This window comes from Kitasatospora sp. NPDC004669, from assembly GCF_040609455.1.
GTDB lineage: Bacteria > Actinomycetota > Actinomycetes > Streptomycetales > Streptomycetaceae > Kitasatospora.
The window spans coordinates 1-56,385 of record NZ_JBEXKB010000017.1 but is presented as its reverse complement, the minus strand read 5'-3'; the positions used below and the strand labels follow the sequence as shown (position 1 = coordinate 56,385).

The 56,385-nt window shown below is 73.3% G+C and carries 46 protein-coding genes, 1 tRNA gene, 1 other RNA gene, 2 pseudogenes and 1 riboswitch (1 of these 51 only partly in view); of the genes and pseudogenes, 10 read left to right on the top strand and 40 right to left on the bottom strand.

Annotated features, from left to right (window positions below):
- The 4 genes from mycP to ABZW30_RS16845 form a co-directional block, all read right to left on the bottom strand.
- Positions 1-1,231 carry the 5' portion of a type VII secretion-associated serine protease mycosin gene (gene mycP, locus ABZW30_RS16860; RefSeq protein ID WP_355671855.1) on the bottom strand. Its footprint begins 71 nt before the window's first position, so the window shows 1,231 of its 1,302 coding nt (coding positions 1-1,231); it begins with the start codon at positions 1,229-1,231; its stop codon lies beyond the left edge, outside the window.
- An 86-nt stretch (positions 1,232-1,317) separates the two neighbouring features.
- Positions 1,318-2,754 carry a hypothetical protein gene (locus ABZW30_RS16855; RefSeq protein WP_355671854.1) on the bottom strand — a complete coding sequence of 479 codons (1,437 nt, stop codon included), beginning with the start codon at positions 2,752-2,754 and terminating at the stop codon, positions 1,318-1,320.
- A 32-nt stretch (positions 2,755-2,786) separates the two neighbouring features.
- Positions 2,787-3,233 carry a hypothetical protein gene (locus tag ABZW30_RS16850; protein WP_355671853.1) on the bottom strand — a complete coding sequence of 149 codons (447 nt, stop codon included), beginning with the start codon at positions 3,231-3,233 and terminating at the stop codon, positions 2,787-2,789.
- Positions 3,234-3,330: 97 nt separating this feature from the next.
- Positions 3,331-4,032 (bottom strand): endonuclease V, encoded by a 702-nt coding sequence (locus ABZW30_RS16845; protein WP_355671852.1) that lies wholly within the window; start codon positions 4,030-4,032, stop codon positions 3,331-3,333.
- A 200-nt stretch (positions 4,033-4,232) separates the two neighbouring features.
- On the opposite strand from ABZW30_RS16845, the gene ABZW30_RS16840 reads away from it, so the two are divergent.
- Positions 4,233-4,478 carry a hypothetical protein gene (locus ABZW30_RS16840; protein ID WP_355671851.1) on the top strand — a complete coding sequence of 82 codons (246 nt, stop codon included), beginning with the start codon at positions 4,233-4,235 and terminating at the stop codon, positions 4,476-4,478.
- A 31-nt stretch (positions 4,479-4,509) separates the two neighbouring features.
- Here ABZW30_RS16840 and ABZW30_RS16835 read toward each other — a convergent pair whose 3' ends face one another.
- Together ABZW30_RS16835 and ABZW30_RS16830 are read right to left on the bottom strand one after the other, a co-directional pair.
- Positions 4,510-5,208, bottom strand: a complete 699-nt coding sequence (locus tag ABZW30_RS16835; protein WP_355671850.1) for an RDD family protein — start codon at positions 5,206-5,208, stop codon at positions 4,510-4,512.
- A gap of 112 nt (positions 5,209-5,320) precedes the next feature.
- Positions 5,321-6,667 carry an RDD family protein gene (locus ABZW30_RS16830; RefSeq protein ID WP_355671849.1) on the bottom strand — a complete coding sequence of 449 codons (1,347 nt, stop codon included), beginning with the start codon at positions 6,665-6,667 and terminating at the stop codon, positions 5,321-5,323.
- Between the two features lie 420 nt (positions 6,668-7,087).
- On the opposite strand from ABZW30_RS16830, the gene ABZW30_RS16825 reads away from it, so the two are divergent.
- Positions 7,088-7,504 carry an SsgA family sporulation/cell division regulator gene (locus ABZW30_RS16825; RefSeq protein WP_355671848.1) on the top strand — a complete coding sequence of 139 codons (417 nt, stop codon included), beginning with the start codon at positions 7,088-7,090 and terminating at the stop codon, positions 7,502-7,504.
- Positions 7,505-7,656: 152 nt separating this feature from the next.
- Here the strand turns inward: ABZW30_RS16825 and ABZW30_RS16820 are convergent, their stop codons facing one another.
- The 4 genes from ABZW30_RS16820 to ABZW30_RS16805 form a co-directional block, all read right to left on the bottom strand.
- Complete coding sequence (locus ABZW30_RS16820; RefSeq protein WP_355671847.1) at positions 7,657-9,060, bottom strand: glycosyltransferase 87 family protein; 1,404 nt, start codon at positions 9,058-9,060, stop codon at positions 7,657-7,659.
- A gap of 215 nt (positions 9,061-9,275) precedes the next feature.
- Positions 9,276-10,883 carry a cellulose binding domain-containing protein gene (locus ABZW30_RS16815; RefSeq protein WP_355671846.1) on the bottom strand — a complete coding sequence of 536 codons (1,608 nt, stop codon included), beginning with the start codon at positions 10,881-10,883 and terminating at the stop codon, positions 9,276-9,278.
- Positions 10,884-11,113: 230 nt separating this feature from the next.
- On the bottom strand, positions 11,114-12,523 hold the full coding sequence (locus ABZW30_RS16810) for a HAMP domain-containing sensor histidine kinase (protein ID WP_355671947.1): 1,410 nt from the start codon (positions 12,521-12,523) through the stop codon (positions 11,114-11,116).
- Between the two features lie 17 nt (positions 12,524-12,540).
- Positions 12,541-13,245, bottom strand: coding sequence for a response regulator transcription factor (locus ABZW30_RS16805; protein ID WP_355671845.1), 705 nt, complete (start codon positions 13,243-13,245; stop codon positions 12,541-12,543).
- A 145-nt stretch (positions 13,246-13,390) separates the two neighbouring features.
- Between ABZW30_RS16805 and ABZW30_RS16800 the strand changes: the two genes are divergently transcribed.
- The gene (locus tag ABZW30_RS16800; protein WP_355671844.1) at positions 13,391-13,924 is read left to right on the top strand and encodes a hypothetical protein; all 534 of its coding nucleotides are present in this window, start codon (positions 13,391-13,393) and stop codon (positions 13,922-13,924) included.
- A gap of 27 nt (positions 13,925-13,951) precedes the next feature.
- Here the strand turns inward: ABZW30_RS16800 and ABZW30_RS16795 are convergent, their stop codons facing one another.
- On the bottom strand, positions 13,952-14,494 hold the full coding sequence (locus ABZW30_RS16795) for a VOC family protein (protein ID WP_355671843.1): 543 nt from the start codon (positions 14,492-14,494) through the stop codon (positions 13,952-13,954).
- A 191-nt stretch (positions 14,495-14,685) separates the two neighbouring features.
- Here ABZW30_RS16795 and ABZW30_RS16790 point away from each other — a divergent pair, with 191 nt between their 5' ends.
- Positions 14,686-15,243 (top strand): Lrp/AsnC family transcriptional regulator, encoded by a 558-nt coding sequence (locus tag ABZW30_RS16790; RefSeq protein WP_355671842.1) that lies wholly within the window; start codon positions 14,686-14,688, stop codon positions 15,241-15,243.
- A 37-nt stretch (positions 15,244-15,280) separates the two neighbouring features.
- Here ABZW30_RS16790 and ABZW30_RS16785 read toward each other — a convergent pair whose 3' ends face one another.
- The 5 genes from ABZW30_RS16785 to ABZW30_RS16765 all read right to left on the bottom strand — a co-directional run bounded on the left by ABZW30_RS16785 (position 15,281) and on the right by ABZW30_RS16765 (position 19,986).
- Positions 15,281-16,087 carry a S16 family serine protease gene (locus tag ABZW30_RS16785; protein WP_355671841.1) on the bottom strand — a complete coding sequence of 269 codons (807 nt, stop codon included), beginning with the start codon at positions 16,085-16,087 and terminating at the stop codon, positions 15,281-15,283.
- 155 nt (positions 16,088-16,242) lie between these two features.
- The gene (locus ABZW30_RS16780; RefSeq protein ID WP_355671840.1) at positions 16,243-16,893 is read right to left on the bottom strand and encodes a helix-turn-helix domain-containing protein; all 651 of its coding nucleotides are present in this window, start codon (positions 16,891-16,893) and stop codon (positions 16,243-16,245) included.
- Positions 16,894-17,236: 343 nt separating this feature from the next.
- Positions 17,237-17,680, bottom strand: a complete 444-nt coding sequence (locus ABZW30_RS16775; RefSeq protein WP_355671839.1) for a DUF2752 domain-containing protein — start codon at positions 17,678-17,680, stop codon at positions 17,237-17,239.
- Between the two features lie 13 nt (positions 17,681-17,693).
- Positions 17,694-17,960 (bottom strand): TM2 domain-containing protein, encoded by a 267-nt coding sequence (locus ABZW30_RS16770; RefSeq protein ID WP_355671838.1) that lies wholly within the window; start codon positions 17,958-17,960, stop codon positions 17,694-17,696.
- Positions 17,961-18,153: 193 nt separating this feature from the next.
- The gene (locus ABZW30_RS16765) at positions 18,154-19,986 is read right to left on the bottom strand and encodes a DEAD/DEAH box helicase (protein WP_355671946.1); all 1,833 of its coding nucleotides are present in this window, start codon (positions 19,984-19,986) and stop codon (positions 18,154-18,156) included.
- Between the two features lie 289 nt (positions 19,987-20,275).
- Between ABZW30_RS16765 and ABZW30_RS16760 the strand changes: the two genes are divergently transcribed.
- Entirely contained in the window at positions 20,276-20,707 is a 432-nt protein-coding gene (locus ABZW30_RS16760) for an SsgA family sporulation/cell division regulator (RefSeq protein WP_355671837.1), read from the top strand.
- A gap of 144 nt (positions 20,708-20,851) precedes the next feature.
- On the opposite strand, the gene ABZW30_RS16755 is transcribed toward ABZW30_RS16760, so the two are convergent.
- The 3 genes from ABZW30_RS16755 to ABZW30_RS16745 all read right to left on the bottom strand — a co-directional run bounded on the left by ABZW30_RS16755 (position 20,852) and on the right by ABZW30_RS16745 (position 25,583).
- Positions 20,852-23,314, bottom strand: coding sequence for a rhomboid family intramembrane serine protease (locus ABZW30_RS16755; protein ID WP_355671836.1), 2,463 nt, complete (start codon positions 23,312-23,314; stop codon positions 20,852-20,854).
- A gap of 314 nt (positions 23,315-23,628) precedes the next feature.
- Positions 23,629-24,945: an alpha/beta hydrolase-fold protein gene (locus ABZW30_RS16750; RefSeq protein ID WP_355671835.1), complete on the bottom strand. Its 1,317-nt coding sequence runs from the start codon at positions 24,943-24,945 to the stop codon at positions 23,629-23,631.
- Positions 24,942-25,583 carry a class F sortase gene (locus ABZW30_RS16745; RefSeq protein WP_355671834.1) on the bottom strand — a complete coding sequence of 214 codons (642 nt, stop codon included), beginning with the start codon at positions 25,581-25,583 and terminating at the stop codon, positions 24,942-24,944. Before ABZW30_RS16745 ends, ABZW30_RS16750 begins: the two co-directional genes overlap by 4 nt.
- Before the next feature lie 405 nt (positions 25,584-25,988).
- Between ABZW30_RS16745 and ABZW30_RS16740 the strand changes: the two genes are divergently transcribed.
- Complete coding sequence (locus ABZW30_RS16740; RefSeq protein WP_355671833.1) at positions 25,989-27,278, top strand: hypothetical protein; 1,290 nt, start codon at positions 25,989-25,991, stop codon at positions 27,276-27,278.
- A 3-nt stretch (positions 27,279-27,281) separates the two neighbouring features.
- Here ABZW30_RS16740 and ABZW30_RS16735 read toward each other — a convergent pair whose 3' ends face one another.
- Positions 27,282-28,721, bottom strand: coding sequence for an MFS transporter (locus ABZW30_RS16735; RefSeq protein ID WP_355671832.1), 1,440 nt, complete (start codon positions 28,719-28,721; stop codon positions 27,282-27,284).
- 84 nt (positions 28,722-28,805) lie between these two features.
- On the bottom strand, positions 28,806-29,120 hold the full coding sequence (locus ABZW30_RS16730; RefSeq protein ID WP_355671831.1) for an SMR family transporter: 315 nt from the start codon (positions 29,118-29,120) through the stop codon (positions 28,806-28,808).
- Between the two features lie 44 nt (positions 29,121-29,164).
- Positions 29,165-29,231: riboswitch (guanidine-III (ykkC-III) riboswitch) on the bottom strand.
- Positions 29,232-29,313: 82 nt separating this feature from the next.
- Between ABZW30_RS16730 and ABZW30_RS16725 the strand changes: the two genes are divergently transcribed.
- A tRNA-Cys gene (locus ABZW30_RS16725) sits at positions 29,314-29,385 on the top strand.
- 94 nt (positions 29,386-29,479) lie between these two features.
- Here the strand turns inward: ABZW30_RS16725 and ABZW30_RS16720 are convergent.
- From ABZW30_RS16720 to ABZW30_RS16695, 6 genes and pseudogenes are all read right to left on the bottom strand, one after another.
- Positions 29,480-31,807: a xanthine dehydrogenase family protein molybdopterin-binding subunit gene (locus ABZW30_RS16720; RefSeq protein ID WP_355671830.1), complete on the bottom strand. Its 2,328-nt coding sequence runs from the start codon at positions 31,805-31,807 to the stop codon at positions 29,480-29,482.
- Positions 31,808-32,490: 683 nt separating this feature from the next.
- A pseudogene (locus ABZW30_RS16715) lies at positions 32,491-32,937 on the bottom strand ((2Fe-2S)-binding protein); the annotation flags it as partial.
- Positions 32,938-33,014: 77 nt separating this feature from the next.
- The gene (locus tag ABZW30_RS16710; RefSeq protein WP_355671945.1) at positions 33,015-33,881 is read right to left on the bottom strand and encodes an FAD binding domain-containing protein; all 867 of its coding nucleotides are present in this window, start codon (positions 33,879-33,881) and stop codon (positions 33,015-33,017) included.
- A 317-nt stretch (positions 33,882-34,198) separates the two neighbouring features.
- A pseudogene (locus ABZW30_RS16705) lies at positions 34,199-34,504 on the bottom strand (family 20 glycosylhydrolase); the annotation flags it as partial.
- Between the two features lie 354 nt (positions 34,505-34,858).
- Complete coding sequence (locus ABZW30_RS16700) at positions 34,859-35,134, bottom strand: DUF3039 domain-containing protein (RefSeq protein ID WP_153460824.1); 276 nt, start codon at positions 35,132-35,134, stop codon at positions 34,859-34,861.
- Positions 35,135-35,208: 74 nt separating this feature from the next.
- A complete protein-coding gene (locus tag ABZW30_RS16695) occupies positions 35,209-35,793 on the bottom strand; it encodes a YqgE/AlgH family protein (RefSeq protein WP_355671829.1) in 585 nt (194 codons plus the stop codon).
- A gap of 308 nt (positions 35,794-36,101) precedes the next feature.
- Here ABZW30_RS16695 and murA point away from each other — a divergent pair, with 308 nt between their 5' ends.
- On the top strand, positions 36,102-37,442 hold the full coding sequence (gene murA, locus ABZW30_RS16690) for a UDP-N-acetylglucosamine 1-carboxyvinyltransferase (protein ID WP_355671828.1): 1,341 nt from the start codon (positions 36,102-36,104) through the stop codon (positions 37,440-37,442).
- 72 nt (positions 37,443-37,514) lie between these two features.
- On the opposite strand, the gene ABZW30_RS16685 is transcribed toward murA, so the two are convergent.
- The 8 genes from ABZW30_RS16685 to ftsE all read right to left on the bottom strand — a co-directional run bounded on the left by ABZW30_RS16685 (position 37,515) and on the right by ftsE (position 46,562).
- Positions 37,515-37,796: an HU family DNA-binding protein gene (locus ABZW30_RS16685; protein WP_030059737.1), complete on the bottom strand. Its 282-nt coding sequence runs from the start codon at positions 37,794-37,796 to the stop codon at positions 37,515-37,517.
- Between the two features lie 509 nt (positions 37,797-38,305).
- The gene (locus tag ABZW30_RS16680; protein ID WP_355671827.1) at positions 38,306-39,778 is read right to left on the bottom strand and encodes an NAD-dependent malic enzyme; all 1,473 of its coding nucleotides are present in this window, start codon (positions 39,776-39,778) and stop codon (positions 38,306-38,308) included.
- 349 nt (positions 39,779-40,127) lie between these two features.
- The gene (locus ABZW30_RS16675) at positions 40,128-42,431 is read right to left on the bottom strand and encodes a UvrD-helicase domain-containing protein (RefSeq protein ID WP_355671826.1); all 2,304 of its coding nucleotides are present in this window, start codon (positions 42,429-42,431) and stop codon (positions 40,128-40,130) included.
- A 154-nt stretch (positions 42,432-42,585) separates the two neighbouring features.
- Positions 42,586-42,967: a transfer-messenger RNA gene (gene ssrA / locus ABZW30_RS16670) on the bottom strand.
- An 86-nt stretch (positions 42,968-43,053) separates the two neighbouring features.
- Positions 43,054-43,530 (bottom strand): SsrA-binding protein SmpB, encoded by a 477-nt coding sequence (gene smpB / locus ABZW30_RS16665; protein ID WP_355671825.1) that lies wholly within the window; start codon positions 43,528-43,530, stop codon positions 43,054-43,056.
- 89 nt (positions 43,531-43,619) lie between these two features.
- Entirely contained in the window at positions 43,620-44,774 is a 1,155-nt protein-coding gene (locus tag ABZW30_RS16660; protein WP_355671824.1) for a S41 family peptidase, read from the bottom strand.
- 112 nt (positions 44,775-44,886) lie between these two features.
- Complete coding sequence (ftsX, locus tag ABZW30_RS16655; RefSeq protein WP_355671823.1) at positions 44,887-45,798, bottom strand: permease-like cell division protein FtsX; 912 nt, start codon at positions 45,796-45,798, stop codon at positions 44,887-44,889.
- Between the two features lie 74 nt (positions 45,799-45,872).
- Positions 45,873-46,562, bottom strand: a complete 690-nt coding sequence (gene ftsE, locus ABZW30_RS16650) for a cell division ATP-binding protein FtsE (protein WP_030059730.1) — start codon at positions 46,560-46,562, stop codon at positions 45,873-45,875.
- A gap of 349 nt (positions 46,563-46,911) precedes the next feature.
- On the opposite strand from ftsE, the gene ABZW30_RS16645 reads away from it, so the two are divergent.
- Positions 46,912-47,106, top strand: coding sequence for a hypothetical protein (locus ABZW30_RS16645; protein WP_355671822.1), 195 nt, complete (start codon positions 46,912-46,914; stop codon positions 47,104-47,106).
- A gap of 67 nt (positions 47,107-47,173) precedes the next feature.
- Here the strand turns inward: ABZW30_RS16645 and prfB are convergent, their stop codons facing one another.
- The 3 genes from prfB to ABZW30_RS16630 form a co-directional block, all read right to left on the bottom strand.
- Positions 47,174-48,286 carry a peptide chain release factor 2 gene (gene prfB, locus ABZW30_RS16640; protein WP_355671821.1) on the bottom strand — a complete coding sequence of 371 codons (1,113 nt, stop codon included), beginning with the start codon at positions 48,284-48,286 and terminating at the stop codon, positions 47,174-47,176.
- A 114-nt stretch (positions 48,287-48,400) separates the two neighbouring features.
- Positions 48,401-49,654 carry a serine/threonine-protein kinase gene (locus ABZW30_RS16635; RefSeq protein WP_355671820.1) on the bottom strand — a complete coding sequence of 418 codons (1,254 nt, stop codon included), beginning with the start codon at positions 49,652-49,654 and terminating at the stop codon, positions 48,401-48,403.
- Positions 49,655-49,848: 194 nt separating this feature from the next.
- Positions 49,849-51,684, bottom strand: a complete 1,836-nt coding sequence (locus ABZW30_RS16630; protein WP_355671819.1) for a protein kinase — start codon at positions 51,682-51,684, stop codon at positions 49,849-49,851.
- 428 nt (positions 51,685-52,112) lie between these two features.
- On the opposite strand from ABZW30_RS16630, the gene ABZW30_RS16625 reads away from it, so the two are divergent.
- On the top strand, positions 52,113-54,953 hold the full coding sequence (locus tag ABZW30_RS16625) for an FtsK/SpoIIIE domain-containing protein (protein ID WP_355671944.1): 2,841 nt from the start codon (positions 52,113-52,115) through the stop codon (positions 54,951-54,953).
- A gap of 117 nt (positions 54,954-55,070) precedes the next feature.
- Here the strand turns inward: ABZW30_RS16625 and ABZW30_RS16620 are convergent, their stop codons facing one another.
- Both ABZW30_RS16620 and ABZW30_RS16615 read right to left on the bottom strand, forming a co-directional pair.
- A complete protein-coding gene (locus ABZW30_RS16620; protein WP_355671818.1) occupies positions 55,071-55,892 on the bottom strand; it encodes a hypothetical protein in 822 nt (273 codons plus the stop codon).
- Between the two features lie 27 nt (positions 55,893-55,919).
- A complete protein-coding gene (locus ABZW30_RS16615; RefSeq protein ID WP_355671817.1) occupies positions 55,920-56,051 on the bottom strand; it encodes a hypothetical protein in 132 nt (43 codons plus the stop codon).
- Positions 56,052-56,385 lie beyond the last annotated feature (334 nt).

Here is a 56,385-nt window from a genome sequence, read left to right as displayed (position 1 = left end):
CCCTGGCAGCGGCCGCAGCCGCCGCCCGCTTCCGTCGCCGGGCCATCAGCACGGCGGCCACCGACGCGACCAGCACCACGGCACCGGCGGCGGCTGCTGCGATCACCAGGCCGGTGCTGTCGCTGCTCCCGCTGCCGGCATCCCCTTCGGGGACCATGGGCTCCACGGAGGGCTGGTCCGTCGCGTCGCTGTCGTCGTCGGTCGGCGGGGTGCCCTTCGACTCGGGCCGCTTAACCAACGGGTTCTCCTTCGGCCCGTTGTCCACTGCGGGATTCGGCTCCAGTGCCTTCGCGGGCGAGACGGTTCCGTAGCCGTAGTGATTGTTGGGCACCACCGTCCCGTTGGCGGGAGGGGTGGCCGTCTTGATCATCCGGTTGATCACCTGCCCGGCGGACAGGTTGGGGTACTTGGAGCGAATGAGCGCGGCGGTGGCCGAGACGTACGCGGTGGCATCCGAGGTACCGCTCCCAGACCCATAGCCCGTCGGAGACTTAGCCGCAGCGTGGTAGATCCCCACGCCGGGCGCGACAAGCGTGGCCTCAGGGCCGGATGTGGACTTATCCCAGACGACCCCATTGGAGTCCACTGCCCCTACAGCCACCACGCCTGGGAAGGCGGCCGGATATTCCACATCCTTCTCTGCCCCGGTGTTGCCCGTAGCGGCGATCAGCACAACGTCCTTCGAGACGGCGTAGTTGACAGCCTTGCGCAACCTTGAGTCGAACCGAAAGCCGCTCCCACCGAGGGAGATATTGACGACCTTCGCACCGTGGTCCACCGCAAAGCGGATCGCGTCCGCGAACGCGGTCGGCTGAGGAGCGGAATCATCGCCTTTCGTCCCCACCCTCACCGGCAGGATCTTCGCCTTCGGGGCCAGGCCCGCCACCCCTGCCTGGACCCCATGCCCGTGCCCAGCGATCAGGCTCGCCATAGCGGTGCCATGACCGTCACCGTCCACACGACCGTCCGTGTTGCCACCTGAGAAGTCGGCCCCGGGAAGCACCTGCCCAGCCAGATCTTGGTGATCTTGGTTCACCCCAGTGTCGATCACGCCGACGACCACCCTGTCGCCCTGGCTGACCGGCCAAACCTTGGCCTCGGCCTCGAAGGTCTTCAGAGCCCACTGCTGGTCCCTGATCTGATCGGCCGATGCCGCCGGTGCGGCGACGGCCCAGACCAGTGCCCCAGCGGCAAGGGCCGCCGTACCACGCGCCAACAGGCGGCTCGTCAAACCCGGTCACCCCACTCAACGAGGCATCCCGCAGATCACCGACCTGCGGGACGCGATCAGATCACCCGTCCGTCTACGGACCGGCCTCATTCCACCACGTTCGGGTTGGCCGGCTTGTCCGACGCCCAGGTCTCCTCGCCCTCGACGAGGTAGTCGGGCCGCTTGCCGTCCTTCCCCCGGCCCTTCTTGCGACTCTGTGCCTCGCTCATCGGCATGCCGGGCGCCATGGCGCCCGTGCCGCGCGCCTCGGGTTCGACACCCATCCGACTCCGGGTACCCAGCCCGGATCCGCCTTCCGTGAAAGCCTGTTTGCCGCGTGCTCCGACGCCGGGCGGCGTTGTCTCGCGGACAGCGCCACCGGGCCGGGCCACGGAGCCGCCCACCTGCTTGGCACCAGGCACCGGACAGCCCCCAGATCCGATACCCGAATTGACCCCGCCACCACCGGCGCTGACGGCCCGGCCCCCACGCGGTCCCGAACCCTCCACCGGCACCACGCCGTCGCGAGGGAACTCCTTGCCACCGAATCCGGACTTGCCCTGCCCGAAACTGGGCGCGACCGGGGTGCTCTGCATGGTCGGTCCCGAAGGACTGACAGTTGTCTGCCCACCGCCGCCGGCAATCGGCCCACTCGTGGGGACCGTGGACGGCACCTCGCTCACGCCAGACGTTTGGGTCCCGGAGGTCACGGGGCTCGGCACGCTTCCGCTCGGGCGGGACACCGGAGTGCCCGAGATACCCGCATCCGGACGACGGCTCGCCGTACTCGACGGCTTCGGCGAGTCCTGCGCCGTGCCCCCCTTGATCCCGGAATCTGTCGGGGTGGCCGCGTTCTTGGACGTAGAACTTGCCGTCATCGGCGGCTGGGAGGCCTTGGTCCGCTGCGGCGCGGTGACAGCCGCCGACCGTGCCTGCGTTCCCCCGGCTCCGAATGAGGTTCCCGAGAACACTGCGGCCGTCACGGCCGCCGCCGCGTTGCTCGGGTCATTCTGCGACCCGTTGTCAGGGTCCGACCGCTTTGACGCCTTGAGGTCCAGCGGCGGAGCCTTCAGCGCCGGCGTCGCGATGCGGTAGTGCATCGCGAGGGTCTGCATGACCGTCGCGGCTTCCGCCTTCTTGCGGTCGGCGATCTGGACGTGCTCGTCGTCGGTGCTGAGGAAGTCGCCGACGGTGTCCTTGAGTTTGTCCCAGTTGCCGGGCTCCTCGGGCATGTCGCGCTTGGCCTTGGCCATGGCCTCGGACATGTTGTGGAGGGTGTTGGCCGCGTCGTTGGCGTAGGCGGCGGCCTCGTTGATGCTGGAGGCGAGGCTGAGCATGCTGGTGTGGAAGGCGTTGCTGGTGGGGCCTTCCCAGGAGGTGGCGGCCTCGGTGCTGACCTTGGTGAGGGTCTTGCGGATGTCCTTGAGGGTCGTCGCCGCTTTGCGCCAGGGGTCGCCGGCGACCATGACCGCGCCGGGGTCGAGGGCCTGCGCCATCTTGCGGAGCTGGGCGTGGCTGTATTTGGTGAAGTCGGTGTAGACCACGGGTGGTTCCCCTCCGTTCGGGTCGCGGGCGGCTAAAGGGTGGCGTTGCCGCGGTTGGACGGAACGAGGCTCTGCTTCTGCTCGTACGCGACTTTGCTGGTGGCGGAGGGGTCGGCGACCGACCAGCCGTCGTCGGCGAGCATGAGCTTCTTGGCCACGTGCTGGTCGTGTTCCTCGTAGTTGGTCGCGGTGAGTTCGGCGCTCTTCTGGGCCTCGTCGATGGCGCCCTGGAGCTGGTTGAGCACGTCGCGCAGCGCGTCCCGCATGGTGCCGTAGCGGCCGTGGATCTCGGTGGCCTCGGCGAAGGTGCCGAAGGCGTCCTTGCCGATGCCGCTGAGCCCGTGGGTGCTGGTGCCGTTCGCGTCCTTCTCGAAGGTCTTGAGCAGCAGCCGCACTTGGCCGGCGAAGGTCCGGAGTTGTTCGACCTCGACCCGGTAGCCCTGTCCGTTTCCCCCGGTCGAACCGGTCCCTGCTCCCACTTCGGCGCCTCCCCCGTGCGTCCGTCCCCTGCGGTCGGGGCCGGGCCCCGGTGCCTCATGTCTAACACACCGGGCCCGAAATCCGCCCGGGGCGGGGTCAGTTCGAGGACGTCCGGGCACGCAGGGCCTCGGCCAGGGCCCGGCGGCAGAGGGAGTCGGCGTGCCGGGTGGTCTCGGGCAGCCGGTAGCGGCGGGCGAGGTCGAGGGTGGTGCGGACGGCGGTGTCGAGGCCGATGCGGTGGCCGACCGAGACGTAGACGGGTTTCACGCCGGGGCGGGTGCGGACGGCACGACCGACCTCCTCGCCGGTGGCGGGGTCGGTGAGCGGGGTCGAGGAGCCGCGTTCCGTGGCGGGTTCGCGGTGGTCGAAGGTGAAGGGGGTCTTGGCGACACCGAGGGTACGCAGCCCGGTGAGGACTCCGAGGTGGCTGGCGAGGCCGAGGCGGCGCGGGTGGGCGAGGCCGTATCCGTCGCAGACGACGGTGTCGGGGGTGCGGGTGAGGGCGGCCAAGGCGTCGAGGACGGCGGGGAGTTCACGGAAGGCGAGCAGTCCGGGGACGTAGGGGAAGGCGATCCGGCCGACGGCGGTGGCCTCCTCGACGACGTCGAGGGTGTCCCGGTCGAGCAGGACGGCCGCGGCGACGACGAGGTCGTGGTCGTCGTCGTACGCGACGTCGACCCCGGCGATCAGCCGATCCTCGGAGCTGTCGCCGTCGACGGCCTGGACGAGCGGCCGCAGTCGTTCCTGTTCGGCGATCGCCTGGGCCTCGGTGGTGGGCCAGTCGGCGGGGATGGTCACGGTCGGTTCCCCCGGTCTGCGTGGTGTGGACGGGCTCCACCGTACCGAGGGGCTCGGACGACCCCGGGGTGAGCCCGTGCGCCCCCTGTGCCCCTGACCCTGCAGGTTAGCCTGGGCTTACCGAACTCCCCTGCCGGGTAGGACCTTTGGAACCGGCACAACTCCCGCCCGTTTCCCCCGACGTGCGAAGGACCCCCGCCATGCCGCGTCCGTCTGCTGCCCAGTTCTGCCTCGGCTCGTTCACCGTCGTCGCCACCACGGTGGCACTGCTGGCCGTCTCGGGCGCCTCGGGCGTCCTGGAGGTCGCGGTGCTGGTGGCCTTCGCGTTGGCGCTCGGCACCGTGGTGACGGTGCTCTCGCTGTCCGCGTCCTCCCGCCCGGCCGACCCTGCGAAGGGCTCCGGCTCCCCGGCCACCGCCGGACGCGAGTACGCCCGGCAGCGCTGATCCGCCGCCGGGCGTCGTCCCGCGGTCGCGTTCAGACCTCGGTGGTGACCACCACGGTCTTCGCGGCCTTGTCGTGGATGCACTGCTGGAAGGGCTTGTCGAAGACGCCGAACATCCCGTCGACGAGCCACCACAGGGCGGCGCAGCAGAGCACGGCCGGGAGGATGAAGACGGCCGCCCGGGTCCAGGCGGCGGACTGGGTGGGCGAGTTCCCGTCGATCAGCATGGCGACGCGGACCTTCGTCGCCTTCTTGCCGAGGGTCTGGCCGTCCCGGCTGAGCATCAGGGCCTCGTAGATGAGGTAGATGGCACAGCCGAGCCAGAACGCGCTGGTGGAACCGTTGCGCGTGCCGAGGTCGACGAAAGGCCCGACGACGACCGCGCCGACGGCCTCGACGAGGATGAGGTCGATGAGCCGGGCGAGGATCCTTCTGGGCCAGCTGCCGATCGGCGGCATCCCGGGGACGGGGCCGGGGGTGCCGTGCATACCGGGGCCGGTGCCGTAGCCGGACGGGGGCTGGTCGTACGGCTTCTGGCCGTGGCCCGATCCACCGTAGGTGCCCTGGTAGGCGCCGGGGCCCTCGGTCGGGGTGCCGGGCGGGGCGTCGGACGGGGTCGGGCGCGGCGGTTCGCCTTCCGGCGTGCCGCCACCGGGGTACGGGGGCTGCTTGTCGAAGGAGGGCTTACCGCCCCCCTCCGGCTGGGGGCCTGAGGGGTCGTGGGTGCTCATTCCCCGAGTAGAACATCACACATTCTCGACACTTAGGACATTTTGTCCGTTTTGCCGCCTGGCCGGAACGGCCTCGCCGCAACGCCCCCCGGCGACGACCCGCGCTGCGGCCTCAGCCGCGAACCACCCTGGTCCGGGCCGCCCGGTCCTGCCAACCGCGCCGTGCCGGACGGTCGAACACCGGCCACACCAGGCCGAGCAGCAGCACCAGCCCGAGCTGTCCGACCGTCCAGCGCAGCAGCGAGCGGCCGAGACTCAACCGGGATTTGCCGGGCTGGGCGGCGTCCACCACCCGGATCCGGGCCAGCCGCTTGCCGAAGGTCTGGCCGGTCCGGGCGATCGGCAGCACCTCGTAGAGCAGGCTGACGAACACCAGGATGCCGAGCAGCACGGCCAGCTTGCCCACCACCACGTCGTCCACCAGCCAGACCTGGACCTGACGGCGGGTGAGGAAGCTGGCCATCTTGGCCTGGTCGAGCTTCTGCTGGAGGTGGTCGGCCACCGAGCGGCCGAGCGGGATCCCCGCGGCGACGGCGACCACCAACAGCACCCCGGTGTCCACCGCCCGAGCCGCCAGCCGCCGCCCCAGCCCGGCCGGCACGGCGGGGGCGGCAGCGGACCGACGGCGGACGGCGGCCTCCCGGGCCGGCCGCACGGCGGGCAGCGAAGCGGCGGGTGCGGGCACCGGAACCCGGGTGGGCGCCGGAGCGGGTACGGACCGCGCGGGAGCGGGCGCGACCTCCATCGCGGCCTCACCCTCGGCCGCCGACTCCCCGTCCGCCGCCGGATCGCCCTCCGCCCCGACCACCGGCCCCGCGGCAGCCACCGGCGTCGGCGGCTCCCGCACCGCGACCGCACCGGCGGGCGCGACCGCGGCGGCCATCTCCACAGCAACGGAAGTGCGCCCAGCCTCCGCGCTCCCCTCCTCCGATTCGGGCGCCCCCGGAAGCACCCCCCAGGAGACCCAGCGCGGCGCCCCGCCGGTCTCCATCAGGCCCCGCTGCGTCCGCGGATCCGCCTGCCAGCCGGACGCCCCGGGGGCCTCCTCCGCGGCGGGCTCGACGGTGCGGAACACCGGCCCGCCGATCACCTCCGAGACCCGCGGCCCGACCGTGAACGACGCCCCGCCGGCGGTCTGGTCGAGGTAGACCGGCCCGGTGTCGGCGGAGGTCTCGATCGGGCGCGACGACGACAGGGGTGGTTGCGAGCGCGCCTGCGGCACCGGCACCACCGGCGGCGGCACCACCCGCGTCGCGGCCACGTCGGGGGCGGGCCGCCGGGCGGCGAACCGGGGCGGCTGCAACACCTCGCCCTCGGCGGGCGCGGGGCGACTGGTGCCCGGCACCCAGGCCGAGCCGCCCCAGTACCGGACGAAGCCGGGGATGGAGGGGTCGGGGTAGTAGCCCGGCTCGGGTGCGACGGACGGGTCGCCGTCGGCGGCGAAGGGGCGGTCCGTCATGGCGGTCTTCTCTCCTGCCAGGTCCTGACGAGGGCCGATGGGAGGTCGGAACGGTCAGGGCGGGTCGGAACAGGTCGCAACGCAAGCCACGGCGGCGCGCCCGCGCGCACCCTGGGGCGCTCGGCGCGCGTGTGGGGGCGCCGGCGATGGGCGGACAGTCGCCGAGCAGTCACAAAGGGTAGTACCTCGCCGGAGTGCCGACAGGAAGTTGGCGAATCCCCGGACAGCGGACGGCCGCCCGGGGTAAGGAAACCGGCGCGCGGCAGGTGCCCGCGCGCCGCGGCCCCGGTCGTTCACCACCCCTCGGGAAACGTCCCGAAGAAAACCTGGAAACGCGTGTAAGAGCCGGCGTGGACCGCCCTCTCAAAGGTCACAGGGCCCGGAACCGGGCACGAACCGAAGGCAGAGAGGAAGACGATCATGGATCGCCCCGTCAGCGTCGTGGAGCACGAGCTGGAGCTCAACCTGGTGCTCTCCCCCGAGCACAGCGTCCCCGTCCCGGCCCGACTGACCTACGGCAGCCACGACCCGTACGCGGTGTACATCACCTTCCACCTGGACACCGGCTCCCCGGTCACCTGGGTGTTCGCCCGCGAGCTGCTGGTCGAGGGCACCTTCCGCCCGTGCGGCCAGGGCGACGTGCGGATCTGGCCGACCCGCTCGGGCCGGCGCAGCGTGCTCTGCCTGGCGCTCAGCTCGCCCGCCGGGGACGCGCTGCTGGAGGCGCCGCTGCCGGCCGTCGCGGCCTGGCTGGAGCGGGCGCACCGGCTGGTACCGCCGGGCAGCGAGCTGGCCGCGCTGGACATGGACGGCTCGCTCGCCGAGCTGCTCGCGTAGGCGTGCGCCGCAGCGCGCACCGGCGCGTGCAGGAACGATGCGTCCGGGAACGACGCGTCCGGGCACACCACCGGCAGGAACACCACGTGCCGCGACGACACGTGCCGGAACAGGCCCGGGAACCGGGCAACAGCAGCTGCGCCCCCGTCGGCTCAGCGGGCCGCGGGGGCCTGCTGACGACCGCGGGTGGCGTCCGGGCCGCCGTCGCCGCCGCGCTGTCCGGGCAGCCGGACCGGGGGCGCGCCGGCGGACCGCCGCCGGGCCCTCATCCGGATCGCGGCGGCGAGCAGGAAGCAGAGTCCGACCCACGGGTAGATCGAGGTGGGCAGCTGGCGCAGCGGTGACATGTGGAGGACGGCCGGGCCGAGCGGCTTGGCGGCCCACATCGCGAAGGACAGGAAGGCGACCAGCGTGGCCCAGAACGCGGCCCGCCAGCGGAGCCTGCGCACGCCCGCCGGGCGGGCGTGCTCGACGGAGGCCTCGGCAGCGAGCAGGACGAGCAGCGGCACGCACCAGACCCAGTGGTGGGTCCAGCTGATCGGCGAGATCAGCACGGCCGTGACGGCGGCGCAGCAGACGCCCCAGGCCTCGGCCCGGGGCAGCCAGCGGCCGCTGCGGGCGGCCCGGGCGGCGACGGCGAGGCCAGCCAGCGCGACCAGGCCGGCCCCGAGGGTGGCGAGGATTCCGGGGTCGGCGGTGTGCAGCAGGCGGGCGAAGGCGCCGCGCAGCGACTGGTTGTCGACGATCTCGGTCTTGCCGACCCGGGAGGAGTCGTAGAGGTACTTGGTCCAGAAGCCCCAGGTGGCGTCGGGCAGGAAGAGCGCGCCGATCAGGAAGGTGCCGAGGAAGGTGAGGCCGGCCGTGAAGGCGGCCCGGACCCGGCCGGTGAGCAGCAGGTAGACGGCGAACAGGCCGGGGGTGAGCTTGAGGCCGGCCGCGATGCCGATCGCCGTGCCCTTGCTACGGCGCGTGTCCGAACGGGTGAGGTCCCAGAGGATCAGGCAGGCGAGGGCGAGGTTGATCTGGCCGTACCGGAGCGTGGTGAAGACGGGTTCGAGCCAGACGCCGAGGCCGGTCACCAGGACCACGCCGATCGGTCGCAGCTCGCGGCGGGGCCAGCCGACCAGCTTGAAGGACAGGTGGGTCAGCAGGGCGAGCAGCCCGAGGTTGCCGAGAGTGATCACCACCCGGAGGAAGGGGACCGGGAACCAGGTGGTCGGGACGAACAGCATCGCCGCGAACGGCGGGTACGTCGCGGGCAGGTTCCACTCGGTGACGCGCAGCGCGTACAGGTCGGTGCCGTTGGCGACGGCGGCGCCCTCGGCCCGGTAGACGATCATGTCCACCATCGAGGTGTGGACGAAGTGGCGGACCACTGCGTACACGACCAGGGACAGCAGAGCCAGGGCCGAGGCGGCCAGCAGCGGGCGGCGGGGCGCCTCGCGCAGCGCGCGCACGGGGGCGCCGAGCGCGAGCCGCAGCCGGTCGGACAGGGGGGCGGGCGAGGGGTCGGGTACGGTCCGCACCGGGCTGCGCTCGTCTTGCACCGCTGTCACTGTCCACTCCGTCCACCGCTCGGCCAACCAGCGACGATACCGGATGGTGCCGGACCCGGCCTGGGCACGATCGACTACACAGCGTCATAAACGCGGCCCGAGCTGCGGAACAGTGACGCCCCGGCCGCCCGTGCCCGGCTGCGGGCTGAGCACGGACGTCCGGGGCCGACCAGGGGCCCGGGGGGGGAGAACAGGGGCCCGGGGGCGGGGGGACCTCAGCCGGTGTAGCCGCCGAGGGTCCGGGTGAAGTCCAGCGGCTTCTGGACGATGCTGCTGCAGGTGGCGTCGGCGTAGCCCTTGGCGCCGCCGTCGCAGGCCTTGTCCCGGGTACCGGACCACATCGCCAGCCAGGCCAGGTGCTTGGTCGCGGCGAAGTCGGCGAGCTGCTTGGCGTCGGCCACCGTGAAGACCTCGCTGGCGACGTCGTTGACGCCGATCATCGGGGTGACCGCGACCTTGCGCCAGGCGGCCGCGTCGTCCAGCCCCAGCACACTCTTGACCTGGGCCTGGGTGGCGGTGGCCGCGGCGATCGCGTAGGTGCCCATCCGGCCCTGTGGGTTGGGGGCGACGCCGTCGCCGAAGTCCATCGCCATGATGTCGACGGCGCCGATCGCGACGCCGTTGGCCTTGGCGTCGGCGACCAGGTTGACGCCCTCCTGGGTCAGACCGGAGGGCAGCGCGGGCAGGGTGAAGGAGACGTCGAGGGCCTTGCCCTTGGCGGCGGCGTTCTTCTGCAGCTGGGCGACGGCCTGGGCGCGCCGGGTGTTGGCGGCGGCGTCGGCGATCGCACCGCCCTCGACGTCGAAGTCGAGCTTGGTCACCCCGTAGGCGTCGACGACCTTCTGGTACGCGGCGGCCAGGTCGGCGGTGGAGCCGCAGGCGAGGGCCAGCTCGCTGCCGTTGGCGCCGCCGAAGGAGACCCGGACGTCGCCGCCGGCCGCCCGCAGCGCGCCGATCTGGGCGGCCACCGCGTCGGCGGACAGGTCGCTCACGCCGCCCCACTTGGGCACGCAGCCGCCGCCGGAGACCACGAAGGCGAGGTTGAAGTTCTTCACGCCGGCGGCCTTGGCGGTGGCGGCCAGGTCGTAGGGCGGGTAGAGGGAGGTGTCCACGTACGGGGCGAAGCCGGCCCCGGCGCCGGCCGGGGGTACGGGCACACCGGTCGCCGTGGGGGTGGCGGTCCGGCCGGGGCCGGTCGTCACAGGGGCCGGCGCCGGGGTGGTCGGCTTCGCGGTGGCGGTCGGGGTGGGCTTGGCGGTGGCGGTGGCGCTCGCACTGGCCGAAGCCGTGGCCGAGACCGTAGCCGTAGCGGTGGGAACCGCGGTGGCGGTGGCCGTCGGCCGCCCCGAGGGCGTGGGCACGGTGCCGTCGCCCGCCTTGCAGGAGACGTTGTCGATCAGACAGTTGCCCGGCTCGGCCTGCGCCGCGCCCGTGCCCTGGGCGACGAAGCCGACCACCACGCTCTTGCCGGGCTCCAGCCGCTTGCTCCAGGACTCCGGCTTGACGGTGATGTGCTGCCCGTCGGCGGTGAAGGTGGCGTTCCAGAGCGAGTCGATCTTCGCCCCGGTCGGCAGGTCGAAACTGAGCGTCCAGTCCTCGATCGCGCTGCGGTCCGGGTTGGTGACCAGGTACTGACCGGTGTAGCCGGAGTCCCAGTCGCTGGTCCGGCTGTAGACGGCGCCGAGCGAGGCGGCGCTGGCCGAGGAGGCGAGCACCACGACCCCGCCCGCGACCACGGCGGCGGCGACCGCGGAGGCCCCGATGATCGAGCCCTTGCGGCTGCGCCTGCGGCGACCGGAACGGCGGGTGGGCTGGCTGGTCATGGCGCGCTACCTCCGAGTGCCTTCGCCGGTCGGGTGACCGGCGCGACCGACGCTAGCGGCGCGGCAGCGGCCGAAGCGGCGGGCTGAGCATGCGGTAGAACTCCCTTAGGCCGCAGTTAAGGAACGGCCCCGACACCGCCCCGAACCGAACCGAACCGAGCTGAGCTGAGCTGAGCTGAGCTGAGCTGAGCCGAACCGAGCCGAAGGCGCGCGGGCGGGACGACACCGGGTCACTTCGGGAACAGCGCGCCCCGCGAGCGCCGCCGCCCGGCCCGCGCGGGGGTCGCCCCCTCCGCCCGGGTGCGCAGCCGCAGCCGGGTCTCCGCGCCGCCGAGGACCGCGGAGCGGCCGAGCGCCAGGTCGCCGCCGGTGGACTCGGCGAGCTTGCGGACGATGTCCAGGCCGAGGCCGGTGGAGCCCTCGCCGCCGTGGCCCTCGCCGCGCTTGAGGGCGGCGGCCGGGTCGCTGTAGCCCGGCCCGCCGTCGCCGACCAGCACGATCACCGAGCAGTCGGTGGCCAGTACGTCCACCGAGAAGGCGGTGCCGACGGCGGTGTGGCGGAAGACGTTGCCGAGCAGCGCGTCGACGACAGCGGCCAGGTCCGCACGCTGGACGGGTACCGGCACGGCCTGTTCGGCGCCGGCCAGCTGCCAGCGGCGGCCCTCGTCCTCGGCCAGCGCGGACCAGAAGCCGACCCGTTCGCGGATCACCTCGGCGGCATCGCAGCCGACCACGACGGCGGGCACGTCCTCGGGGGCGCGGCGGGCGGAGCGGATGATCTGGTCGACCTCGCGTTCCAGTTGGGCCACCGCGTGCCGGGTGGCGTCGGCCGCGTCGCCGTCGCCGAGCGAGGCGGCGTTGAGCCGCAGCACGGTCAGCGGGGTGCGTAGCCGGTGCGACAGGTCGGCGGCCAACTCGCGTTCGGCCGCGACGAGTTGGACCACCCGGTCGGCCATGGTGTTGAACGCCTGGGCGGCCTCGCGCAGTTCCTCGGGGCTGCCGTCGACCTGCTTGCCCGCCACCGGGACCCGCACCGCGAGATTGCCGGCGCCGAGCGAGCGGGCGGCGGTGGCGAGCCGGCGGGCGGAGGCGACGATCCGGCCGCCCATCCGGTCGGCGACCAGCACCGCGATGGCGACCAGGCCGAGCGCGACCGCGGAGAGCACCAGCCAGGCGGTGGAGACGCCCCGGGTGAGGTCGCTCTCGGCCACGAACACCTCGACCACGGCGGTCCGGCCGGTGTCCACCGCGACCGGCTGGAGCAGCGTGTAGCCGCCGGGCACCGCGACGGTGAAGGAGCGGCCCTGCCCGCCGGCGGTGGCCACGTCGCCGAGGGCCGCACGCCCCTCGCCGATGGTGGGCCCGTCCGGCCCGCCGCCGGTCGGCACCCCGGTGGGCACCGGCAGGTGCACCGCCATCCGGCCCTGCGCGCCCGCGTCGGTGCTGGCCAGCGCCCGGTTGACGGCGTCCTGGTCGGTGGTGATGGCCAGCGCCGGGCCGAGCGCGGCGGCCTGCCGCTCGGCGGCGGTGAACGCCCGGTCCCGGGCGGTCTGTTGGACCATCAGGCCGAGCGGGATGAGGAAGGCCAGGGCGACCATGGTGGTCCCGGCCACGGCGGCCTTGATCAGGGCCCAGCGCAGCGAGTGCGCGAACCGCTTCACGTCCGGTGTCCCCCGGGGTCCCCGACGGGCTCCAGCCGGACCCCGACGCCGCGGACCGTGTGCAGATAGCGGGGGTTGGAGGCGCTCTCGCCGAGTTTGCGGCGCAGCCAGGAGAGGTGGACGTCGATGGTCTGGTCGCCGCCGTAGGTCTGCCGCCAGACCTCGGCGAGGATCTCCTTGCGCGGCACCACCACGCCGGGCCGGCCCGCCAGGAAGGCCAGCAGGTCGAACTCACGCCGGGTCAGGTCGAGCGACCGCCCGTCCAGGACGGCCTCGCGCCGCTGCAGGTCGATGGCCAGTCCGCCGACCCGCAGCACCTGGGCGACGGGCGCGGCGCCGCTGCCGAGCCGGCGCAGCACGGCGGCCATCCGGGCGCTCAGGTGCTCCCCGGAGAAGGGTTTCACCAGGTAGTCGTCGGCCCCGTCGTTGAGCAGTCGGACGATCTCCGCCTCGTCGTCCCGGGCGGTGGAGATGATCACCGGGACGTCGGTCAGCCCGCGGATCATCTTGAGCGCCTCGCTGCCGTCCAGGTCGGGCAGTCCCAGGTCCAGGATCACCAGGTCGCAGCCGACCTGGGCGACCTCCCGCAGCGCCTCCAGAGCCGTGCCCACGCTGCGGACCGCGTGACCGGTGTCGGTCAGGTGGCGGATGAGGGCGGAACGTACGAAGGGGTCGTCCTCGACCACGAGCACTGTTGCCATGGGCCTGCACGGTACGCCATCGGCGGGCAGTGGTCTGTACCTCGGGGGTGGGGCCCGGGCCGGGTCCGGACATCGTGCGGCTGCCCTGCCGAACAGCGAGGGTGCCGCCCTCGACGGCCCGGGAATACGGCAGGATGTGCGGACGATGCGGAACGGACTGGTACAGCTCGGCGCCTGGGCGGCGGCCACCGGGGCGGCGGTGGCGCTGTCCTGGCTCGGCGTGCACGCGGTGCTCACCGACGCCGCGTTCGAGCAGCCCACGGCGCTGCCGCTGCCCTCCCCGAGGGCCGACGGCACGCCGTACACCACGACCGTCACTCCCGACCAGCCGCGCACCGCCGCCCAGGACGGGTCCACGCCCGCACCGGCCTCCCCGACCACCACCGCCACCCGCCCGCCGACCGCCTCCGCGACCACCCCGCCCACCCGGCGGGCCACGCCGACCGCCACCGCGACGTCCACGGTGAAGAGCTACCCGATCCCCGGCGGCCGGGTCGCCCTGGACATCCGCGCCGACCGGGCCTCGCTGGTCTCCGCCACCCCGGACCCGGGCTGGCAGATGCAGGTGTGGAACGGCGACCAGTGGATGCGGGTGGACTTCACCAAGGGCGACCAGGCCAACTCGGTGTTCGCCTACTGGAACGGCCACCCGCCGATCGTGGAGACGGCGATCCGCTGAGGCCCCGTCACCGGTGTCGCCCCGGCGTCACCAGCTCTCGAAGGGCGCGTACCCCGGCAGGTACGGCCCCGCGTACCCGGCCCGGTCCACCAGCGTGTGTCTGGTGCCGCCCGGCACCCCGATGATGGCCAGCACCACCGAGCCGAACCGGTCCCGCACCTCGTACGGCTCGGCCAGCGACAGCGCGCCCCGGTCCACCGCGTAGTCGTACGCGTAGTAGACGTCCGGCACGCTCACCGCGAGGTCCAGCACCCCGTCCCCGTGCCGGGCCAGGTGCGCGGCCAGCTCCCGGCCGCGCGGGCCGGTCACCCGCACCGGCGAGGTGAGCACGATCCGCGTCCCCGGTGCGGAGAGCACGTACGACACCGTCTCCGGCTCGCCGGTCTCCGGCCCGGCGTACGCGGTGCAGCGCAGCCCGAGCGTGGCGCAGTAGCGGCGGGCCGCCCGCTGCGCGTCGGCGACCGCGAAGACCACCGCGTCGGCGCGGCCCATCGGCAGCGGATCCGGCTCCGCCGTCCCCTCGGCCAGGCCCGCGGCGAGCAGGACGGGTTCGGCGGCGGTGTCGGTCATGACGGCCCTCCCGGTAGGCGTACGGACCGCCCCGCGTCCGGGGTGGGGCCCGGGGCACGGAGTCGTGGCTGGAGGGTGGCGCCGAGCCGACCTGCGCGCAACTGTTCCGTTTCCTCCTGGTCAAGCTGTGCCCCGGAGCGGGAGAATCGGCGGCACCGCTGTACAGAATGCCCACCGGAGGAGGAGCCGCGATGCCCCCCGCCCACTCTCCGAGCTCCCCCGGCTCGCCCAACTCCCCCACCTCCCAGGGCGTTTCCACTTCCCCGTCGGGCGGCGGGAACGACGCCATCGACGCCCTGGACGGCCGGCTGATCCGGCTGCTGGCGGAGGAGCCCCGGATCGGCGTGCTGGAGTGCTCGCGCCGGCTGCAGGTCGCCCGCGGCACCGTGCAGGCCCGGCTGGACCGGCTGCAGGCCAAGGGGGTGATCAGCGGGTTCGGCCCGGAGGTGGACCCGGCGGCGATCGGCTACCCGGTGACGGCCTTCGCCACCCTGGAGATCTCCCAGGGCCAGGGCGCGGACGTGCGGGCGCACCTGGCGGGTGTGCCGGAGGTGCTGGAGCTGCACACGATCACCGGCATCGGGGACATGCTGGTGCGGATCGTGGCCCGCTCCAACGCCGATCTGCAGCGGGTGATCGACCGGGTGGTGGGCTTCGACGGGATCGTCCGCTCCTCCACCGCGATCGTGCTGGAGAACCCGGTGCCGTACCGGATCCTGCCGCTGGTGGACCAGGCGGCCGCCGAGTAGGGCGGTCCGCCCACGGAGAATCGACGACAGCGGCCGGTCAGCAGCTGGGGACGCTGCCCCCGCCCCTGAGCGCCTCCAGCGCCGAAACCGACTCGGCGAGTGTGCCGACCGGCACCAGCCGCAGCGTCTTGGGGGTGTTCACCTTGGCGTCCGTGCACTCCTCCTTGGGCAGCAGGAACACCGTGGCGCCGTCCCGGGCGGCCGCCTGGGTCTTCAGCGGGACGCCGCCGACCGGGCCGACGGTGCCGTCCTTGTCGATGGTGCCGGTGCCGGCGATCTTCAGCCCGCCGGTGAGGTCGCCGCCCTTGCCGTCGCCGGCCAGCTTGTCCACGATGCCCAGCGCCAGCATCTGGCCGGCGCTCGGGCCGCCCACGTCGCCCAGGTCGACCTTCACCTTCACCTGGTCCGGCGAGAGGTGGAGGTAGCTGAGCGCGGCCTCGGTGGCGCTGTCCTGCGACTCGGCCATCTGCTGGGCCGTCACCTCCTCGGCCTTGGCCGGGTTGCCCTGCGGGTACACCGTGTCGGTCGGGCGGACCGCCTCCTTGGGGTCGAACCAGGCCTGCAGGGCGCGCCAGAACCTGGTCTTCTGCCCCGGGTTGGTGGCCGAGATGGTGACCATCCGCAGCTCGCCCTCGGTGGTGCGCAGCGGCGCGCCGGTGATGGTGAGCACCGGGCGGTCCTGGTAGGAGCCCAGGGTGTCCGCGGTCAGGCCCGGCCAGGTCAGGGTGTACGGCAGCGGGACGAAGGCGGCCACGCCGAACAGCGCGGCGACCAGCACCCCGCAGAGCGCGAGCGCGCGGGTGCGCGGGGCGGAGAGGGCCTTGGGCAGCTTGGTGTCGGACACAAGGGGAATCCAAACACACTCTGTGATTCGCCCGCTCGCCTCCAGGCGCTCTGATCCGGCGCCGACACTCTTCGCTCCGGCACTCCCTCCTCCGTCGGTCGCTGGTCGCTCATCGCTTTCGGCGCCGGCGCGCCCTTCGGCTCGGGGCAGAGGCGCTACCTCAGGGCGTCGGCCACCTCGGTGGCCGCCTCCACCACCCGGGGGCCGACCCGCTCGGGGACCATGCCGTTGAGCATCACCACGCCGACGCTGCCCTCGATGCCGCTCAGCCCGAGCAGCGCGGCCGCCGCCCCGCACGCCCCGGACTGCTCCTCCGCACGGGTGATGACGAAGCCCTGTTCGGGCCGCCGCTGGCTGGGGAAGGTGCGCGCCTCCAGGATCGCCCGCCCGGCCGCGCTCTCGGTGAGCGGGTGGCGCAGGCCGGTCCGGTAGGCGACGTGGAAGTCGGTCCAGCTCGGCTCGACCACGGCGACGGCCAGCGCCTCGTTGCCGTCCACCAGGGTCAGGTGGGCGGTGGCGCCGAGGTCCTCGGCCAGGCTGCGCAGGGCGGGCAGCGCGGCCTCGCGCAGCAGCGGGTGCACCCGGTGCGCGAGCCGCAGCACGCCGAGGCCCACCCGGGCTCGGCCGCCGATGTCGCGACGGACCAGGCCGTGCTGTTCCAGGGTGGCGAGCAGCCGGTAGACCACGGTGCGGTTGACGGCCAGCCGGGCGGCCAGCTCGGTGACGGTGAGCCCGCGCTCGGAGTCGGCGAGGAGCTTGAGGACGCGGACGCCGCGGTCCAGCGTCTGGGAGGTCTCGGCAGTCACGACGGACATTCCTTTCCGCGGCGCTCGCGGGGCGGGCGGCGCCGAGCCGAAAGGTCGGTGTCGCGCGCAGGTGGGGGTGGCCGCGCTCGGGCCGCGCGGTGTCGTCGTTGACGACCGCGCGGTCCTGCGGAGCCCGTCCCGCGGGGGTTGCCCACCGGAAGAGCGTGGGGGAAAGGTAGTGAAGGAAATGTCGCAGCGGAAGTGGTTGTCCAAAATTCGGGCGTGATCGACTTCAACACCGTCGCGAATTCCGGACGAACACCCCCAATTCGCCGGGCGCATCAGCGCACGGGTTCGACCCCGGTCCGATGTCCGGACACTTCGGGCCGCAGGGGCGGGTCGTTCACCAGATGTTGCGCAGCACCGTCCAGGCCACCGCGGTGCCCAGCACCGCCGCTGTGCCGCGCCGTCCCAGCGGCGGTCGCCAGCTCCGCCCGGCCAGGCCCTCGCGCAGCCAGGTCAGGTACATCAGCGCGACCAGCGGCAGCGAGATCAGCAGCAGCGCGTTGTCGTGGAAGGCGGCGCTCGGGTCGCCGTGCATCAGGTCGTACGCCATCCGGGTGCCGCCGCAGCCGGGGCACTGCAGCCCGGTGATCCGCCGCCAGGGGCAGAACGGCAGCACCTGCCCGGGCAGGTGCGGGTTGCGCGTCCACAGGTAGGCCGAGCCGGCCAGGCCGCCCAGGAGCACGGCCAGCGGCGCGGCAGCGGCGCGCAGGCGCGCGGGAACGGCGAAGCCGCCCCGGCCGGAGCCGGGGCGGCGTGCCGCGCGCGGTGTGCGCAGGGTCATGGCGCGTGCGGGGTCAGCCGCGCAGCAGACGGCCCTGGGCGTCCGTGCGGTCGTTGCTGACCAGGAACAGGATGCCGTCGATCAGGGCCCAGAAGCCCAGGCCGCCGCAGGTCAGGAGCTGGGCGACGCCCATGCCGATGTGACCGGTGTAGAAGCGGCCGACGCCGAAGCTGCCGAAGAACAGCTGCAGGATACCCGCGACGATCTTCGACTTGTCCGACAGCTCGGGCTGACCCGGCTGACCCGGGTACGGCTGACCGGCGTAGGGGGGGTACGACACTTCTACTGTGCTCCTTGCGTAACAGATGCGGCGCGGCGGTGAGCCGCTGCCGAGCCGTGAGGCACGCGGAACACTAGCGGATGATCACATCAGAAGTCTCGACAAGTTCCCCACCTGTACCGGAATGTCATCCCGCGTTACCGAGCCCCGGATTCCTCCCGACCCGCCGGAGGAATCCACTGACGTGCCGTTACTACTTCGCCCACTCCCGGATCCGGGCGATCCGCGCCTTCAGCTGATTCGCGGTCGCCTGCGCGGTGAGCGGCCCGCCGCACTGGCGGCGCAGCTCGTTGTGGATGGTGCCGTGCGGCTGGCTGGTGCGGTGGTGCCAGGCGGCCACCAGCGCGTTCAGCTCCTTGCGCAGCTCGCGCAGCTCCTGGTGGGTGACGACCGGCCGCTGCTCGGCCGGCAGCTCCAGCAGGTCGGCCTCCTCCGCGGGCTTGGTCTTGCTGCGCTGGATCTGGCGGTGCTGGCGCTTCTGCAACAGCATCTGCACCTGGTCCGGCTCCAGCAGGCCCGGGATACCGAGGTAGTCGTCCTCCTCCTCGCTGCCCGGGTGGGCCTGCATGCCGAATTCCATGGCGTTGTACAGCACCCGGTCGAAGACCGCGTCGGAGCCGAGCGCCTCGTAGGAGAACTCCTCGCCGCCCGCGCCGTCCGGCCCGTCGTTGGCCCGCTCGGCCTCGGCGAGCAGCCGGTCCTCCTCGTCGAAGAGGCCGTCGCCCTCCTTCTTCGGACGGTCCAGCACGTGGTCGCGCTGGAGCTCCATCTCGTTGGCGAAACCCAGCAGCATCGGAATGGTCGGCAGGAACACCGAGGCCGTCTCGCCGCGCTTGCGGGCGCGCACGAAGCGGCCTACGGCCTGGGCGAAGAACAGCGGGGTGGAGATCGAGGTGGCGTACACCCCGACGCACAGCCGCGGCACGTCGACGCCCTCGGACACCATGCGGACCGCGACCATCCAGCGCGAGGTGCCGGCCGAGTAGTCGGAGATCCGCTGCGAGGCCTCGGTCTCGTCGGAGAGGACCAGGGTGACCTTCTCGCCGCTGATCTCGCGCAGCATCTTGGCGTAGGCGCGGGCCACCGTCTGGTCGGTGGCGATCACCAGTCCGCCGGCGTCCGGGATCGCCTTGCGGACCTCGGACAGCCGCCGGTCGGCGGCCTGCAGCACCGCCGGGATCCACTCGCCCTGCGGGGACAGCGCGGTGCGCCAGGCCTGGGCGATCAGGTCCTTGGTCATCGGCTCGCCGAGCCTGGCCTCCAGCTCGTCGCCGGACTTGGTGCGCCAGCGCATGTTGCCGCTGTAGCTGAGGAAGATCACCGGGCGGACGACGTGGTCGGCGAGCGCATGCCCGTAGCCGTAGGTGTAGTCGGCGACGGACTTGCGGATGCCGTCGCCGCCCGCCTCGTACGAGACGAACGGGATCGGGTTGGTGTCCGAGCGGAACGGCGTCCCGGTCAGCGCCAGCCGACGGGTGGCCGGCTCGAAGGCCTCGAAGCAGGCCTCGCCCCAGGACTTGGAGTCACCGGCGTGGTGGATCTCGTCCATGATCACGAGGGTCTTGCGGGCCTCGGTCCGGTTGCGGTGCAGCATCGGGTTGACCCCGACGCCCGCATAGGTGACCACGATGCCGTGGTACTCCCGGGACAGCGGCCCGGAGGAGTACGCCGGGTCCAGCTTGATGCCTATCCGGGCGGCGGCCTCGGCCCACTGCTTCTTCAGGTGCTCGGTCGGCGCGACCACCGTCACCTGTTGCACCAGGTGGTTGTGCAGCAGGTACGAGGCCAGGGTGAGCGCGAAGGTGGTCTTGCCTGCACCCGGGGTGGCGACCGCGAGGAAGTCGCGCGGCTGGGTCTCGATGTACTTGTCCAGCGCACCCTGCTGCCAGGCCCGCAGCTTGCCCGCGGTGCCCCAGGGGGCGCGGCCGGGGAAAGCCGGGGAGAGGTGGTGCGAGGCGGCGGATGCGGCGTGGCCTACGGCCCGGGCGGGCTCCTGCGTCTCCGGTACGTCGGAGAACAGCGGCATCGAGGAGGCGGCGGCAGTACTCACGGTCTCCGAGGGGGATCATCGCAGGTCAGGGGCTGTTTTGCGGCCCCGTCCCGCGGTCGGGCGGCGATCGGACAACCCGCCCAGCCTACCGGCCCCGCCGCCGTTCGGCCGCTTCGACCCGAGTCGGCGCGAGGCCGGGGCGGCCGGAAATCGACGTGACACGGGTCACATCGAAGTCCCGTCGAAAGCGCGTAATGGCGGGCCGTCCCACCGCTCTCACCGGTGTAAGGCCGCCCCACCCCCGACCGCCCGGAGGAACCCCGCCATGCAGCACACCGCCGTCGAAGAGACCGTCCAGGCCCGTCTGATCCTCTCCCCGCACCGCTCCGCCCGGCTGCGCGTGGTGCTGTCCTACCTGCCGGAGGACCCGTTCGCGGTGCGGATGGCCTTTCCCGCCGAGTTCTCGCTGGACGAGGTCACGGACGGCCAGGGCGCCGAGGACGTCGTCTGGGTCTTCGCCCGCCAGTTGCTCTCGGCCGGCCTGGAGCTGGCGGCCGGCGTCGGCGACGTCCACGTCCGGCCCGCGACCGGCCGACGCACCGTGGTGGAGCTGCGGGCCCCGGAGGGCACCGCGCTGCTCCAGTTCGACACCACCGACCTGCGGCGTTTCCTGTGGCGCAGCCGACTGCTCGTCGCCGAGGGCGAGGAGCACCTGCACCTGGACGCCGACCGCGCGCTCGCCCAGCTGCTCGGCTGACCGCCGGACGGCGTCCGGGAGCGCCCCCGCGCTTCCGGCCGTCAGAACCTGCCACCACGGCGGCCGACACGGCCACGGCCGATCCCGGGTCCGGGGCCCGGGAAGGGCTACGGGACCCGGGAAGGGCTACGGGACCCGGAAGGGCTAGCCCGACAGCTTGCGCATCAGCCGCACGCCCTGCCCCGCCGTCAGGTGCGGCAGGTAGGCCTTGCCGATCGCCCTGGTGATGCCGGGCAGCGCGGCCGGGTCGGGGTAGGCCATGTACATCGGCCGGTACTCCGGCTGGAACTTCGCCTTGAACGCGAGCAGCGAGCGGAAGCCGTACACCGGCTCCAGCACCTTGCCCATCCAGTCCAGCATCCGCTGCAGCCCGGAGGGCTCCTCGTCCTGCCCGGTGCGGGCCAGCGGCGCGCCCGACAGGGACAGGAAGCGCGCACCCTCGCCCTTGAAGCCGAGCGCGGCCGAGGCGATCAGGAACTCGTTGACGCCGCGGAAGCCGTCCGAGCGCCGCCGCATGAAGTCCAGCGTCCAGCCGACCGGCACGCCGTTCTCGTACACCGGCATCCAGCTGGTCAGCCCGTGCACCGTGCGCTGTTCGTCCACCGCGATCAGCACCCGTACGTCCGGGTCGTCCAGCTCCTCCAGCCCGCCGAGGGTGAAGCCCATCTCGGGCAGGCCCTTCTCGGAGACCCACTCCTCGGAGATCGCCCGGATCTGCTCGCGCAGCGCGATCGGCGCCTCGTGGTACGCCCACCACTCCGCGGTGATGCCCTGCTTGCCGGCCTTGTTGAGGGCGGTGCGGATGTCCTGCCACTTGCGGCCGGTGAAGGCCAGCTCGGGCAGCGGCACCACGGTGTCCTCGGCGACCTGCACCGAGCGCCAGCCCAGCTGGGCGGCGGCGGCCCTGGTCTCGGCGGAGACGCTGTAGAAGCACGGCGTCCAGCCGCGGGCGTCGCAGTGCCGGGCGAAGCCGGCCACCGCCCGCGCCCGCGCGTCCGGCGCGCCGAACGGATCGCCGGTGGTCAGCGCCACGGTGCCCACCAGCCGGTAGGCGACGGCGGCGCGGCCCTGCTCGTCGAACCAGTAGTGGTTGCCGTCCCAGGTCGTGATGAAGGACAGCGTCCCGCCGCCGTGCGCGCTGAGCAGCTCCCGGGCCCGGGCGGCGGCCGCCGCGTCGGTGTGCAGTACCGGACGGCGGAAGACGGACAGCAGCGCGCACAGGGTGACCACCCAGAACGCCAGCCCGCAGTACGTCTCCAGGAACAGCGCCACCGGCCCGACCGCGATCGGGTAGTCCGGCGTCAGGTCGTTGTACGCGGGCGGCAGGAACTGGGCCGGCAGTCCGTGCATCAGCCGGCGGACGGTCGCCCCCGGCTCGAACTGGTGGGCCACCAGGCGCCCGAGCCCCACGTAGGCGGCCGAGGAGACCAGCGCGGCCCCGCCGACCACCACGGCCAGCCGACGCACCGCCCGACCGGACAGCCGCACCCGGAACCGCTGCCGGGTGGCCAGCAGCAGACCGGTGGTCAGCAGCGGCAGCAGCATCGCCTCGACGAAGTACTGCACCATGTCCCCGCTGGCCGGCCCGGTGTCCAGGTACAGCCAGGCCAGCAGTGCCACCCAGAGCAGCTCGGCGGCGACGGTGATCCGCCAGGCGAACCGCAGCCCCCGGCGCAGCCCCTCGGCGAGCACCAGCAGCAGCGCCGGGAACAGTGCGGCCATCAGCCGCCCCGGGGTGTCGAAGATCCGCTCGACGGCGTGCGCCCGGGCGCAGTCGTGGGCCGACATCGCACAGAAGTCGGCCACCTCCTCCGGGCTGAGCCGGTGCGAGAAGTACAGCTCGGAGAAGGTGTTGAACGGCCCGCTGGCGTTGTCGTACAGCGAGGCGATCAGCGGCCCGAAGGCGGCGGCGACCAGGCAGAGCGCGACCAGCACCCGGGTCTCGGTGTGCGAGGAGCGGGGGGTGCGCAGGTACGGCCGGCCCCGGCTGAGCAGGGCGCCGACGCCCAGTCCGACCAGCGCGGCGGCGCAGCGCTGGACGCTCTGCAGGTGGCCGACGTACAGCGTCATGACCAGCGGGACGAGCAGCACCAGCAGGTGCAGCCGGCGGCGCCAGAGCACGGTGAGCCGGTAGCCGAGCACCCCGGCCAGGGCGAACAGGCCGACGCCGGGCCCGACCGAGATCTGGTCGGCCACCGCGCCGGTCCACTGCTCCCCCGCCGAGGAGCCGAACTCGACCAGCCCGGCGCCCAGCAGGGTGCCGGCCACCTGCCCGCCGACCAGCACCGCGAGGGTGCGCGGCCGGCCGAGCCGCCGCTCGGCGGCCGGGCCGACCAGGAGCAACAGCAGACTGGTGAAGACGTACGCGCCGATGCCCGAGCACCACAGCATCGAGGTGACCGGCGTCCACCAGCGGCCCTCGGCAAGCGTGGGCAGGCCGACGCCGGCACGGCCGAGCAGCCGCTCGGACGGCCCGGCGGCCAGGCTCCCGGTGGCCGCGCCGAGCGTCCAGAGCCCGGCCAGCAGCGCCAGGGTCAGCGGCGCCGCGCGCAGCCGGTCGCGGAGCACCCGGGCCGCCCGCCGCACCCGCTGCGGGCGCGGCTCCACCGTCCGGGTGACCGGGCCGAGGTCGGCGCCGCGGTCGTGCTCGGCGGTCGACGGCGGGGCGGCCGGGGCCGCCGGGGCCTGTCCGGCGGATGTCGTCGAATCGGACCGCGGCGTCCGGGTGTGTGCACCGCAAGGCGGAGGATGGGGGCACCTCCCGGCCGCCGGGCTGGGGGAGAGTCCGTGCGGTGGGGGCACCTCCCGGCCTCCTGGCTGGGGGACGTCGGCGACTGGCGACAACGCGGCGAGATGCGCTTGTGCCCTGGGGGTACCTCCCGGCCGAAGGCCGGGGGAGCGTCGCGGCCGCTTCAGGCGGGTCACCGGATCAGTCCGGTCCGCTGGGCGAGCCAGGGCAGGTTCTGCTCGAAGGCCTGGCGGAACACCACCCAGCTGTGCTGGCCGGTGATGGTCTGGTAGCCGACCTTCATCCCGGCCGCCTGGGCCGCCCCGTACACCTTCTCCTGGCCCGGCCGGTACCACTGGTCGCTGGCGCCGACCACGAACATGCCGGCGGTGTCGGGGAACTGCTTGCGGGCCATGAGGTGCAACGGGTCGACGGCGGCGAACGCGTTCTCGTCACCGTCGAAGGCCTTGGACACGGTCTCGTCGTGGCTGCCCAGGGTCGGTTCCTCCTGACCGGAGATGTCCAGGAAGCTGCCGTACACGTCCGGCCGGTTGAGGGCCAGTTGGAGCGAGCAGGTCCCGCCGAGCGAGAGCCCGCCGATGGCGAGCGAGCCGCGGCCGGTGGCGGTCTGCAGGTTGCGGTGGATCCAGTCCGGGATGTCGTCGGCCAGGTAGGTCTGCGACTTGGCGATCTTCGAATCCACGCAGAGCGGGTTGGCGAACTGGCCGCCGGTCTCGTCGGCGACCACCACGATCGGCGCCAGGCCCTGGTGCTCGGCGGCGAAGGCGTCCAGGGTGTCCCGGATGCCACCGGAGTTGACCCAGTCCTCCGGGGCGCCGGGCTGGCCGGGCAGCAGCACCACGACCGGCAGCAGCGGCCGGGGGTTGGCCCGGTAGGCGGGCGGCAGGTAGACGTACCCGGGCCGGGCGGAGAAGCCGGACTTGGTACCGGGGATGGTCACGGTGGAGAGGGTGCCCTTGTCGGGCAGGCCGGGCGGCGCGTGCCAGAGCTCGGCGAGCGGCCGGTCGGGTGCGCCCCGCACGACGGCGGCCGCGCGGCCCTCGGTCAGTTCGTCGGTCCGCGGCGCCAGCATGGACCGGGCGGTCGGGTACTGGTCGAAGCCCCGGTTGATCTGCGAGGCGGCCATCACCACCACCAGGGCGGCGCCGCCGACCGCCAGCAGCCGACGGCGGTTGGACAGCAGCGACACCCGGAAGCAGAGCAGGGATATGCCGAACAGCGCGACGGCTGTCCAGCGCATCACGAAGTCCGGCGTGCCCTCGGGGAAGGGGCGCCACCAACTGTCGACGGCGACCTTCACCAGGGCGGTCAGCGCTGCGCCCGCGAGCAGGGCGCCGAGCATGCGCGGGGCGCGCCAGCGCTCGTGCCGGGAGAGGGTCAGCAGGGCGAGCGCCGCCCAGCCGACGGCGAGCACGGCGTACGGGACCGGGCCGTGGGTGAGCGGCCAGTCGATCGGGTTCCAGCGGGAGGCGAGGGTGAGCGTGGTCATGCGGCTTCGCCCGGAGGAGTGGTGTCGGCCAGGAATCCGTAGGCCACGACGTTGCCCTCGTAGCCGTGTTCCTCGCTGTACGCGCCGCCGCAGGTGATCACCCGCAGCTGCGCGTCGGCGGCCTGGCGGTAGACCCGGTCGTCCGGGAAGTCCTTTCGGTCGTGCACTTCGATGGCGTACAGCTGGTAGACGGCGGTGGCGCCGTCCACCCGGGCGATCTCGACCCGGTCGCCCCGACGGAGCGATCCGAGATGGTAGAAGACGGCCGGCCCGGCCTTGTTGTCGACGTGGCCCGCCAGGATGGCGGTGCCGCGCTGGCCCGGGGTGGCGCCGCCGCGGTACCAGCCCGCGAGGTTGCGGTCCGCCTCGGGCGGGGCCTGCAGGTGGCCGTCGGAGTCCAGGCCGAGTTCGGTGACGGGGGCGTCCAGGCGGACGGCCGGGATGCGGACCCGGGTCGGGGCGGACGGGCCGAGCGGCGGGACGACGGAGACCGGCGCGAGGCCGGACAGCGCCTGCCCGGTCTGCGGGGCGGGCGGCAGCACGGGCGCGCCGCCGTGCAGCAGCCAGGCGCCGAGCACCAGCGCGGCGCCCGCCGCCAGGGTGCCCGGCCAGGGGCTCCTGCTCTGCTGGACGCCCATGGGCGCTCCCCTCTGCCGATCGGATTCCCGCTTCCTGGGAGTTTCCTGGGAACTCATTCAATCGGATCGGACCCTAGGGCACGTCCCCACGACGGTCGTATCCGCACCCGCCGATCGGCAGGGTTGCAGCCCTTGTCCGTGCGCCGAGTGGGGTTTCTGACACCGAGGGTGACGGGCCCGGTCCGCGAGCGGGTGCGGTGGAACGACCTGTCGAACAGCACCGACGCCCCGGCCTTTCGGTTCGGTTGCGTCAATCGGGCGATCGATTTCGACCGATCGATGCGCCTCTGAGACCGTTCCAGCCCGCATGCCATGCTGACCCGATCACGGGTTCTATCGCTCCTCCAGTCCGACCGGACTTCCGCACGCCGTACGCCTGCCGAACGCCTCATGAACGGAGTGACCATGGACGCTCTCTCCCGCCGGACCCTGTTGGCCGCCGGAGCGGCCACCGTCGCGGCCCTGGCAGCCGGCTGCGGCAACGACCGGTCCGGCGGCGGAGAGCACGCGGCGGGCGGAGCCGCCCCGACGGACGGCAGGCCGGGCCCCACCCCGGCCGCGGTCCCGCAGAAGCCGCAGGCCGTACTGATCGGCGACGGCTCCACCTCCGACACCGGCGTCCAGCCGCGCCAGCCCGTCCCCGAGAGGCTCCGGCCCGGCCGGCGCCCGCCGCAGTTCGTGGTCTTCTCCTGGGACGGCGCCGGCGAGCTCGACAACGGCCTGTTCGGCCGCTTCCGCCGGCTGGCCCGGGAACACGACGCCTCGATGACCTTCTTCCTCAGCGGCCTCTACCTGCTGCCGGAGTCCAAGAAGGACCAGTACCGCCCGCCGCAGCACCAGGTCGGCGCCTCCGAGATCGGCTACCTGAGCGACCAGCACATCCACGACACCCTGGAGAACGTGCACGCCGCCTGGTTGGAGGGCCACGAGATCGGCACCCACTTCAACGGGCACTTCTGCGGCTCCACCGGCGTCGGCAACTGGTCCTCCGAGGAGTGGGACAGCGAGATCCAGCAGGCGATGGACTTCGTGATGAACTGGCGCACCAACACCGGCTTCACCGACCTGCCGGCGCTGCCCTTCGACTACCGCAACGAGCTGATCGGCAGCCGCACCCCCTGCCTGGAGGGCCAGCGCAACCTGCTGCCCACCGCGGTCAAGCGCGGCTGGCGCTACGACAGCAGCGGCAACGGCACCCAGGTGTGGCCGCAGAAGATCCAGGGCGGCGCGCTGTGGGACATCCCGCTGCAGGCCATCCCCTTCCCCGGACACACCTTCCAGGTGCTGTCGATGGACTACAACATCATGTACAACCAGTGCGGCCCCGACACCAAGGCCGACCCGGCGCTCCACCCGGGCTTCCAGGCCCAGGCCCGGGACGCCTACCTGATGGGCTTCGACCGCACGTACAACGGCAACCGGGCGCCGTACATCATCGGCAACCACTTCGAGGAGTGGAACGGCGGCATCTACATGAACGCCGTCGAGGACACGCTCACGGCCATCGCGGGCAAGCCGGAGGTCCGGCTGGTCTCCTTCCGCCAGCTGGTGGACTGGCTGGACGCCCAGGACCCGGCGGTGCTGCGCAAGCTGCAGAGCCTCGCCCCGGGCCAGTCCCCGGCCGGCGGCTGGGAGAACTTCCTCGGCGCCCCGGCCGCGGCGCCGCCGGCCACCTCCCCCGCCGCCGTGGGCTGACCGTCAGGCGCGGCTGCGGACCCGGCCGGAGAGCAGCGCCCCCACCAGCGCCACCCCGGCCATCACCAGCAGGATCACCGCGAAGGCGCCGGGCGAGCCGGCGGCCCCGGCGCCCTCGTGGGCGGCGGCGAGCGAGCCACCGCCCAGCGCCGCGAACAGCACCCCCGCCAGGCCCGTCAGCAGCACGTTGCCCAGCGCGTCGCTCATCTGCAGGGCGGCCGAGTTGGCCCCGGCGTCCTGCGGCGCGGAGAGCTTCATCATCAGCACGCTGACGCTCGCGACCGTCAGCCCCATCCCGATGCCGCCGACGCCCCAGGCCACCGAGGCCACCCAGGCCGGCACCGCCGGGACCAGCACCAGCGCGGCCCCCGCGATCGCCACCGAGGTCAGCACGAAGCCACCCCGGATCATCGCCTCGCGGTAGCGCTCGGCCCCCGGCCGCCCCTGCAGCCAGGAGCCCAGGGCCCAGGTGAGCCCGCCGCTGGTCAGGGTCAGTCCGGACAGCGTCGGCGAGAGGCCGCGCTGGGTGGTCATCATCAGCGGGACGAAGGCCTCGGCCCCGAGGAACGCCCCGGCCGCCAGACCGCGCAGCAGGATGACGGTCGGCAGTCCGCGCCCGGCCCGCAGGGTCCGCTCTGGCAGCAGCCCCAGGACGGCCGGCACCAGCAGCGCCGCCCCGGCGATCCCGGGGAGCAGCCCGACCAGGTCGCGCCGCTGCCCCGCGTACTGCAGCAGGCCGGCGCCGACCGCGGCCATCGCGGCCAGCAGGGTGCGGCGGCGGTCGAAGTCCGCGCCCTTGAGCACCGGGTGCTCCCGTTCGGACCGGGCCAACGCCGGGCCCATCACGGCCAGCGGCAGCAGGATCAGCACCGGCACCGACAGGAACACCCAGCGCCAGCCGAGGTGCTGGGTGACGGTCCCGGAGACCAGCGGCCCGATGATCGAGGGCAGCACCCAGGCCGAGGAGAAGGCCGCGAACACCGCCGGCCGCAGCCGCTCCGGGTAGGCCCGGCCGACCACCACGTACAGCGCGACGATCACCAGCCCGCCGCCCAGGCCCTGGATCGCCCGCCCGGCCACGAACACCCACATGCCGGGCGCCGTCCCGGCCACCACCAGGCCCACGCCGAACACCGCGATGCCGGTGAACAGCGGCTGCAGCGGCCCGCGCCGGTCGCACCACTGGCCGGAGACGACCAGCGCGAACAGCGTGGTGGTGAAGTAGCCGGAGAAGGCGAAGGCGTACAGCCCGAGGCCGTCCAGCTGGCGGGCCGCGGTCGGCATCGCGGTGTTGACGGCGGTCGCCTCGAAGGCGATCACCAGGACCACCGACACGATCCCCAACGTCAGCGCGCGGTAGGGGCCGCTGAGGACCCCGCCGCCGGGGTCGGTTCCGTCGGGTATGGAGGTGGAGCCGACGGAGGTGGGGGAGGCAGTGCTCATACATGACATCGTAAGAGCCGTCCGCCTCGGTGACCCCTGACCCGAGTCGGTGATCTCCTGGGTCCGTGGACGTAGGACCGGGGCTCAGTGCAGCACCTTGAGCCCCACCACGCCGGAGACGATCAGCAGCAGGCAGCCGATCCGGGCCGTGGTCGCCGGGTCCCCCAGGGCGGCCATGCCGTAGAGCGCGGTGCCGACCGCGCCGATGCCGACCCAGACCGTGTACCCGGTGCCGATCGGGATGGTGCGCATCGCGTACGCCAGCCCGCCCATGCTGAACAGCAGAGCGACGCCGAACACGAGGCCGGGAACGAGGCGGGAGAAGCCCTTGGACGATTCCAGGGCCACCGCCCAGACGGTCTCCAGGAGACCCGAGACGATCAGAACGAGCCAAGCCATGACGGCCGCACCTCCGCAGTCCACAGCGGCCGGATCGCCGCTGAACTGCGTCGTCTTGTCGTCACCGGGTACGACGCGCTCGTCCGGAGTGGCGGGAAAAACAGCCACCTGCTCGACGGTAGCACACATTGCCATACAGAATTTACAAAACTTCATTGACCCCATTCCCGCGCTCCGCCATCCTGAATTCACTGGCCGTGTGCCCGAGTGGCTCAGGGGACCGTCTGCAAAGCGGTGAACGCGGGTTCAATTCCCGCCACGGCCTCGGAAAGGGGAATTGCCGGTCGACTCCGAAAGTCGACCGGCAATTCCGCATTCCGCTTTCCTGCTTTTCTGCTCGGGCCGCGCCCGGGCCACGCTCAGGCCGTGACCGCGTCCTCCGCGCGGATCGGCAGCCGGCCGACCGGCAGGCCGGTGGCGGCCCGGACGGCTGCGGCGACGGCCGCCGGGGCGACCACCGCGGGGACGGCGCTGACCGCCTTGGCACCGAAGGTGGCGACCACGTCCCGCTCCTCCAGCAGCGCGGCGATCCGCACCTCCGGGGTGTCCAGCGAGGTGGGCAGCCGGTAGCCGGTGAGCGAGGGATTGCGCAGCACCCCGCCCTCCGTGTGCAGGTCCTCCATCAGCGCCAGGCCCACGCCCTGGGCCACGCCCGCCTCGATCCGGTCCTCGATCTGCCGCGGGTTCAGCGCCCGGCCGACGTCCTGGGCGACGGTCATCTCGACCACCCGGACGGCCCCCAGCTCGATGTCCACGTCCACCACCGCGCGCATCGCGCAGAAGGAGATGGAGACGAAGGCGTCGCCCTGCCCGGACTCGTCCAGTGGCTCGGTCGGGTGCGGGCGGCACTGCGCGGTCGCCCAGAGCTCCTTGCCCTCCAGCGCCTCGGCGACCGGCATGCCGAGCACCCCGTCGTAGGAGGTGATCTTGCCGTCGGCGATCTGCAGCAGCTCCACGGACATCCCGAAGTTGGCCGCGATCGGCTGCAGCAGCTGATGGCGGACCATCAGCGCGGCCCGCTCGACCGCGCCGCCGGAGACCCAGGTGTGCCGGCCCCGGGCGGAGGGCCCGGCGATCGACTGGTCGCTGTCGGCGGGCGCGATGTAGACCTCGCTGACGCCCAGCACGGTCTGCACGATCTGCCGGGCCAGCGTGGCGAAGCCCTGTCCGGCGTCGACGGCCGCGCAGATCACCGTGGCGTGGTCGCCGCTGACCCGCACGGTGGCGGTGGAGACCTCGTCCTCGCCCTCGGCGCCGAGCATGTGCACCATGCCGACGGCGTAGCCGATGCCGCGGCGCACCGCCGCCGGGTCCCCGGCACCGCCGGGCCCGCCGGGCAGCAGCCACTCGGCGTCCGGGTCGTCCACCGGCAGGGCCGGCAGCGGCTCGGCCGCCACCGCGTCCAGCAGCGCCTTCACCGGCGCCGGGCAGGTGACGGCCTGTCCGGTGGGCATCGGGTCGCCGGTGGACATCGCGTTGCGGCGGCGGATCTCCACCGGGTCCACGCCCACCCGGGCGGCCAGCTGGTCCAGCTGGGCCTCGTACGCGAAGCAGGCCTGCAGCGCGCCCTCGCCCCGCATCCGCCCGGCCGGCGGGTTGTTGGTGCGCACCGCCCAGGCGTCCACGAACACGTTCGGGCAGACGTACGGGCCGACCGAGAAGGCCGTCGCGGCGGCCAGCGCCTCGGCGGAGACGTCCGCGTAGGCGCCGCCGTCCAGCAGGATCTGCGCCTCGACCTTCACCAGGTTGCCCTCGGCGTCGGCGTGGTGGCGGTAGCGCAGGAGCGCGGGGTGGCGCGAGGCGTGGGTGTGGAACGACTCCTCGCGGGTCAGCGTCATCTTCACCGGGCGGCCGGTGCGCAGCGCCAGCAGCGCCAGGGTGACCTGGAAGCCGAGGTCCTCGCGGTCGGTGGTGGCGCCGGGCACGCCGGTGACCACCAGCCGGACCCGGTCGGGCTCCAGGCCCAGGCAGGCGGCGGTGCGGTCGCGGTCGCCGTGCGGGTCGGTGGAGGACAGGTGCAGCTCGACGCCGCCGTCCGGGCGCGGCACGGCCAGCCCGGCCTCGGCGCCGAGCGGGGCCGGGTCCTGCCGACCGACCTGGTAGAGGCCCTCGACGATGATCTCGCCGACCGCGTCCGGGTCCCCGGCGCGCAGCGGCAGGTGGCGGAACAGGTTGCCGTCCGGGTGCAGCGGCGGCGCGGTGAAGGACTGCTCGGGGTCGGTCACGGCCTCCAGCGGCTCGTAGTCGACCGCGATCAGGCCGACCGCCAGCCGGGCGGTGTCCGGGTGGTCGGCGGCGACCGCGGCGACCGGCTCGCCGTGGTGGCGCACCACGCCGGCGGCCAGCACCGGCCGGTCGGCGACGATCGGGCCGGCCGGGGCGCCGTCCGGGGTGCCGTCCGGACCGGGCGGCAGGTCCTCGGCGGTGACCACGGCGTGCACGCCGGGCAGGGCGAGCGCGGCCGAGGTGTCGATGCCGCGGATCCGGGCGTGCGGGTGCGGCGAACGCAGCACCGCGCCCCAGAGCAGCCCCTCGGCCCACAGGTCGGCCGCGTACGGGTAGATGCCGAGCGCCTTGGGCAGCGCGTCGCTGCGCAGCGGGGAGCTGCCCAGGCCGAACGGCTCCGGCGCGCCGCCCTCGCCGCCGTCCTGCTGGATTGCTGCGCCGATGTCGGTAGGCGACGTCATGATGCGTGGTCGTCCTCGGTGAGGCGGATGCCGTGGGCGGGCGTGGCGGTGTACGGGACGCCGGCCGGGGCACCGCCCTCGGCCGGGGCACCGTGCGGGTCGGCGTACGGGGTGTCGTGCGGGAACGTGCCGTCGTAGACGGCGGCGGGCAGCGGGGTGCCGTGCGCGGGGGTGGCCTGGTAGACCGGGGCGTCGTAGCCGGTGTCGTAGCCGTGCTGCGGCTGGTGGTCGTCCGGGTAGCCGGCCGCCGGCACGTAGGTGCCGTGTGCGGGGGTGGCCTGGTAGGGCTGCTCGGGGTAGCCCTGCGGCGGGTAGTAGACCTGGTCGTCGGTGGCCTGGGCGGGAATACCGGGGTGCATCGCGGTCAGCGCGGAGGTGTCGTACACGCCGGTGTCGTAACCGCCGGTGTCGTAACCGCCGTCACCGTACCCGGGGTCGGGCACGGCCTGGCCGGGCGCCGACTCGGGGACCGGCTGCGGGGTGTGCTCGATCCAGGCCTCGGCGTCGGTGTAGACCGGCGGCTCGACGGTCGGCTCCGGCTCGACGGCGGCGGGCTGCCCGACCGACGCCTCGGCCCGCACCTCGACCGGGGTCTCCACGGCGGGCTGCTCGGCGACGGCCTCCTCGGCGGCGGCCGCGGCGGCCTCCTCCGTCTCCTCGGCCTCCAGCGCGCGGGCGTCCGCGACGGTCTGGACGGCGGCCAGCACGCCGCGGTAGCCGGTGCAGCGGCAGAGGTTGCCGCACAACGCCTGCCGGGCCTCGACCTCGGTGGGCCGGTGGTTGCGCTGGAGCAGGTCGTGCACGGCCATCGCCATACCGGGGGTGCAGTAGCCGCACTGGACGGCGCCGGAGGCGGCCAGCGCCTGCTGGACGTCGCTCGCGCCGCCGCCGGCCGACAGGCCCTCGACGGTGTTGATCTCGCTGTCGGCGGCCAGCGCGGCGGGCACCAGGCAGCCGGCCACCAGCTGGCCGTCCACCTGCACCGAGCAGGCGCCGCACTCGCCCTGCTCGCAACCGTCCTTGGCGCCGGCCAGGCCGAGCCGCTCGCGCAGCACGTAGAGCAGGCTCTCGCCGATCCAGGCGTCGGTGACGGGTCGTTCGAAACCGTTGACCCGCAGCGTGTAGGAGGCGCACGGGCGCAACTCGCGGGTGACCTGCGGGGTGAGGCCGAGCGGGTCGGCGTCGAGGGTCTCGATGGGGTCTGTGGTCACTTCAGCGCCCTTCCCAGTGCCCGTCGGGCCAGCACCGATACGGTACGCCGCAGCCGAACGGCGGCCGCCGTCGGCCCCTCGGTCACGGCCTCCCACGCACCCTCGGCGCCGTAGTTGTCGGGGACGCAGGCGGCGGCCACGTACTCGCCGAAGGCGGCGGTGGCGGCCGGGTCGATCTCCCGGCTGCCGTCCCAGTCGATGCAGCCGGCCACCCAGGCCTCGGCCTCCAGCGGGCGCAGCGGCACCGGGGCGACGGCTCCGACGGCGCAGCGCACGGCGCGCCGGGCCGGGTCGAGGACGAGCGCGACGGAGGCGGTGGCGCGGGCCGGGCCGCTGCGTCCGGTGGCCTTGAGGAAGACCTGCGGCGCGTGCAGCAGCGGGACCCGCACCCAGGTGAGCAGTTCGCCCGGGCGCACCGGGTCGAGGCCGGTGAGCAGGTGGCTGACCGGCACCTCGCGGCTGGCGCCGGCCCGGGCCAGGGTGACGCTGGCCTCCAGTGCGGCGAGCACGGGGAGGGTGTCGCCGGCCGGGGCGGCGGTGACGATGTTGCCGCCGAGGGTGCCGACGTTGCGGACCTGCGGCGGGCCGGCGGTACGGGCGGCGTCGGCGAGCGCGGGGATGAGCGCGGCGAAGTCGGGGCGGTCCATCCGGGCGTGGGTGAGTCCGGCGCCCAGGACGGCGGTGCCGCCGTCCTCGTAGCGCCAGCCGCGCAGTTCGGTGATCCGGCCGAGGCCGACCAGGGCGGCGGGGCGCAGCCGTCCGGCGTTGACGGCCTCCATGAGGTCGGTGGCCCCGGCCACCGGTACCGCGGCCGGGGCGGCGGCCAGCGCGTCGACGGCCTCGTCGAGCGAGGCCGGCAGCATGATCGTCCGGTTCACCTGGGTCCCACCGTGCTCCACTTGCTCATCGATCGCCTGCCGCCCGCGGCCCTGGCCGTACTGTCCGCGTCAGCAGCCCGGCCTGGCCCGTAGGGTACGGGCGATCGGGCCGGGTTGGGCAACTCTGGCACACAATGCTCGATGATCATTTCGGGACCGGTGAACGGGACTGCCCGTTTGGGACGGATACCGGGCGGTATCTGCCCCGACCCGGGCCGGGCCTGGGCAGATGTTCATCTGTTCTTGACGTCAGATGACCACCCATAAGTTCCCGCACTCCCCGCTTCGCGACGGGGCGGCGATCACCGCACCGGCGGCGGTCCGCCGATCGGCCGGCCGACCACTCCCGGCCGGCGCTGCCAGAAGTGCGGGCCGTCCCAGGGGTGCGGGCCGTCCGCCGGGCGGTACTCCACGCCGAGCGCGTCCAATACCCCGAGGTGGACGGCCGGCCGCTGCTCGAAGCCCGCGAAGTCGCGCTCGGCCGGCTCGGCGGGCAGGTCGGACCAGGCGACCTCGGCGAAGGCGACCAGCCGGGGGAAGGCCCGGTAGCCGATGTCCCGGGCGCTGTCCGTGAACTCGCTCCACAGGTCGGCCCGGGTGCCGATGACGGCGTGGCCGGGGCGCACCGCGATCCGGTACGCCTCGGCGGCCGGCCGGTCGTCCCGCACCCGCTCGATCCCCGCGCCCGGCCGGCCCGGGCCGAACGGCAGCCCGGCGGCGGCGGACAGCGCGCCGCGCGGCCGGTGCTCGACGTCGGCCGACCCGGGCGGGGCGGTCGGCGTGGTCGCGGCATCGAGCGGGAAGTCCTCGTCCGGGCGGCGGACGGCACGCGAAGGTGCGGGAACGAGGTCCGTTCCGACGTCCTGCCCACGCCCGGAACGATCGGCACAGACCACTACGGAAACGCGGTGCTGTGCGAAACGGCGCTGCACGGCGTTCGCCGGAACCGGGGCGGCCGGGGGCTACTTGTCGCCGTCGCCGCCCTGCGGCTTGCCGATGCCGTCGTAGATCTCCTTGCACATCGGGCAGACCGGGTACTTCTTCGGGTCGCGCCCGGGCACCCACACCTTGCCGCAGAGCGCGACCACCGGGGATCCGGAGAGCGCGCTCTCCATGATCTTGTCCTTCTGGACGTAGTGCGCGAAGCGCTCGTGGTCGCCGTCCCCGTTGGACACCTGCGGGACGGGCTCGACCAGGGTGCCGGTGCCGAGGCCGCGCTCGGGCTCAAGAGTGCTCATAGGTGACAAGTCTATGGGGGCCTCCGGAAACCGGGCCAGTGTCGTGCGGACGGGCCCGCACATCCGTACGGAGTTCAGTTCAGCATCGGGTCGTCCGGGTAGGTCGCCAGCAGCGCCAGCGGCCCGCGCTGGCGGCGCAGCACCGAGCGCCACAGCCGCTCCGGCTCGGGGCTGGAGATGTCGCCGGGCTCACAGTCCACCAGGTACCAGGCGCCGCTCTCCAGCTCGGCCTCCAGCTGGCCCGGCGACCAGCCGGCGTACCCGGCGAAGATCCGCAGGCTCCCCAGTTCGCCGGCCAGCACCTCGGGCGGCGCCTCCAGGTCCACCAGACCGATCGCGCCGTGCACCCGCCGCCAGCCCAGCGGCTCGCCGGTGCCCGGCTCCCCCGGCGCGACGGCCAGGCCCAGCGCCGAGTCCAGCGCCACCGGCCCGCCCTGGAACACCACCGCCGGCTGCCCGACGAGTCTGCCCCAGCCGTCCAGCACACTGCCCACCTCGACCGGCGTCGGCCGGTTGAGGACCACACCGAGCGCCCCCTCGGCGTCGTGGTCGAGGAGGAGCACCACCGCCCGCGCGAAGTTCGGATCGGTGAGCAGGGGCGTCGCGACGAGCAGACGGCCGGTGTGGGACCGGCCTCCGTGCGAATGGGCCGCCGTCATGCCACACATGATCCCGCAGAACGGCACCGGTCGGACACCGCAACACCCGAAACCCCGCCACGCCGAACGAACACCCGTACGGCCGCACCGGCGGGCGGGCGGGACCCGGGAGAGAGCACCATCACGGGAGAGGCTCGCGGGAACCATCGGGACGCCCACTACCATCTACGGATGGTGGACGCCCCTCTACGGTGCCGACTCGGATTCTCCGGGGGCCCGAACGCGCCCGTACGCCCGTACCACCGGTCCACCCGTGGCTCCGAACCGGAGCCCGTCCCACTCCTCTGGCACCCCGGATTGCGAGAACGATGACCGACGACGTCCTGCTGGTCCACGGCGGAAACCCGCTCGAAGGCGAGATCCGCGTCCGCGGTGCGAAGAACCTGGTCCCCAAGGCCATGGTCGCCGCCCTCCTCGGCCAGGGCCCCAGCAGACTGCGCAACGTCCCGGACATCCGCGACGTCAAGGTGGTCCGCGGCCTGCTGCAGCTGCACGGTGTGACCGTGCGCACCGGTGACGAGGACGGCGAGCTGATCCTCGACCCCTCGCACGTCGAGAGCGCCAATGTGGCCGACATCGACGCGCACGCCGGCTCCTCACGGATCCCGATCCTGTTCTGCGGCCCGCTGCTGCACCGCCTCGGCCACGCCTTCATCCCGGGCCTGGGCGGCTGCGACATCGGCGGCCGCCCGGTCGACTTCCACTTCGAGGTGCTGCGCCAGTTCGGCGCCACGATCGAGAAGCACCCGCAGGGCACCTACCTGGTCGCCCCGCAGCGGCTGCGCGGCACCAAGATCGAGCTGCCCTACCCCTCGGTCGGCGCGACCGAGCAGGTGCTGCTCACCGCCGTCCTCGCCGAGGGCGTCACCGAGCTGCGCAACGCGGCCATCGAGCCGGAGATCGTCGACCTGATCTGCGTGCTGCAGAAGATGGGCGCGATCATCACCCTGGGCACCGACCGCACCATCCTGATCACCGGTGTGGACGAGCTGGGCGGCTACACCCACCGCGCCCTGCCGGACCGCCTGGAGGCCGCTTCCTGGGCCTGTGCGGCGCTCGCCACCAAGGGCGACATCTACGTCCGCGGCGCCCGCCAGCTGGAGATGATGACCTTCCTCAACACCTTCCGGAAGGTCGGCGGCGCCTTCGAGGTGGACGACGAGGGCATCCGCTTCTGGCACCCGGGCGGCGAGCTCAAGGCGATCGCCCTGGAGACCGACGTGCACCCGGGCTTCCAGACCGACTGGCAGCAGCCGCTGGTGGTCGCGCTGACCCAGGCCACCGGGCTCTCCATCGTGCACGAGACGGTGTACGAGTCGCGCCTGGGCTTCACCGGCGCGCTCAACCAGATGGGTGCGCACATCCAGCTGTACCGCGAATGCCTGGGCGCCACCCCGTGCCGCTTCGGCGCGCGCAACTTCCTGCACTCCGCGGTCGTCTCCGGCCCGTCCAAGCTGATCGGCGCCGAGCTGGTCATCCCGGACCTGCGCGGCGGCTTCTCGTACCTGATCGCGGCGCTGGCGGCCGAGGGCACCTCGACCGTGCACGGCATCGACCTGATCAACCGCGGCTACGAGAACTTCATGGAGAAGCTGCGCGACCTGGGCGCCCACGTGGAGCTCCCCAGCGAGCAGCTGGTCGACGCCTGACGACCGGGCCATACGGCGAGAGGCCGGGCTCCCCAGCGGGGAGCCCGGCCTCTCGGGCGTTCAAGGGGTGGTTCAGGCGCCCTTGGCGGCTTCCTTCAGCTTGGAGCCGGCGCTCACCTTGGCGCTGTAGCCGGCCGCGATCTGGATCGGCTCACCGGTCTGCGGGTTGCGGGCGGTGCGGGCAGCGCGGTGGGTGCGCTCGAAGGTCAGGAAACCGGGGATGGTGACCTTCTCGTCGCCCTTGGCGACGACCTCGCCGACGATCTCGGCGAAGGCGGCCAGAACGGCGTCGGCGTCCTTGCGGGTCACCTCGGCGCGCTCGGACAGCGCGGCCACCAGCTCACTGCGGTTCATGTGTACTCCTGTGGTCTGTTCGCTTGCGGTGTGCGGGGGCCCATCGGTGCTCCCACCGGGGGGCACCCGGATGGGCCGCAGGTCCGCACACTGTGCTCATGCAGGCAATGCGTGGTCGCAGGCCGGGTCCGCACCCGATGCCGCACGCCGGAGCCGTCGAAGGCCCGCCCGCTTGCCTGGGAACGAATCCTGCCCCGACCGGCCCCGAGAAAGCCAATCGGGCCCCGGCCGGGCCACCCGAACAATGCCCGCCCGTTGGAGGTGTGACGCTCCGTCGGCTCCGGCGGACCGGGCGCGGGCGGCGGTCGGGACGACTCGCCGGAAGACCAGGGGGACGTTCCGTACTTGTCGGACACGCCTGCCCCGTGCAGGGCTACCGTACGCCCTAGGACTGACAAGCCCAAACACGCCCCTCGCCCTTGTGTCGCAAGGGTTCGGGGCGCGCTTGGGCGAGTATGGCCGCTAATCGGACATTTGACCGATCGACGACACGCCGCCGCGCCGGACCGTCAGAGCTTGACGGTGGGGAAGGCGGAGGTGTCGAGGGTGCCGACGATGCCGGGGGTCGGGCGGGCCGGGGCCGGGGCCTCCTCGGCGTCGGCCAGGGCAGCCTCGCGCACCGCGGCGGCGACGGTCTTGGCGACGTCCTTGTGGAAGACGCTCGGGATGATGTAGTTGGCGTTCAGCTCGTCGTCGGTCACGGTGGTGGCCAGCGCCCGGGCGGCGGCGATCATCATCTCGGTGTTGACCGTACGGCTCTGGGCGTCCAGCAGGCCGCGGAAGACGCCCGGGAAGACCAGCACGTTGTTGATCTGGTTCGGGAAGTCGCTGCGGCCGGTGGCGACCACGGCGGCGGACTGGCGGGCGACGTTCGGGTCGACCTCCGGGTCCGGGTTGGCCAGCGCGAAGACGATCGCGTCCTCGGCCATGGTGGCCAGGTCGTCGCCGTCCAGTACGTTCGGGGCCGAGACGCCGATGAAGACGTCGGCGCCCGCCACGGCCTCCTTGAGGCTGCCGGTGCGGGCCGAGCGGTTGGTGTGCTCGGCGATCCAGCGCAGGCTGTCGTTGAGGCCCTCACGGCCCTGGTGGACCACACCGTGCACGTCCGCCACGGTGGCGTGCTCGACACCGGCCGCCAGCAGCAGCTTGAGGATCGCGGTACCGGCGGCACCGGCGCCCGACATCACCACGCGGATGTCGCCGATCTCCTTGCCGACCACCTTCAGCGCGTTGGTGAGGGCAGCCAGCACCACGATCGCGGTGCCGTGCTGGTCGTCGTGGAAGACCGGGATGTCCAGGGCCTCGCGCAGCCGGGCCTCGATCTCGAAGCAGCGCGGCGCGGAGATGTCCTCCAGGTTGATGCCGGCGAAGCCCGGGGCGATCGCCTTGACGATGGCCACGATCTCGTCGGTGTCCTGGGTGTCCAGGCAGATCGGCCAGGCGTCGATCCCGGCGAAGCGCTTGAACAGGGCCGCCTTGCCCTCCATGACGGGCAGCGCGGCCGCCGGGCCGATGTTGCCGAGGCCCAGCACCGCCGAGCCGTCGGTGACCACCGCGACGCTGTTGCGCTTGATGGTGAGACGGCGGGCGTCCTCGGGGTTCTCGGCGATCGCCATGCAGACCCGGGCGACACCCGGGGTGTAGATCATGGACAGGTCGTCACGGTTGCGGATCGGCAGCTTCGAGGACATCTCGATCTTGCCGCCGAGGTGCATCAGGAAGGTACGGTCCGAGACCTTGCCGATCGACACGCCGTCGATCGCCCGCAGCTTCTCGACGATCTCCTCGCCGTGGGCGACCGAGGTGGCCGCCACGGTCACGTCGATCCGCAGCGCCTCCAGACCGGACGCGGTGACGTCGAGACCGGTCACCGATCCACCGGAGGACTCCACGGCCGTGGTGATCGCGCTGACCGCGTTGCCGCGGGCCGGGACCTCCAGTCGCACCGTGATCGAGTTGGAGACACTGGGCACCGTCGCCATCGACGCTTCCTTCTTCCGTCAGTCCCGCAGGCTCAACATTTTGTTGAAGGCATCGCCTGCGCATGCTAGACCTCGATCGTCGCACCTACCAAGGGGTAGCCAGAAATAACGTTCATTGAGTGTGCGGATCCGACAACCCCGACCCGCCGCCCGCGGTCTTTCGCCGTCCGCTCCTTGCCTCTCCGGGCCGATGCGTTACATTGGACGGGACACCGGCTCGATCCAAGCCCCCGGGCCCAACCTTCGTCCCTTCGAGGGACCACTTGCCGCGAGGCGAGCATGGCGGGTCGGTGTCGTAAACGTCTGAAGGCCCCTCACCATCGGTGAGGGGCCTTCGCGCTGGTCCGGGTCAGCCGTGCAGCAGCGCGGGCACGCCGGCCGCGTCCGGCAGGTCGTCCGGGCCGGACAGCACGGTCAGCCGCTGGGTCGCCCGGGTCAGCGCCACGTACAGCACCCGCAGACCGGCCTCCGACTCACCGGCGATGCCGGTCGGGTCGGCGACCACCGTCGCGTCGTACTCCAGGCCCTTGGCCTCCAGGCTGCCCAGCACCACCACGCGCTCGCCCAGGCCCTCGGCCCAGCCGGCCGCCTCCGCCCGGCGGTCCATCGGCACCACGATCGCCACGGTGCCGTCCACCTCGCCCAGCAGCCGCTCCAGCTCGGCCCTGGCGGCCTTGCCGAGGGCCTCCGGCGAGGGGTCGGTGACGGCCGCGAAACGCGGCTCCACGCCGACCCGGCGCACCGCACTCGGCGAGGGCGTGCCCGGCGCGGCCAGCGCCAGCACCTTGGCCGCGACCTCGGCGATCTCGGCCGGGTTGCGGTAGTTGACGGTCAGCGTGAAGCGGCGGCGCGGCTTGCCGGAGAGCACCTCGTCCAGCGCGGCCTGGGCCTCCTGCGGGAACGGCCAGGAGGACTGCGCCGGGTCGCCGACGATCGTCCAGGTGGCCATCCGGGCCCGGCGGCCGATCATCCGCCACTGCATCGGGGTGAGGTCCTGCGCCTCGTCCACGATGACGTGCGCGTACTCCTTGCGCTCGACCGGCTGGCGGTCGCGCTGGCGGGCGCTGCGGTCGGCGAAGGTGGTGACCTCCTCCAGGCCGCTCAGCAGGTCCACCGCGTCCACCTCGCGGACCTTCGGCCGGGCCGGCTCGCCGAGCAGCACCTGAAGCTCGTCCACCAGCGCGACGTCGTGCGCGGACAGCGCGCCCTCGCCCTCCGGGGACAGGTGGCGCCAGGAGGCGGCCAGCAGCCTCGCCTCGTCCGGGGTGACGGCGCGGCGGGCGATCCGGTTGGTGTGCCGGCTCTGCTTGAGCGTGCCGAGCACCCGGCGCGGGGTCAGGGTCTGCCACCAGGCGTCCAGGAAGTCCAGGAACGGCGCCTCGTCCGAGACGTACTCGTCGAAGGACTCCTTCTCCTCCTGGCGCTGCTCACGGGCGTAGTGGTCGGTGGGCTTGGGCAGGTGCTTGACGACCTCCTGCCACAGGGCGTCCAGCAGCAGCCGGCGGGCGCGCGGGCGCAGCAGGTTCAGCGGGGTGCCGCCGGAGCCCACGACGTTGCCGCGGACGGCCTTCAGCCGACCCGCGTCCAGCTTCAGCACCTCGCCGCGGGCGACCACCTTCAGCTCCTGCGGGGCGCCCAGCTCCAGCGCCGCCCGGGCGGCCCGGCGCAGCAGCTGCGCCATCCGGGCCGAGCCCTTGACCCGGGCCGCCTCCGGGGTGTCGTAGGTGCCGGCCTCGATGCCGTCGACCAGCGAGCCGACCGCACGGATGGCGACCTGGCCCTCCTCGCCGAGCGAGGGCAGCACGCCCTCGGTGTAGGAGACCAGCAGCGGGGTCGGCGAGACCACCAGGATGCCCCCGGCGTAGCGGCGTCGGTCCTGGTAGAGCAGGTAGGCGGCACGGTGCAGGGCGACCGCGGTCTTGCCGGTGCCGGGACCGCCGGTGACGAGGGTGGCACCGGCCGCGGCGGCGCGGATCACCTCGTCCTGCTCCTTCTGGATCGAGGAGACGATGTCGCGCATCGAGTGGCTGCGGGCACGGCCGAGCGAGGCCATCAGCGCACCGTCGCCGACCACGGCGAGCTCCCGGCCGTCCAGGGTGGGGGTGAGGTCGGGGCGCAGCAGGTCGTCCTCGACGCCGATCACCTTGCGACCCTTGGAGCGGATCACCCGGCGGCGGATCACCCGGCCCGGCTCGACCGGGGTGGCGCGGTAGAACGGCGCGGCGGCGGGCGCCCGCCAGTCGATCACCAACGGGCCGTACTCGGCGTCCAGCACGCCCAGGCGGCCGATGTGGAGGGTCTCGGCGACGGCCGGGTCGGCCGGGTCCAGCGGGGTGTCGGACGGGATGCCGTGCTCCTCCGGGGCGTCCGCCCGTTGGAGGTCGATCCGGCCGAAGAGGAAGTCCTCGAACTCGTTGTTGAGTCGCTGGAGGTGGGCGCCGGCCCGGTAGACCTGGGCGTCGCGCTCGGCGAGCGCGCCGGGGGTGCCGACGTGAACCCGCTTGGCGGCGTCCTCCAGGATGTACTCGGCCTCGGCGAGCTTCTCCTCCAGCCGGTGGTAGACGGTGTCGAGGTGCTGCTGTTCACCGACGATCTCGCGCTCGCGGACGGTCTCGTGGTCGGCGGTGGGGGTGGTGTCCGTGTTGCTCTGCATGGCCTCGGGGGTTGCGACGGAATCCGGCTCCGGAAAACGAGCGGACGGATGATCCTACGCCTGGGCGGGCCGCCGTGCCGCACCGGGATCGTAAAAAAATCCGAAGGCCGCCCTCCGCGCGGAGCGGTGGACGGCCTTCGGTGTGAACATGGGGTGGTGGAGATGCCGGGAATCGAACCCGGGTCCAGTGGAGTTAATTCAGGGCTTCTCCGAGCGCAGTCCGCTGTGCTTTTCTCGGCCCTGGCGGTCACACGGACAAGCCGCCAACAGGCCCAGCTGCTGTTTGATTTCCCATCCACCCTCGCAGCCCGGGCGGACGGTTGAGTTCCCTAGATTATGCCAGGGTCCGGGTCGGGAACTCCCCGGTCTGACACCCAAGCGCTATCGGTGCTTATTAGGCAGCGAGAGCGAACTGCTGGGAATCGCGCTTAGAGTTGGCGATTATTTTTTTGCGACACGTGGTTAACGAGATCATTGCCGCGTTCCTCGGCTCGCTTCCCCTGTTTCAACATCCCCTGTCGAAACCGATCATCCCCATGTTTTATTGAGAAACAGCTCGGACGGTGACCGTCCGTGTTGCTGGCGCCATAGTACGCGAGGCGACGGGCGAGGGTCCAGCGGATTAACCCTGGCGCCGTCGGGCCGCGGCCACGGCACGCGCCGTCTCGCGGGTGTCCTGCTTCTCGCGCAGCGCCTGGCGCTTGTCGTACAACTTCTTGCCGACCGCGAGCGCGAGTTCGAGCTTGACCCGGCCGTCCTTGAAGTACAGCGAGAGCGGGACCAGGGTGTGGCCCGCGTCGCGGACCGTGGTCTCGATCTTGCGGATCTCCAGCTTGTGCAGCAGCAGCTTGCGCTTGCGCCGGGCCGCGTGGTTGGTCCACGTCCCCTGGGTGTACTCGGGGATGAAGACGTTGTCGATCCACGCCTCGTGGTTCTGGATGTAGGCGTAGCCGTCGACCAGGTTGGCCCGCCCCTCGCGCAGTGACTTCACCTCGGTGCCGGTGAGTACGAGGCCGCACTCGTAGGTGTCGAGGATGGTGTACTCGTGTCGCGCCTTCTTGTTCTGCGCGATCAGCTTCTGTCCGGTTTCCTTTGCCATAGCGCCGCCATTCTCGCACTTCGGCGCCGGATCGGGCAGCTGCTTTAGGCCCGGGGTGCGGACGGGTGTCGGCGGGGCGTCGGCGGGCCTCAGGCCCGGGTGCCGAGCCCGGCGAGGACGCGTAGGGCCAGCGCGTCGGCGTCCTCGCCGACCGCGGCCGGGACGTCCGGGGCGAGGCCGGTGCCGTCCAGCGAGCGGCCGGCCGGGGTGTAGTAGCGGCCGACGGTCATCTCCAGCACCGCGCCGTCGGCGAGTCTGCTGGGCTGCTGGACGGTGCCCTTGCCGAAGGTCCGGGAGCCCACCACCACGGCGCGGCTGCGGTCCTGCAGGGCGCCGGCGAGCAGTTCGGCGGCGCTCATCGTGCCACCGTCCACCAGCACCACCAGCGGGGTGCGCTGGTCGCCGCCCGAAGGGGCGGTCAGCTCCCGCTTCTCGCCGCGCTCCTGGTACGAGCCGACCGCCCCGCCGTCCAGGAAGACCCCGGCGGTACCGACCGCCTCGTCCACCAGCCCGCCGGAGTTGCCGCGCAGATCGAGCACCACGCCGGTGTGCGGGGCGCGCAGCGCGGTACGCACCTGCTCGGCCACGCCGCTGGTGAAGGCCCGGACGGTGATCCGCAGGTCCGCCTTGTCCAGCCGCTCGGCGGTGACCTGCTGGCTGTCCAGCAGCACGCGCCGCAGCCGCAGTTCGCGCACCTGCCCGTCGCCGCGCCGGACGGCCAGGGTGACCTCGGAGCCGACCCCGCGCTCGCCGCCCCGCCCGCGCTCTCCGCCCTGCCCGCGCAGCCGGGCGACCACCTCGGTGACCGGCAGCCGGTCGGCCTGGTCCTGGTCGATCCGCAGCAGCCGGTCGCCGGGGGCGATCCCGGCCTCGGCGGCCGGTCCGGCCGGGGTGACCTGGGAGACCACGGTGACGCCGTCCTCGCCGCGGCCGACCGAGAGGCCGACGCCCAGGTAGCGGCCGTCCAGGCCCTGGCTGAACTCGGCGTACTCCCGGGCACTGTAGTACGCGCCCCAGCGGTCGCCGCCCGCCGCGAGCAGGTGCTCGGCCTGCTGCTCGGACAGCGCGGTGCCCGCCGGGTCCGCCGGGAGCCCGGCGGCGGCCGGGGCGAGGTCGGCGGAGGCGCGGTGCAAAGGCGCGCTCGGGTCGCCCCAGGCGCCGGTGGCGGCGCCGGCGATCAGCACGGCGCCGAACACCAGACTGAGGGCGGCCACCTGACGTGCCCTGCGCGGAGTTTGCGGCATGGACCGGAGTGTAGACACCGCATCGCACCCGACGGGCCGGAACGACGGACCACGAAACGGCGACGGCCCCGGACGGCGCAGTGCCGTCCGGGGCCGAAGCACCCGATGGAAATCAGACCTTGAGGTACTTGCGCAGCGTGAAGAACGCCGCGACGCCGGCCATGCCCATACCCACCACGACCAGCAGCGGGATCACCGCGAGCACCGAGCTCAGACCGATGAAGTGGATGAACTGCACCCGGTCGGCCAGCCAGTGCTGGACGAAGAAGTGCCCGCCGAGCAGCAGGCCCGAGGCCATCACCGCACCCAGCAGCGCGGCGAACGCGGCCTCGGCGATGAACGGCATCTGGACGTAGAAGTTCGAGGCGCCGACCAGGCGCATGATGCCGGTCTCGCGCCGCCTGCTGAACGCCGACACCCGGACGGTGTTGACGATCAGCAGCAACGCGACGAAGAGCATCAGCACCATGATCACGAAGGCCGCCGTCTGGAGACCGTTGAGCAGGCCGAAGAGGTTCTCCAGGATCTTCCGCTGGTCCTCGACCGACTTGACGCCGGGCTTGCCGGCGAAGGCGCTCTGGATGACGTCGTACTTGGTCGGGTCGTTGAGCTTGACCCGCCAGGACTGCGGCATGGCGTCCGCGCCCAGGACGGAGATGAGCGGGTTGTCCGGGTTCATCTCCTTCCAGTGCTTGTACGCGTCGGCGGAGCTCTCGTAGGTGGACGTCTGGACCACCGAACTCATCTTGTCCAGCTGGTCCTTGATGTCCTGGACCTGCTGGTCGGTGGCCGCGCCCTTGTCGCACTGCGGCGAGTTGCGGGCATCCGCCTTGGTGCAGAAGTAGATGCTCACCTCGACCTTGTCGTACCAGTACCCCTTCATGGAGTTCACCTGGTCGCGGACCAGGAGCGAGGAACCGGCGAGGGCGAGGGAGAGCGCGACACTGACGACGACCGCGATGGTCATGGTCAGGTTGCGGCGGAGACCCACACCGATCTCCGACAGGACGAACTGGGCACGCATGCGGAAACAACTCCAGGGTCGGTACTGCTCGGTCTGGCGTTCGGGCCGGCGGCCCTACGGGTCAGCGCTGGGGGTCAGTGCTGGTACCCGTAGACGCCGCGAGCCTGGTCGCGGACGAGCAGCCCCTTGTCGAGTTCGATGACTCGCTTGCGCATCTGGTCGACGATGGCCTGGTCGTGGGTGGCCATCAGCACGGTGGTGCCGGTGCGGTTGATGCGGTCGAGCAGCTTCATGATGCCGACCGAGTTCTGCGGGTCGAGGTTACCGGTGGGCTCGTCCGCGATGAGCAGCATCGGGCGGTTCACGAAGGCACGGGCGATCGCCACACGCTGCTGCTCACCACCGGACAGCTCACCCGGCATGCGGTCCTCCTTGCCGCCGAGGCCGACCAGCTCCAGCACCTCGGGCACCACCTTGTTGATGGCGCTCTTGGGCTTGCCGATCACCTCCAGGGCGAAGGCGACGTTCTGCGCGACCGTCTTGTTCGGCAGCAGGCGGAAGTCCTGGAAGACGGTGCCCAGCTGGCGGCGCATGTGCGGCACCTTCCAGTTGGACAGCTTGCCGAGGTCCTTGCCCAGCACGTGCACCGCACCGGTGCTGGGGCGCTCCTCGCGCAGGCACAGGCGCAGGAAGGTGGACTTGCCCGAGCCGGACGAGCCGACCAGGAAGACGAACTCACCCTTCTCGATCTCCAGCGAGACGTTGTCCAGGGCGGGACGATTCTGCTTGGGATAGGTCTTGGAGACGTTGTCGAATCTGATCACGGCTGCATCACGGAGGCCATCCTAGGCGGCGCCAGTCCTCGGTCGGTCCACCCCGGAGGCCCGGTCCGGCGGCGGGCGAAGGGAGCGCGGAGGGCCGCTCCCGGTCTGGGACCATACGCGAATCGGCGACCGGCCCGCAGGGTCGGTCCAGGACGGCGGTCGAAATCTGGGGGATAATGTCCGGTTATGCCCTGAATATTGCGAGCCATCTCACAGCCCGGGAGCCGGAAGCGCCAGAACCTGGCAGAGTGGAGGTGGCGACCGTGTTCGGTCGCTCCCCCGTACAGGGCAGGAAAAGGAACCAAAGCCCCGTCCGGTGCGTTGGCTGTAGCAGCGAGGAGGAGATCGCATGACGTGCGACCATCTGGTGTGCGCCAACTGCAACGGCCGCGTCAGCGACGGGCGGTGCCCGGTGTGCCGCGCCAACCGGGCCCGGTTGCAGGAGCAGCAGGGGCCGTTCGCCACGCTCTCCCCCGCGATGCTGCTGGCCCTGCTGGCCGGTCTGCTCGCGGTGGCGCTGATCGCGCGGCAGGCCCTGACCTGAGAACCGACGAGACGTACGGAAAGGCCCCCGACCACTGTGGTCGGGGGCCTTCTCCGTGTCCGGGTGCTTACTCGGCGCTGGTCTCGCGCTGCTTGCGCCACCGGATGCCGGCCTCGATGAAGCCGTCGATGTCGCCGTCCAGCACCGCCTGCGGGTTACCGGCCTCGAACGTCGTACGGACGTCCTTGACCATCTGGTACGGGTGCAGCACGTAGGAGCGCATCTGGTTGCCCCAGGAGCTGCCACTGTCCTTGAGCGCGTCCATCGCCGCCTTCTCCTCCTGGCGGCGCCGCTCGAGCAGCTTGGCCTGGAGGACGTTCATCGCGGACGCCTTGTTCTGGATCTGCGAGCGCTCGTTCTGGCAGGAAACCACGATGCCGGTCGGGATGTGCGTGATGCGCACCGCCGAGTCGGTGGTGTTGACGCCCTGGCCACCGGGGCCGGAGGCGCGGTAGACGTCCACCCGCAGGTCGCCCTCGTCGATGTCGACGTGGTCGGATTGCTCGACGACCGGGAGCACCTCGACACCGGCGAAGGAGGTCTGCCGGCGGCCCTGGTTGTCGAACGGCGAGATGCGGACCAGACGGTGGGTGCCCTGCTCGACCGAGAGGGTGCCGTAGGCGTACGGCGCCTTCACGGTGAAGGTCGCGGACTTGATGCCGGCCTCTTCGGCGTACGAGGTGTCGTACACCTCGGTGGGGTACCCGTGCCGCTCGGCCCAGCGCAGGTACATGCGCATCAGCTGCTCGGCGAAGTCGGCGGCGTCGACGCCACCGGCCTCGGCACGGATGTTGATCAGCGCCTCGCGGGCGTCGTACTCGCCGGACAGGAGGGTGCGGACCTCCAGCTCCTCGACCGCCTTCTTGACGGCCACCAGCTCGACCTCGGCCTCGGCGCGGGTGTCCGCGTCGTCCTCGGCCTCGGCCAGCTCGAACAGCACACCCAGGTCGTCGATGCGGCCGCGCAGGCCCTCGACCCGGCGCAGTTCGCCCTGGAGGAAGGAGAGCCGGCTGGTCACCTTCTGCGCGTTCGCGACGTCGTCCCACAGGGTGGGGGCGGCTGCCTCCTCCTCCAGGACCGCGATGTCGGCCCGGATCTTGTCCAGGTCGAGGACGGCCTCGATCGACCCCATGGTCGTATCGAGGTTCTTGAGCTCTTCGGAAGGATCGACGGCTGCCACGCCCCCCAGGGTAATGGTTCCGGGGGTGGTCATGACGACACCCCCGGTTCGCCCGGGGTCGGGGCCGGCCTCCCGGGCCCTTGCCCGATCCGGACAAAACCCGGGAGACCGGCCCTACGGGGCCCGCGGGGCGGTGCTGTGCACGGCCGGGCGGGCCGGGTGGCCGCGGTCCGGCCCGGCGGCCGCGAAGGCCGTCCAGGCCGCGGCGGCGCCCGCCAGCAGCAGGACGGTGGCCAGCAGCACGGCCAGCAGCCGGCGGCGGCGCAGCAGGGCCTGGCGGTCCCGGCGGTGGCCCGGGGCGGCGCGCTGGGCGCGCGACTCGGCCGCGTACGCGGCCAGCTCGTCGGCCGAGGGGCGGCGCAGGCTGGTGTGGGTGTCCCGGGTGGAGTCCGGGGCGACGCCGGGCACCAGCGGGACGGCCGGGCCGCGGCGCCGCTTGTGGGTGCCCGGGCCGGCGTCGATCTCGGCGTAGACGGCCTCGCCGGGGGTCAACTGCTCCTCGGCCGGTGCGCGCCCCTGGGAGGGCACCGCCAGCACCGGCAGACCGGCCAGCGAGGGGAGCTGCTCGCGCAGCCGGGCGGCCAGCTCCGCGGCGCGCAGCCGGGAGGCCGGGGCCTTGGCCAGGCACTCCGAGATGATCCGCCACAGCCCGTCCGGCAGGCCGGGGATCGGCGGCACCTGCTCGGTGACGTGCCGGCGCAGCACCGCGCCGGTGTGGCCGCCGCCGAACGGGGTGAAGCCGGCCAGCAGCTCGTAGAGCACGGTGGCGAGGGCGTAGATGTCGACGGCGGCGCGCGGCTCCAGGCCCTCGATGATCTCGGGGGCGAGGTAGTCGGGGGTGCCGATGATCCGGGTGGCCCGGGTCCGGCGCGGGGCGTCGACCAGGCGGGCCACGCCGAAGTCGGTGAGCTTGGCGCGCGGGGCGCCGCCGGGGCCGGGGGCGGCGGCGAGGTCGAGCAGGACGTTCTCCGGCTTGACGTCACGGTGGACGATCCCGGCCGCGTGCGCGGCGGCCAGGCCGTCGGCGACGTCGGCGATGATCGAGGCGGCGGTCTGCGGCGGGAGGGCGCCGTCCCGCTCCAGCCGGGAGCGCAGGTCGGTGCCCTGGACCAGTTCCATCACCAGGGCGAGGTCGCTGCCGTCCACCACCATGTCGCGAACGCCGACCACCCGGGGGTGGTCGAGGCTGGTCAGCGCGGTGCGCTCCTGGACGAAGCGGCCGACCAGCACCTGGTCGGCGGCGAGGTCCTCGCGCAGCAGCTTGACCGCCACCGGGCCGTCCGGCCCCTCACCGAGCCAGACCGTACCGGCCGAACCCCGGCCGATCACCTGGTGGACGGTGTACCGGCTGCCGATCTTGCGTGCCAATGCTGCTCCGTGGGCGGCGCGGGAGCGCTCCGGGGGTCCGGGCGCGCTCGGTGGGGCGGGACAACAGCGACCAACCTACGCGCCCCGACCCCCCGTGCGGGCCGCCTGACGGCCCCGGGGCGGGACTCCGGGGCGAGAAATCTCGTGAATTGTCGACAAAGCGTCAATCCTGCCGTCCTGGAGGCGATCCGCGGCTATTTGCCGAAGACGCTGTTCACCCAGTCGCGCGCCGAGTCGAACCAGCCGACGACGTTGTCCCAGTAGTGCGGCAGCGGGGTGAAGCTCCACAACGCGATGCCGGCCAGGGCCAGTACCAGCAGCACCATCAGACAGCCCTTGAGGCAGCCGAGCCCCGGGATGTACATCCGGTTGCGGCTGCGCGGACGGCGCTCGCGCGGCGGGGCGGGCTCGCGCCGGGGCGGCGCGGGCGGCTCCTCGCGGCGCTGCGGGGGCTCCCGGCGCTGCGGCGCGGGCGGCTCGGCCCGGCGCGGCACCGGGGCGGGTGGGGGCGGCGGCGGGTAGCCGCCCTGCGGCTGGCCGTACCCGGCCGGCGGCTGCCGGTAGCCGCCCTGCGCGCCGGGGCCGCCCTGGCCGTTTCGGCCGCCCTGGCCTCCCTGGTAGGGCGGCGGGGCGACCGGCGGGCGCTGGGCGTAGCCGGGCGGCGGGCCCTGGCGGCGCTGGTCCGGGCGGTAGCCGGTCGGCGGCTGTGGCTGGTAGCCGGGCGCGCCCTGACCGGTCCGGCCCCCCGGTCCGGCCTGGTAGGGCGGCGGGGCGACCTGCGGCTCCTCGAAGTCCTCGGGGCCGAAGTAGCCGACCTGGGTCTGCTGGTTGCGGTCGCGCGCCGCGCGCAGCTGGGTCTGCCACGGGTGCGGCGCCTCCTCCTGCGGCGCGGCGGGTGCTCCGGGCGCTCCGGGCGGGGGCACGGCGGTGGGCGGCATCACCTGGGTGCGGTCCTGGGTGCCGTACGGGGGCGCGGGCGGCGGCTGGGTGCCCATCACCCGGGTCGCCCCGGCCGGGTCGTACTGCGGGCCGCCCGGGGGCGGGGGCAGCACCTGGGTGCGGTCCTCGGCGCCGGCCCCGGGTGCGGCCGGCACGGTGCCGGGCGCGGTGGCCGGCTGCGGGTCCGGCAGCAGCAGGGCGGCGACCGCGAGCGCCTCGTCCACCGCCGCCGGGGAGGCGTGCACGCCGACCCCGGCCGCGACCACCCGCAGCGCGCGGGCCAGCGAGGTGGCGCTCGGCCGCTGGGCCGGGTCCTTGCGCAGGCAGCGCTCGATCACCGTCCAGACCGGCTCCGGCATGGTGCTGGGCCGCTGCGGCTCCTGCGTCAGGTGGGCCTGGAGGACGGCCAGTGCGCTGTCGCCCTGGAACGGCTGGCGGCCGGTGACCAGCTCGTAGAGCATGATCCCGGCGCCGTAGACGTCCACCGCGGAGGTCTGCGGGCGGCCCTCGGCGGACTCCGGCGCGACGTACGCGGGGGTGCCGACGAACTCGTGGGTGCGGGTGACGCCCGGGGAGTCGGCGAGCCGGGCGATGCCGAAGTCGGTCAGCATCGGGTGCATCTGCTCGGTGCCGTCCACCAGGACGGAGGCGAGCAGAACGTTGGCCGGCTTGAGGTCGCGGTGGACGATCCCGTCCGCGTGGCTGGCCGCCAGCGCGTCGGCGACCTGGGCCATCAGCAGAGCGCCCGCGATCGGGCTGAAGGGGCCGTTGGCGCGCAGGCAGCGGGCCAGGTCCGGGCCCTCCACCAGGTCCATCACCAGGGCCAGCAGCTCGCCCTCGACGACCAGGTCACGGACCCGGACGATGTTCGGGTGGGTCAACCGCAGCAGCAGCGAGCGCTCCTGCAGGAAGCGCATCACGACGTCCGGGTCGGCCGCCAGTTCCTCGCGCAGCACCTTGATCGCCACCTGCTGCCCGGGCTCACTGCCCGGCGCCTGGACGTCCGGACGCACCAGGCCGCGCCAGACGGTCCCGGTGGCACCCCGTCCCAGGGTCTCCTCAAGCAGATATTTGCTGCCGACTGGCCGCACCTGTCGCACTCCTCGCCGTGCCGCCCGCGCGGGGCGCTCCTCCGCCGGTGCGGTGAGCCTGCCGGGCCCGTGTTTGCGGCCACTCTAACCGTGTCCGTTCAGGTTTTTGAGGTGACCGGTAGGCCACCCGAGCAGGGTTGGGGGACATCCCCTAGGGGACTGCCCGGACGCGCCCCGGGGGGCTGGTCGGAGCCGCTCGCCGGGGCCCGTCGCGGCTGCGGTTGACCTGACTCTCCGTCGCCTCCACCATGGCGATGATCGCAAGATCGTCAAATCCGGTACGGTGCGCGGACTGTCCATGCCGGATGGCAGGATGGACACTCGCCACTCGTGTGGCCCAAAGGGTCGACGCGACCGCCCGGTGCGACCGCGACGACACCTGGCAGCGGTACCAGGCATCACACCAGCAGAAGGGACCCGCGGGCGAGATGCAGATCCGGCTGACCGTCCTCCGACCGCGCAGCGGCCCGACCGCCGCCGGCTCCGCCATCCCCTACGTGGACGTGCTGGTCACCGCGCCCGTCGGCACCGCGCTCGGCGCCATCGCGGGCGCGCTCGCGGGCGCCGTGGGCGTGCGCGGACCGCGCGCCGCCACCCACGTGCACTTGTACGCCGGGGCGCACCGGGTGGACGAACACACCCTGCTCGGCCACCCCCCGCTGCTCGACGGAGCCGTCCTCAGCCTCAACGAGCCCGACCCGACCGCCGACGACCCCGACGACACCCCCGCCGCCGAGCTGCGGGTGGTCGGCGGCCCGGACGCCGGCGGCGTGCACCGACTGCACGGCCGGGAGATCCGGATCGGCCGCTCCGGCGAGGCCGACGTCCCGCTCGACGACCCGGACGTCTCCCGGCTGCACCTCGCCCTGCACCTCGGCGAGGACGGCCGGATCGCCGTCCGCGACCTCGGCTCCACCAACGGCACCACCCTGGACGGCCGGATCGTCCCGCCCGCCCCGGCCGAAGCCGCCGTCCCGCTGGAGAACGGCGCCCTGCTGCGGATCGGCGAGTCCACCCTGCAGGTCTTCGAACCGGCCGGGGAACCCGCCCGCGTCGCCCTGCCCGACGGCAACGGCCACCTCCAGCTCGCCGCCCCCGGCCCGGTCCGGCCCGCACCGCCCGTGATCGAGCCGCCCATCACCCCCGAGCTCACCCACGGGCGCGGCCTCGGCCTGTTCTCCCTGCTGTCCGGCCGCACCGCCGAACCGCCCGAGGAGAGCGCCGAGCGCCACCACGCCGCGGTACGGCTGCGCCAGGCCGCCGCCCAGCGCGAGCGCTGGCCCGACCTCGCCACCGTGCTGCTCAACGCCGTCGGCCCCGGCCCCCGGCTCTGGGAACGCAGCCCCGGCCACCCCGACGCGCTCACCCTGCGCCTGGGCACCGCCGACCGCCCCGGCGGCCCCGGCACCACGCCCGGCACCATGCTGCCCGCCGTCCCGGTCACCCTCGACCTGCAGACCGCCGGCAGCCTCGGCCTCAGCGGCCCCCGCGAGCGCCTGGACGCGCTCACCCGCGCCGTCGTCGCCCAACTCGCCGCGCTGCACCCGCCGACCGGGCTGAGCCTGGTCGTGGTCGACGCCGACCCGGCCCGCGGCCCCGAGGAACGCGTCGACACCTGGGCCTGGGCGCTCTGGCTGCCCCACCTGCGCCCCGCCGACGGCCAGGACTGCCGACTGCTGCTCGGCCTCGACGACGAACAGGCCACCTCCCGGCTGACCGAACTCACCGCCCGGCTCAGCGGCCCGGCCGGCCTCGGCGGCCACCCCGCCACCGTGGTCGTGGTGGACGGCCGCCCGGCCACCGAGGCCGCCCGGCACGCGCTCGACCTGCTGCTGCGGCAGGGCCCGGCGGTCGGCATCTTCCCGATCTGCCTCGCCGAGCAGCCCGAGCTGCTCCCCCGCGGCCTCGGCGCCACCGCGCTGATCACCGGCGAGGTCGGCACCCACCTCTCCATCGACCGCCCGGTCGCCCGCGGCCGCGAGACCCTGCACGAGGTCTCGCTGGACGCCGTCTCCGACGCCTGGGCCGAGCGGCTCGCCCGCGTCCTCGCCCCGCTGCGCGAGGCCACCCCGGCCGCCCGCGGCCCGCTGCCGGACGCGCTGCGGCTGCTCGACCTGCTCCAGCTCGACACCGTCACCCCGGCCAAGCTGTCCGCCCGTTGGACCGCCCACGCCGGCGGCATCGGCGCGGCCGGCGCGCTGCTCGGCACCACCCGGGACGAGCTGTGCACCCTCGACCTCGCCGACCCCGAACTAGCCCTCCCCTCCCCCGACCCGGGCGGGCCGCACCTGCTGGTCGGCGGCGCGCGCGGCTCCGGCAAGACCGAACTGCTGCGCACCCTGGTCGCATCGCTCGCCGTCTCCGAACGTCCCGAGCGCCTGGCCGTCACCCTCATCGAGGGCCGGGCCGCCACGGACGGGCAGGACGGCCTGGACGGCTGCACCGAGCTGCCGCACGTCACCGGGCGCGTCAACGCCGCCTCCGACCCGCGCGCCGCACTGCTCGCGGCCGAGGCGTTGGAGGACGAACTCGCCCTGCGGGAGCGGCTGTTCGACGGGCTGGACTTCGCCGCCTGGCACGCGGCGCGCATCTTGGACGGGCACAGCCTGGACGGACGCGGCCTGGACGGCCAGGGCCTGGGCGCGGACCGCCCGCAGATCCCGGTGCCCGCCACGGTCGGTGCCGCCTCGGCGGGCGGCGCGCGGATCATCCCGCCGCGCAGCGCCTCCGACGCCCGGCCGGCCGCCTCCCCGGCCGACCCGGCCCCGGCCCGGCTGGTCGTCGTGGTCGACGACTACGACGACCTGCTCTCCCCCACCTCGCCGGCCGGCCGCCCGCTGGCCCGCGCGCTCGCCGCCGTCGCCCGGCGCGGCGGCCCGCTCGGCATCCACCTCGCGGTCGCCACCGGCCGCCCGGAGGAGAGCGCCGGCACGGAGGTCGACGAGGCCGCGCTGCTCCGGATCGCCCTGCGCACCGAGGACCCGGCCGACTCCGACCTGCTGATCCACCTCGGCGACGCGGCCGCCATCCCCGAGGACACCCCCGGCCGCGGCTACCTGCGCCGGCCCGACGGCGGGGTCACCGCCTTCCAGACCGCCCGGATCAGCGGCCGCATCCCCCGCACCGCCACCCTGCGGCCCACCGTGGTCGCGATAGACCCGCTCCAGCTCGGTGCCCCACCCGCCCGCCGCCCGGTCCGCGAGCTCGGCAACGGCCCCACCGACCTCGCCCTCCTCGCCAGCGCCCTCCAACGCGCCGCCTCGCGCTGAGCAGTCAGCGACAAAGCCGGTGAACGCGCCCGACTCGGAGGGCGTCACCCGCGCCCGCGCGGCCCTGCACGGGCGCGGGCGACTCGTCGGTGTCGGCCGTCAGCGCGGGTGATGCGCTCAGGAACAGTACGTACCGTGCTTGACCAAGGCGAGGCCGGAGACCTTGCCGCCGTCCATGGTGAACTCGTAGAACCAGCCCTGGCCGCCGTGGCCGCCCTCCGCCTCCAGCTCGTACGTGCCGTCCTTGGCCGACTTGAGGCCCTTGGCGTCGTAGGCCTGCTTGAGCTCGTCCTCGGTCGAGCCCGCGCCGATGCCGTCGGCGGTACGGGCCCCGGCGGGAGCGACCAGCTCGCGCAGGCCCTCCGTGCCGAATCCGACCCGGCCGGTGGCCAGGAAGGCGAGGTCCCGGTTCTTGCGGGCAGTGGTCAGGGCCTCCGCGTCCTTGGAGAGCTCGCTGAGCTCCTTCATGTCGGCGGCCTGCTCCTTGAGCCGCTCTGCCTCGTGGCTGTTGTACTCCTGCATCTGCTTCAGCGAGGCGCCCGGCGGCAGCGTCTCGCGCGTCTTCGTCTTCGCCTTGATCTCGTCCAGCTTGGCCGTGACCTTGTCGGACTTGGCCCGGGCGTCCGCCTCGGCCGCCATCCGCACCGGATCCGGCGCCGGGCCGCCCTTGTACGCGAAGTCGGTGCAGCCGTTGAGCAGTGAGACCGGCGCGGCCTCCAGTGCGCCGGAGGCCAGCGCCTCGTCCTTGGTCATGGACAGCTTCAGGCCCCGGTAGCCGCCCATCCCGAACGGCTCGGGCGGCGTACTGGCTGCGGACGAGGCCGCCGCAGCGGCGTCGGCGCTCCGCCCGCCGCCCTCGCAGGCCGCCGCCCCGGCCACGACCAGCGCCACCATGATGCCCGCACCCAGCACGCGGACCGGCCCGCGCTTCTCTCCCATGTTGTGATCCCCCTGGTCGAACTGGGATCACCGTATCGAAAGTGCGACCACGACCCGCAATCGGTTTTCCCAGGAGTCGAAGACGGCCGCCGCGGGCACCGGGTCGAGGCGCAGCCACTCGTCCTCGACGACGCGCCGGGCCGGCACCGGCTCCGCCACGTCCAGGGCCTCCGGGGCCGTCTCGGCCGGGTCACCGCGCCGGGCGTAGCCGGGTCACCGCGCCGGGCGTGGCCGGGTCACCGCGCCGGGCGTAGCCGGGTCACCGCGCCGGGCGTGGCCGGGTCACCGCGCCGGGCGTGGCCGGCGAACAGCCGGTCCTTGCCGGCCGGCACGTGCACCATGGCCGCGTCCGGTGTGCGGCGGCCAGCGGCGGGAACGCGGAAGGGCCCGCGTCCCGAGGCGGTTTCTAGCGGTCGTTGCAACACGTGATCGGTTGTCTAGGCCGCGAGGAGTTTAGCCAGACGCTCGGCTGGGGTTTCCCAGCCGAGCGTCT

What these genes read in the sequence shown, in the direction of transcription:
- ABZW30_RS16680 (WP_355671827.1), bottom strand. Translation starts at nt 39,778, where the DNA reads ATGGCGACGGTGCCCAGTGTCTCCAACTCGATCACGGTGCGACTGGAG.
- ABZW30_RS16695 (WP_355671829.1), bottom strand. Translation starts at nt 35,793, where the DNA reads ATGACGGCGGCCCATTCGCACGGAGGCCGGTCCCACACCGGCCGTCTG.
- ABZW30_RS16760 (WP_355671837.1), top strand. Translation starts at nt 20,276, where the DNA reads ATGCAGCACACCGCCGTCGAAGAGACCGTCCAGGCCCGTCTGATCCTC.
- ABZW30_RS16795 (WP_355671843.1), bottom strand. Translation starts at nt 14,494, where the DNA reads ATGACCGACACCGCCGCCGAACCCGTCCTGCTCGCCGCGGGCCTGGCC.
- ABZW30_RS16800 (WP_355671844.1), top strand. Translation starts at nt 13,391, where the DNA reads ATGCGGAACGGACTGGTACAGCTCGGCGCCTGGGCGGCGGCCACCGGG.
- ABZW30_RS16625 (WP_355671944.1), top strand. Translation starts at nt 52,113, where the DNA reads ATGCAGATCCGGCTGACCGTCCTCCGACCGCGCAGCGGCCCGACCGCC.
- ABZW30_RS16730 (WP_355671831.1), bottom strand. Translation starts at nt 29,120, where the DNA reads ATGGCTTGGCTCGTTCTGATCGTCTCGGGTCTCCTGGAGACCGTCTGG.
- ABZW30_RS16745 (WP_355671834.1), bottom strand. Translation starts at nt 25,583, where the DNA reads ATGGGCGTCCAGCAGAGCAGGAGCCCCTGGCCGGGCACCCTGGCGGCG.
- ABZW30_RS16835 (WP_355671850.1), bottom strand. Translation starts at nt 5,208, where the DNA reads ATGAGCACCCACGACCCCTCAGGCCCCCAGCCGGAGGGGGGCGGTAAG.
- ABZW30_RS16710 (WP_355671945.1), bottom strand. Translation starts at nt 33,881, where the DNA reads ATGCTGCCGGCCTCGCTCGACGAGGCCGTCGACGCGCTGGCCGCCGCC.
- ABZW30_RS16660 (WP_355671824.1), bottom strand. Translation starts at nt 44,774, where the DNA reads ATGCCGCAAACTCCGCGCAGGGCACGTCAGGTGGCCGCCCTCAGTCTG.
- ABZW30_RS16765 (WP_355671946.1), bottom strand. Translation starts at nt 19,986, where the DNA reads ATGCCGCTGTTCTCCGACGTACCGGAGACGCAGGAGCCCGCCCGGGCC.
- ABZW30_RS16815 (WP_355671846.1), bottom strand. Translation starts at nt 10,883, where the DNA reads ATGACCAGCCAGCCCACCCGCCGTTCCGGTCGCCGCAGGCGCAGCCGC.
- ABZW30_RS16720 (WP_355671830.1), bottom strand. Translation starts at nt 31,807, where the DNA reads ATGACGTCGCCTACCGACATCGGCGCAGCAATCCAGCAGGACGGCGGC.
- smpB (WP_355671825.1), bottom strand. Translation starts at nt 43,530, where the DNA reads ATGGCAAAGGAAACCGGACAGAAGCTGATCGCGCAGAACAAGAAGGCG.
- ABZW30_RS16790 (WP_355671842.1), top strand. Translation starts at nt 14,686, where the DNA reads ATGCCCCCCGCCCACTCTCCGAGCTCCCCCGGCTCGCCCAACTCCCCC.
- ABZW30_RS16700 (WP_153460824.1), bottom strand. Translation starts at nt 35,134, where the DNA reads ATGAGCACTCTTGAGCCCGAGCGCGGCCTCGGCACCGGCACCCTGGTC.
- ABZW30_RS16840 (WP_355671851.1), top strand. Translation starts at nt 4,233, where the DNA reads ATGCCGCGTCCGTCTGCTGCCCAGTTCTGCCTCGGCTCGTTCACCGTC.
- ABZW30_RS16685 (WP_030059737.1), bottom strand. Translation starts at nt 37,796, where the DNA reads ATGAACCGCAGTGAGCTGGTGGCCGCGCTGTCCGAGCGCGCCGAGGTG.
- ABZW30_RS16740 (WP_355671833.1), top strand. Translation starts at nt 25,989, where the DNA reads ATGGACGCTCTCTCCCGCCGGACCCTGTTGGCCGCCGGAGCGGCCACC.
- murA (WP_355671828.1), top strand. Translation starts at nt 36,102, where the DNA reads ATGACCGACGACGTCCTGCTGGTCCACGGCGGAAACCCGCTCGAAGGC.
- ABZW30_RS16750 (WP_355671835.1), bottom strand. Translation starts at nt 24,945, where the DNA reads ATGACCACGCTCACCCTCGCCTCCCGCTGGAACCCGATCGACTGGCCG.
- ABZW30_RS16620 (WP_355671818.1), bottom strand. Translation starts at nt 55,892, where the DNA reads ATGGGAGAGAAGCGCGGGCCGGTCCGCGTGCTGGGTGCGGGCATCATG.
- ABZW30_RS16675 (WP_355671826.1), bottom strand. Translation starts at nt 42,431, where the DNA reads ATGCAGAGCAACACGGACACCACCCCCACCGCCGACCACGAGACCGTC.
- ABZW30_RS16830 (WP_355671849.1), bottom strand. Translation starts at nt 6,667, where the DNA reads ATGACGGACCGCCCCTTCGCCGCCGACGGCGACCCGTCCGTCGCACCC.
- ABZW30_RS16735 (WP_355671832.1), bottom strand. Translation starts at nt 28,721, where the DNA reads ATGAGCACTGCCTCCCCCACCTCCGTCGGCTCCACCTCCATACCCGAC.
- ABZW30_RS16775 (WP_355671839.1), bottom strand. Translation starts at nt 17,680, where the DNA reads ATGACCCTGCGCACACCGCGCGCGGCACGCCGCCCCGGCTCCGGCCGG.
- ftsX (WP_355671823.1), bottom strand. Translation starts at nt 45,798, where the DNA reads ATGCGTGCCCAGTTCGTCCTGTCGGAGATCGGTGTGGGTCTCCGCCGC.
- ABZW30_RS16645 (WP_355671822.1), top strand. Translation starts at nt 46,912, where the DNA reads ATGACGTGCGACCATCTGGTGTGCGCCAACTGCAACGGCCGCGTCAGC.
- ABZW30_RS16805 (WP_355671845.1), bottom strand. Translation starts at nt 13,245, where the DNA reads ATGGCAACAGTGCTCGTGGTCGAGGACGACCCCTTCGTACGTTCCGCC.
- ABZW30_RS16825 (WP_355671848.1), top strand. Translation starts at nt 7,088, where the DNA reads ATGGATCGCCCCGTCAGCGTCGTGGAGCACGAGCTGGAGCTCAACCTG.